Source organism: Polaromonas sp. CG_9.7 (genome assembly GCF_015752205.1).
Lineage (GTDB): Bacteria > Pseudomonadota > Gammaproteobacteria > Burkholderiales > Burkholderiaceae_C > Polaromonas.
The window spans coordinates 1-55,782 of the sequence record NZ_JADOVG010000006.1; the positions used below are offsets into that span (position 1 = coordinate 1).

Annotated in this window: 51 protein-coding genes (1 of these 51 only partly in view); 25 read left to right on the forward strand and 26 right to left on the reverse strand. The window is 60.8% G+C overall.

Features of this window, described 5'->3' with window-relative positions; translation table 11 throughout:
• Window positions 1–292 precede the first annotated feature (292 nt).
• Together IWX87_RS07605 and IWX87_RS07610 are read left to right on the forward strand one after the other, a co-directional pair.
• Entirely contained in the window at window positions 293–487 is a 195-nt protein-coding gene (locus tag IWX87_RS07605) for a DUF2905 domain-containing protein (RefSeq protein ID WP_196862934.1), read from the forward strand.
• 56 nt (window positions 488–543) lie between these two features.
• Entirely contained in the window at window positions 544–1,503 is a 960-nt protein-coding gene (locus IWX87_RS07610; RefSeq protein WP_196863108.1) for an ROK family protein, read from the forward strand.
• A gap of 30 nt (window positions 1,504–1,533) precedes the next feature.
• Here the strand turns inward: IWX87_RS07610 and otsA are convergent, their stop codons facing one another.
• The 4 genes from otsA to IWX87_RS07630 all read right to left on the reverse strand — a co-directional run bounded on the left by otsA (window position 1,534) and on the right by IWX87_RS07630 (window position 7,878).
• A complete protein-coding gene (gene otsA, locus IWX87_RS07615) occupies window positions 1,534–2,919 on the reverse strand; it encodes an alpha,alpha-trehalose-phosphate synthase (UDP-forming) (RefSeq protein WP_196862935.1) in 1,386 nt (461 codons plus the stop codon).
• 157 nt (window positions 2,920–3,076) lie between these two features.
• Window positions 3,077–4,897 (reverse strand): glycoside hydrolase family 15 protein, encoded by a 1,821-nt coding sequence (locus IWX87_RS07620; RefSeq protein ID WP_196862936.1) that lies wholly within the window; start codon window positions 4,895–4,897, stop codon window positions 3,077–3,079.
• Window positions 4,894–5,673 carry a trehalose-phosphatase gene (gene otsB / locus IWX87_RS07625; protein ID WP_196862937.1) on the reverse strand — a complete coding sequence of 260 codons (780 nt, stop codon included), beginning with the start codon at window positions 5,671–5,673 and terminating at the stop codon, window positions 4,894–4,896. Before otsB ends, IWX87_RS07620 begins: the two co-directional genes overlap by 4 nt.
• Before the next feature lie 123 nt (window positions 5,674–5,796).
• Window positions 5,797–7,878 carry a lytic transglycosylase domain-containing protein gene (locus IWX87_RS07630; protein ID WP_196862938.1) on the reverse strand — a complete coding sequence of 694 codons (2,082 nt, stop codon included), beginning with the start codon at window positions 7,876–7,878 and terminating at the stop codon, window positions 5,797–5,799.
• A gap of 9 nt (window positions 7,879–7,887) precedes the next feature.
• On the opposite strand from IWX87_RS07630, the gene IWX87_RS07635 reads away from it, so the two are divergent.
• Window positions 7,888–8,526 carry a 5-formyltetrahydrofolate cyclo-ligase gene (locus IWX87_RS07635; protein WP_196862939.1) on the forward strand — a complete coding sequence of 213 codons (639 nt, stop codon included), beginning with the start codon at window positions 7,888–7,890 and terminating at the stop codon, window positions 8,524–8,526.
• Window positions 8,527–8,711: 185 nt separating this feature from the next.
• Here IWX87_RS07635 and IWX87_RS07640 read toward each other — a convergent pair whose 3' ends face one another.
• Window positions 8,712–9,113 (reverse strand): BLUF domain-containing protein, encoded by a 402-nt coding sequence (locus IWX87_RS07640; protein WP_348535217.1) that lies wholly within the window; start codon window positions 9,111–9,113, stop codon window positions 8,712–8,714.
• Between the two features lie 93 nt (window positions 9,114–9,206).
• Between IWX87_RS07640 and IWX87_RS07645 the strand changes: the two genes are divergently transcribed.
• Complete coding sequence (locus IWX87_RS07645; protein WP_196862941.1) at window positions 9,207–9,965, forward strand: Crp/Fnr family transcriptional regulator; 759 nt, start codon at window positions 9,207–9,209, stop codon at window positions 9,963–9,965.
• A 35-nt stretch (window positions 9,966–10,000) separates the two neighbouring features.
• Here IWX87_RS07645 and IWX87_RS07650 read toward each other — a convergent pair whose 3' ends face one another.
• The gene (locus tag IWX87_RS07650) at window positions 10,001–10,930 is read right to left on the reverse strand and encodes a DUF6279 family lipoprotein (RefSeq protein ID WP_231374671.1); all 930 of its coding nucleotides are present in this window, start codon (window positions 10,928–10,930) and stop codon (window positions 10,001–10,003) included.
• Here IWX87_RS07650 and glmU point away from each other — a divergent pair.
• Entirely contained in the window at window positions 10,929–12,347 is a 1,419-nt protein-coding gene (gene glmU, locus IWX87_RS07655; RefSeq protein WP_196862942.1) for a bifunctional UDP-N-acetylglucosamine diphosphorylase/glucosamine-1-phosphate N-acetyltransferase GlmU, read from the forward strand. The genes IWX87_RS07650 and glmU overlap by 2 nt on opposite strands.
• Window positions 12,348–13,176: 829 nt before the next feature.
• Here glmU and IWX87_RS07660 read toward each other — a convergent pair.
• Window positions 13,177–13,662 (reverse strand): Lrp/AsnC family transcriptional regulator, encoded by a 486-nt coding sequence (locus IWX87_RS07660; protein WP_196862943.1) that lies wholly within the window; start codon window positions 13,660–13,662, stop codon window positions 13,177–13,179.
• Window positions 13,663–13,798: 136 nt separating this feature from the next.
• Between IWX87_RS07660 and glmS the strand changes: the two genes are divergently transcribed.
• Complete coding sequence (gene glmS / locus IWX87_RS07665) at window positions 13,799–15,655, forward strand: glutamine--fructose-6-phosphate transaminase (isomerizing) (RefSeq protein WP_196862944.1); 1,857 nt, start codon at window positions 13,799–13,801, stop codon at window positions 15,653–15,655.
• Window positions 15,656–15,835: 180 nt separating this feature from the next.
• Here the strand turns inward: glmS and IWX87_RS07670 are convergent, their stop codons facing one another.
• Window positions 15,836–16,168, reverse strand: coding sequence for a hypothetical protein (locus IWX87_RS07670; protein WP_196862945.1), 333 nt, complete (start codon window positions 16,166–16,168; stop codon window positions 15,836–15,838).
• Window positions 16,169–16,559: 391 nt separating this feature from the next.
• Here IWX87_RS07670 and IWX87_RS07675 point away from each other — a divergent pair, with 391 nt between their 5' ends.
• From IWX87_RS07675 to IWX87_RS07700, 6 genes are all read left to right on the forward strand, one after another.
• The gene (locus IWX87_RS07675; protein WP_196862946.1) at window positions 16,560–17,360 is read left to right on the forward strand and encodes a bacteriorhodopsin-like; all 801 of its coding nucleotides are present in this window, start codon (window positions 16,560–16,562) and stop codon (window positions 17,358–17,360) included.
• A gap of 93 nt (window positions 17,361–17,453) precedes the next feature.
• A complete protein-coding gene (locus IWX87_RS07680) occupies window positions 17,454–18,407 on the forward strand; it encodes a polyprenyl synthetase family protein (protein ID WP_196862947.1) in 954 nt (317 codons plus the stop codon).
• Between the two features lie 16 nt (window positions 18,408–18,423).
• Window positions 18,424–19,944, forward strand: a complete 1,521-nt coding sequence (crtI, locus tag IWX87_RS07685) for a phytoene desaturase family protein (protein WP_196862948.1) — start codon at window positions 18,424–18,426, stop codon at window positions 19,942–19,944.
• Window positions 19,941–20,843 carry a phytoene/squalene synthase family protein gene (locus tag IWX87_RS07690; RefSeq protein WP_196862949.1) on the forward strand — a complete coding sequence of 301 codons (903 nt, stop codon included), beginning with the start codon at window positions 19,941–19,943 and terminating at the stop codon, window positions 20,841–20,843. Before crtI ends, IWX87_RS07690 begins: the two co-directional genes overlap by 4 nt.
• 10 nt (window positions 20,844–20,853) lie before the next feature.
• Complete coding sequence (locus IWX87_RS07695; protein WP_196862950.1) at window positions 20,854–22,062, forward strand: lycopene cyclase family protein; 1,209 nt, start codon at window positions 20,854–20,856, stop codon at window positions 22,060–22,062.
• Complete coding sequence (locus IWX87_RS07700; RefSeq protein ID WP_231374684.1) at window positions 22,062–23,024, forward strand: Brp/Blh family beta-carotene 15,15'-dioxygenase; 963 nt, start codon at window positions 22,062–22,064, stop codon at window positions 23,022–23,024. The genes IWX87_RS07695 and IWX87_RS07700 overlap by 1 nt, the downstream gene beginning before the upstream one ends.
• Window positions 23,025–23,220: 196 nt before the next feature.
• Here the strand turns inward: IWX87_RS07700 and IWX87_RS07705 are convergent, their stop codons facing one another.
• Window positions 23,221–24,510, reverse strand: a complete 1,290-nt coding sequence (locus IWX87_RS07705) for a lytic murein transglycosylase (RefSeq protein ID WP_370583806.1) — start codon at window positions 24,508–24,510, stop codon at window positions 23,221–23,223.
• Window positions 24,511–24,843: 333 nt separating this feature from the next.
• On the opposite strand from IWX87_RS07705, the gene IWX87_RS07710 reads away from it, so the two are divergent.
• The 4 genes from IWX87_RS07710 to IWX87_RS07725 all read left to right on the forward strand — a co-directional run bounded on the left by IWX87_RS07710 (window position 24,844) and on the right by IWX87_RS07725 (window position 26,554).
• Window positions 24,844–25,695 carry a DNA/RNA non-specific endonuclease gene (locus IWX87_RS07710; RefSeq protein WP_196862952.1) on the forward strand — a complete coding sequence of 284 codons (852 nt, stop codon included), beginning with the start codon at window positions 24,844–24,846 and terminating at the stop codon, window positions 25,693–25,695.
• 11 nt (window positions 25,696–25,706) lie between these two features.
• A complete protein-coding gene (locus IWX87_RS07715) occupies window positions 25,707–25,955 on the forward strand; it encodes a hypothetical protein (protein ID WP_196862953.1) in 249 nt (82 codons plus the stop codon).
• Window positions 25,956–26,054: 99 nt separating this feature from the next.
• A complete protein-coding gene (locus tag IWX87_RS07720) occupies window positions 26,055–26,195 on the forward strand; it encodes a hypothetical protein (RefSeq protein ID WP_196862954.1) in 141 nt (46 codons plus the stop codon).
• On the forward strand, window positions 26,192–26,554 hold the full coding sequence (locus IWX87_RS07725) for a hypothetical protein (protein ID WP_196862955.1): 363 nt from the start codon (window positions 26,192–26,194) through the stop codon (window positions 26,552–26,554). Before IWX87_RS07720 ends, IWX87_RS07725 begins: the two co-directional genes overlap by 4 nt.
• Before the next feature lie 129 nt (window positions 26,555–26,683).
• On the opposite strand, the gene ybaL is transcribed toward IWX87_RS07725, so the two are convergent.
• The gene (gene ybaL, locus IWX87_RS07730) at window positions 26,684–28,420 is read right to left on the reverse strand and encodes a YbaL family putative K(+) efflux transporter (RefSeq protein ID WP_196862956.1); all 1,737 of its coding nucleotides are present in this window, start codon (window positions 28,418–28,420) and stop codon (window positions 26,684–26,686) included.
• Between the two features lie 21 nt (window positions 28,421–28,441).
• Window positions 28,442–29,902 carry a bifunctional aminoglycoside phosphotransferase/ATP-binding protein gene (locus IWX87_RS07735; protein ID WP_196862957.1) on the reverse strand — a complete coding sequence of 487 codons (1,461 nt, stop codon included), beginning with the start codon at window positions 29,900–29,902 and terminating at the stop codon, window positions 28,442–28,444.
• 203 nt (window positions 29,903–30,105) lie between these two features.
• On the opposite strand from IWX87_RS07735, the gene IWX87_RS07740 reads away from it, so the two are divergent.
• The 3 genes from IWX87_RS07740 (at window position 30,106) to queC (ending at window position 31,860) form a co-directional block, all read left to right on the forward strand.
• Window positions 30,106–30,687 carry a hemerythrin domain-containing protein gene (locus IWX87_RS07740; RefSeq protein ID WP_196862958.1) on the forward strand — a complete coding sequence of 194 codons (582 nt, stop codon included), beginning with the start codon at window positions 30,106–30,108 and terminating at the stop codon, window positions 30,685–30,687.
• Window positions 30,688–30,746: 59 nt separating this feature from the next.
• Window positions 30,747–30,998: a GlsB/YeaQ/YmgE family stress response membrane protein gene (locus tag IWX87_RS07745; RefSeq protein WP_196862959.1), complete on the forward strand. Its 252-nt coding sequence runs from the start codon at window positions 30,747–30,749 to the stop codon at window positions 30,996–30,998.
• A 106-nt stretch (window positions 30,999–31,104) separates the two neighbouring features.
• Complete coding sequence (gene queC / locus IWX87_RS07750) at window positions 31,105–31,860, forward strand: 7-cyano-7-deazaguanine synthase QueC (RefSeq protein ID WP_196862960.1); 756 nt, start codon at window positions 31,105–31,107, stop codon at window positions 31,858–31,860.
• A 56-nt stretch (window positions 31,861–31,916) separates the two neighbouring features.
• Here the strand turns inward: queC and IWX87_RS07755 are convergent, their stop codons facing one another.
• From IWX87_RS07755 to ilvA, 10 genes are all read right to left on the reverse strand, one after another.
• Window positions 31,917–33,536: an MFS transporter gene (locus tag IWX87_RS07755; protein WP_196862961.1), complete on the reverse strand. Its 1,620-nt coding sequence runs from the start codon at window positions 33,534–33,536 to the stop codon at window positions 31,917–31,919.
• Between the two features lie 12 nt (window positions 33,537–33,548).
• Complete coding sequence (locus tag IWX87_RS07760) at window positions 33,549–35,384, reverse strand: ABC transporter ATP-binding protein/permease (protein ID WP_196862962.1); 1,836 nt, start codon at window positions 35,382–35,384, stop codon at window positions 33,549–33,551.
• Window positions 35,385–35,404: 20 nt separating this feature from the next.
• On the reverse strand, window positions 35,405–36,397 hold the full coding sequence (locus tag IWX87_RS07765; RefSeq protein ID WP_196862963.1) for a 5'-nucleotidase: 993 nt from the start codon (window positions 36,395–36,397) through the stop codon (window positions 35,405–35,407).
• 337 nt (window positions 36,398–36,734) lie between these two features.
• On the reverse strand, window positions 36,735–37,379 hold the full coding sequence (locus tag IWX87_RS07770; RefSeq protein ID WP_231374673.1) for an SCO family protein: 645 nt from the start codon (window positions 37,377–37,379) through the stop codon (window positions 36,735–36,737).
• A gap of 16 nt (window positions 37,380–37,395) precedes the next feature.
• On the reverse strand, window positions 37,396–39,147 hold the full coding sequence (locus IWX87_RS07775; RefSeq protein ID WP_231374674.1) for a multicopper oxidase family protein: 1,752 nt from the start codon (window positions 39,145–39,147) through the stop codon (window positions 37,396–37,398).
• Between the two features lie 449 nt (window positions 39,148–39,596).
• Window positions 39,597–40,220 (reverse strand): histidine phosphatase family protein, encoded by a 624-nt coding sequence (locus IWX87_RS07780; protein ID WP_196863113.1) that lies wholly within the window; start codon window positions 40,218–40,220, stop codon window positions 39,597–39,599.
• Between the two features lie 62 nt (window positions 40,221–40,282).
• Complete coding sequence (locus IWX87_RS07785; protein WP_196862964.1) at window positions 40,283–41,119, reverse strand: adenosylcobinamide-GDP ribazoletransferase; 837 nt, start codon at window positions 41,117–41,119, stop codon at window positions 40,283–40,285.
• An 8-nt stretch (window positions 41,120–41,127) separates the two neighbouring features.
• On the reverse strand, window positions 41,128–42,168 hold the full coding sequence (gene cobT / locus IWX87_RS07790) for a nicotinate-nucleotide--dimethylbenzimidazole phosphoribosyltransferase (RefSeq protein ID WP_231374675.1): 1,041 nt from the start codon (window positions 42,166–42,168) through the stop codon (window positions 41,128–41,130).
• Window positions 42,143–42,388, reverse strand: coding sequence for a cysteine-rich CWC family protein (locus IWX87_RS07795; protein WP_196862966.1), 246 nt, complete (start codon window positions 42,386–42,388; stop codon window positions 42,143–42,145). The genes cobT and IWX87_RS07795 overlap by 26 nt, the downstream gene beginning before the upstream one ends.
• A gap of 11 nt (window positions 42,389–42,399) precedes the next feature.
• Window positions 42,400–44,049, reverse strand: coding sequence for a threonine ammonia-lyase, biosynthetic (gene ilvA, locus IWX87_RS07800; protein WP_196862967.1), 1,650 nt, complete (start codon window positions 44,047–44,049; stop codon window positions 42,400–42,402).
• A 323-nt stretch (window positions 44,050–44,372) separates the two neighbouring features.
• On the opposite strand from ilvA, the gene IWX87_RS07805 reads away from it, so the two are divergent.
• Entirely contained in the window at window positions 44,373–44,831 is a 459-nt protein-coding gene (locus IWX87_RS07805; RefSeq protein WP_196862968.1) for an OsmC family protein, read from the forward strand.
• A 13-nt stretch (window positions 44,832–44,844) separates the two neighbouring features.
• On the opposite strand, the gene coq7 is transcribed toward IWX87_RS07805, so the two are convergent.
• The 3 genes from coq7 to IWX87_RS07820 form a co-directional block, all read right to left on the reverse strand.
• Entirely contained in the window at window positions 44,845–45,474 is a 630-nt protein-coding gene (gene coq7, locus IWX87_RS07810; RefSeq protein ID WP_196862969.1) for a 2-polyprenyl-3-methyl-6-methoxy-1,4-benzoquinone monooxygenase, read from the reverse strand.
• A gap of 205 nt (window positions 45,475–45,679) precedes the next feature.
• Entirely contained in the window at window positions 45,680–46,960 is a 1,281-nt protein-coding gene (locus IWX87_RS07815) for a porin (protein ID WP_196862970.1), read from the reverse strand.
• A 336-nt stretch (window positions 46,961–47,296) separates the two neighbouring features.
• On the reverse strand, window positions 47,297–47,566 hold the full coding sequence (locus tag IWX87_RS07820; protein WP_196862971.1) for a hypothetical protein: 270 nt from the start codon (window positions 47,564–47,566) through the stop codon (window positions 47,297–47,299).
• Between the two features lie 133 nt (window positions 47,567–47,699).
• On the opposite strand from IWX87_RS07820, the gene IWX87_RS07825 reads away from it, so the two are divergent.
• The 3 genes from IWX87_RS07825 (at window position 47,700) to IWX87_RS07835 (ending at window position 51,747) form a co-directional block, all read left to right on the forward strand.
• The gene (locus tag IWX87_RS07825) at window positions 47,700–48,758 is read left to right on the forward strand and encodes a porin (protein ID WP_196862972.1); all 1,059 of its coding nucleotides are present in this window, start codon (window positions 47,700–47,702) and stop codon (window positions 48,756–48,758) included.
• A 351-nt stretch (window positions 48,759–49,109) separates the two neighbouring features.
• On the forward strand, window positions 49,110–50,138 hold the full coding sequence (locus IWX87_RS07830; RefSeq protein ID WP_196862973.1) for a porin: 1,029 nt from the start codon (window positions 49,110–49,112) through the stop codon (window positions 50,136–50,138).
• A 316-nt stretch (window positions 50,139–50,454) separates the two neighbouring features.
• Window positions 50,455–51,747: a M20 aminoacylase family protein gene (locus tag IWX87_RS07835; protein ID WP_231374685.1), complete on the forward strand. Its 1,293-nt coding sequence runs from the start codon at window positions 50,455–50,457 to the stop codon at window positions 51,745–51,747.
• A 139-nt stretch (window positions 51,748–51,886) separates the two neighbouring features.
• Here IWX87_RS07835 and IWX87_RS07840 read toward each other — a convergent pair whose 3' ends face one another.
• Window positions 51,887–52,732 (reverse strand): MurR/RpiR family transcriptional regulator, encoded by an 846-nt coding sequence (locus IWX87_RS07840; protein WP_196862975.1) that lies wholly within the window; start codon window positions 52,730–52,732, stop codon window positions 51,887–51,889.
• Window position 52,733: 1 nt separating this feature from the next.
• On the reverse strand, window positions 52,734–54,200 hold the full coding sequence (gene zwf, locus IWX87_RS07845; RefSeq protein ID WP_196862976.1) for a glucose-6-phosphate dehydrogenase: 1,467 nt from the start codon (window positions 54,198–54,200) through the stop codon (window positions 52,734–52,736).
• Between the two features lie 150 nt (window positions 54,201–54,350).
• Between zwf and tal the strand changes: the two genes are divergently transcribed.
• Both tal and pgi read left to right on the forward strand, forming a co-directional pair.
• Window positions 54,351–55,298: a transaldolase gene (gene tal, locus IWX87_RS07850; protein WP_196862977.1), complete on the forward strand. Its 948-nt coding sequence runs from the start codon at window positions 54,351–54,353 to the stop codon at window positions 55,296–55,298.
• A gap of 16 nt (window positions 55,299–55,314) precedes the next feature.
• A protein-coding gene (gene pgi / locus IWX87_RS07855) for a glucose-6-phosphate isomerase (protein WP_196862978.1) crosses the window boundary here: on the forward strand, window positions 55,315–55,782 show its start. 1,107 nt of this gene lie beyond the right edge of the window; the window shows 468 of its 1,575 coding nt (coding positions 1–468); the start codon lies at window positions 55,315–55,317; the stop codon falls past the right edge of the window.

Genomic DNA, 55,782 nt, shown 5'->3' on the forward strand with positions numbered 1-55,782 from the left:
ATCTGGCTGGGCATGCAGCGCATCCTGGACTTTGCCGCCGGCATCAGGTTCTCACGCGAGCTTCAGGCTCAGGGGACTTGTGTATAACGAAATGGGCTTAGAGGGGGGGCTCAAGCCGCATGGCCCGGGGCCGCGAAAGCGTGGCCTGCGGCATTGTTTAATACGGGTTAACCTGTAGAGAGGGCGGCATGAGGTAAGTAAACTGCAGCTTAGTAACGGCAAGCAACCGCAGTCCCATCCTTCGATGGGTCGTGCACGGCGGCACTGCCCGTCGCCGTCTAAACTCCAGTCCATGATCCGCTGGTTCATCGTCATTTTCCTGGCCCTGATGCTCATTAGCTGGTTCAGTCCGCTGCTGCAAAAACCGGGCTTTGGCAAGCTGCCGGGCGATTTGCGGTTTCGCCTGTTTGGCCGTGAAGGGTTTGTGCCGGTGACCACCACCATTTTGCTGAGCTTTGCCGCCAGCCTGGTCAGCAAGCTGATCTGACCTGACCCATCAACAAGGACGTGCCTGCCATGAACGCTTCTTCACCTTTCTTGCCCATGCTGTCCGAACTTCGCCTGGATGACGGGGCGGCGCCCGTGGCCTGCGTTGACATTGGCGGCACCAAGGTGGCGGTCAACGTGGTCAACGCGCGTGGGGCTCTCGGCCGTCTGGTCGAGCCGACCGCCAAACAGGGCGCGCCCGATGCGCTGGCCCGGCAAGTGCTGCGCATGATTGGCGCCAGCTGCCAGGCCGCGCATATCGACGCGCGTGACATCGCCGCCGTCGGCGTGGCCTCCTGCGGCCCGTTTGTGCTGAACCAGGGGCTGGTGGAACTGGCGTCGCCGAATATCTGTGGCGGCATGGCCGGCGCAGAGCGCGGTCTGCCCAACGACTGGACCACGGCTGTGCTCGAAGCGCCGCTGCGCGAGGCGTTTGCCCGGGTGCAGGTAGAGAACGACGGCATTGCCGCGCTGCAGGCCGAGCGCCGCTGGGGCGCGTTGCAGGGCCTGGACCACTGCGCTTACGTGACCTGGAGCACCGGCGTCGGCGTTGGCCTGTGCGTCGATGGCCGGGTGCTGCGCGGCAAGAACGGCAATGCCGGGCATGCGGGCCACATGTTTGTCAGCGACAACCTGGACGCGCTGTGCGGCTGCGGCAACATCGGCGATGTCGAGGCGCTGGTGGCCGGCAACGCGCTGCCCCGGCGTTTTCCTGCCTATCCTGATGCTGCCAGTGTTTTGATAGCTGCCAAGGCAGGCGAGACGGGCGCCATCGCCATTATTGATGCGATATGCCAGGTGATGGGCCGGATGCTCTACAACCTGGTCGTCACCTTGGACCTGCAGCGCGTCAGCCTGGGCGGCAGTGTCTTCTGGCACCACCGCGACTATCTGCTGCCGCGCCTGCAGGCGCAACTCAAGGGCCGGCTGCCCGCGCTGACCGACGGCTGCACGCTGGTGCCGGCCGGCCTGGGCGAGCAGGTCGGCGACTTTGCGGCGCTCGCGTTGGTCGCCTGACGCAGGCTGGCCCGACCAACGGCAGGTGGCTCAGTCGGGCTCGCAGGCCGCCAGCGTTTCCAAGAAAGCCTTGCGCCACCAGTGCACGTCCTGGCTGCGCACGCGCTCCAGCAATTGCTGGTGTCGCCGCTGGCGCTCGATCAGCGGCATCTGCAGCGCCAGCTGGATGCTTTCGGCCGTGCCGTGCACGTCGTACGGGTTCACCAGGATGGCTTCCTTGAGCTGCTCGGCCGCGCCGGCAAAGCGAGACAGCACCAGCACGCCGGGGTCGGCCGGGTCCTGCGCGACGATGAATTCCTTGGCCACCAGGTTCATGCCGTCGCGCAGCGGCGTGACCAGTGCCACGTCGGCCACGCGGTACAGCCCCGGCAGGCGCTTGCGGGCAACGTTGCGGTGGATATAGCGCACCGGCATCCAGTCCAATTCGCCGTAGTCGCCATTGACGGCGCCGCACAGGCTCTCCAGCTCCTGGCGCAGGCCGGCGTAGGTGTCCAGCGCCTCGCGGCTGGGCGAGGCAATTTGAATCAGGGTCGCACTGCGGATGTTTTCCGGGTAATTTTTCAGCAGTTCGCGAAACGCCTTCACGCGCTGCGGCAGGCCCTTGGAATAGTCGAGCCGCTCGACGCCCAGCAGAATGCGCCGGCGCGAGAACTCCTTTTTCATGCGCTGGTACATGTCGCGGCCTTCCTTGGCATGCGTCAGCGCGTCGAATTCGTCCACGTCGATGCCAATCGGAAAGGCTTGCGCATGCACCTTGCGGCCAAAGGCGCGGAACTGGTGCGCGTCGAATGTTTCGGCGCCGACTTCCCTGCCGACATAGCTGGCGAAATGCTCGATGTCGGCCTGGGACTGAAAGCCCACCACGTCATAGGCGAACAGCGAGCGGATCAGCCATTCGTGTTGCGGCACGGCAGCCAGGATCAGCGGCGGCGGCAGTGGAATGTGCAGGAAAAACCCGATCCGGTTCTTGCAACCCATGGCGCGCAACTCGGCCGCCATCGGGATCAGGTGGTAGTCGTGTACCCAGATGATGTCGTCGGGCAGGAGCAGCGGCATCAGCTTGCGCGCCAGCAGCTTGTTCACGCGCCGGTAGCCGCCGATGTAGCCGGCATCGAAATCGGCCAGGTCGAGCCGGTAATGAAACACCGGCCAGAGCACGCCATTGCTGTAGCCGAGATAGTAGCTGTCGTGGTCTTCCTTGCACAGGTCCACTGTGGTCAGGGTGACATTGCCCGAGTGGTGGGTGTGCACCTCGCCTTCGCCCGGCGTGCCGTTTTCGACCACCGTGCCGCTCCAGCCAAACCACAGCCCGCCATTGGTCGACAGCGCATCGCCCAGCGCCACCGCCAGGCCACCAGCCGCCGCCGACTTGCGCGGGTCGGCAATGCGGTTGGAAACAACAACCAATCGAGCCATAGATTTTCTGCCAGGGGTGGAAATTAAAGAAACGAGGCGCGACGCAGCACGAGGTGCAAACCAGTGCCAGCACCGGCCGCGGAACTGGCTTTGCCAGGCCGCAGGCGGGACGGTCTCCTCGGAGGGCAGCGACCCGCGAAGCGGCGGAGCGTGGGGGTCATACCTGACTGTCCCAGGGCGCCGACAAGCGCATCGCGGCGTTGATGATGCCGACCATGGAATAGGTTTGCGGAAAGTTTCCCCACATCTCGCCGGTCACCGGGTGCGTGTCTTCGGACAGCAGGCCGACATGGTTACGGGCGGCGAGCATGGTTTCGAAAATCTCCCGCGCCTGGTCCTTGCGGCCGATTCGCGCCAGCGCGTCGATGCGCCAGAAGGTGCAGATGTTGAACGCCGTCTCGGGCTTGCCGAAGTCGTCGGGCGCCTCGTAGCGGCGCATGTAGGGGCCGTCGCACAAATACTTTTCCAGCGCGTCCACGGTCGCCACGAAGCGCGGGTCTTTTGGTTCGATGAAGCCGACCTCGATCATCAACAGCACGCTGGCGTCCAGGTCGCGTCCGCCAAAGCTTTCGGCAAAGGCCTGGCGCTCCTCGCTCCAGGACTCGCGCAGGATGCGCTCGCGCATCACCTGTGCATGGCCGCTCCAGTACAGCGCGCGCTCGGGTTGCTTCAGCGTGACGGCGATCTTGCCCAGCCGGTCGCAAGCGGCCCAGCACATCAGCGCCGAAGAGGTGTGCACCCGGGCGCGGGTGCGCAGCTCCCACATGCCGGCGTCGGGTTGGTCATAGCAGCGAATGGCCTGCTCGCCGACCGCTTCAAGGCGGGTGAATTCGGCCGCGCCCGCGCGGTGCAGCAGCCGGTGGTCGTGGAACGCCTGGGCCGCGCCCAGCACCACGTTGCCGTACACGTCGTGCTGGAAATGCTCCTGCGCCTGGTTGCCCACGCGCACCGGTCCCATGCCCCGGTAGCCGCCCAGATGGCCATACACCGCTTCAGGCAGCTCCATTTCCAGGCCGATGCCGAACAGGGGCTGGATATGCCCGCCGTCGGCTTGGACCACGACATTGCCAAGCCAGCGCAGGTAGTCCTCCATGGTGCCGACTTCGGACAGGCTGTTGAGCGCCCGCACCACAAAGAAGGCATCGCGCAGCCAGCAAAAACGGTAGTCCCAGTTGCGGCCGCTGTTCGGCGCCTCGGGAATGCTGGTGGTCATGGCCGCGACGATCGCGCCGGTGTCCTCGAACAGCGACAGCTTGAGCGTGATGGCCGCGCGGATCACCGCTTCCTGCCATTCCACCGGAATGTGCAGCCGCTGGCTCCACTTGCGCCAGTAGGCCAGTGTTTCCTGCTCGAACAGGCGTGCCGTGTCGGCGATGCCGCCAGACAATGACTCGTCAGAGCCGAGCAAAAAATTGTGCTCGCGGGTCAGCACAAAAGGCTGCTTGGACAGCAGGTGCGACAGCGGCGCATCGGTGTTCAGCCGCAGCGTCAGCGCATCGCCGACAAAGCGCAGGTGGTTGCTGCCCTGGGTGACCACCGGACGCGAACGGCCCCAGTCGAACAGCACGTCAAGCAGCACGCGGATGCGCGGCGCGCCGTGAATCGGGCGCACCCGGCGCACCAGCATCATCGGCTTGAAAAAACGCGAGCGGCTGTAAAAGCGCGGCGCGAAGTCGGTGATCTCGACCGCCTGGCCGCTGGTGTCGAACAGCTGCGTGCGCAGCACGGCCGTGTTCGGGTCGTAGAACTGTTGGGAGTGGGAAAAATTCTCGATTTCGATGGCGAAGGCGCTGGCCTGGTCGCTCTCGTCCAGCAGCGCGTTGAACACCGGGTCGCCGTCAAAGCGCGGCAGGCAGCACCAGACAATGCGCCCGCGCACATCGACCAGTGCGCTGAAGGCGCAGTTGCCGATGACGCCCAGCGACAGCGATGGCGGCGCAGGGGGCGAAAACTGCAGGGTTGAGACCGGGGCGCTCATGCTGCAAACCCCGCAGGGCGGGCGGGCACACCCGGGCCGGACAGGGACGCCACGGCCGATTGCAGCCACGCGGCCAATTGCAATACGCCGTCGCAGCGGTGCCGTGCCAGCGTCGGCCCCGGGCCGACCTTGATGGCGTGGCCGCCCATGCGCTGCACCGCCTCGAAACCCGCCTCGTCGGTCACGTCGTCACCGGCAAACACCGGAACGCGGCCGGCGAACGGCGCTTCGGCCATGAAAAAATTGATCGCCGTGCCCTTGCTGAAGCCCTCGGGTTTCAGGTCGATCACGCATTTGCCCTGCATCATCTCGACGCCCTGGCTGCGGCCCAGCGCTTCGCGCATCACCTGCAGGCACAGGCTTTCGAGTTCGGGGGCCTGCCGGTAGTGCAGGCTCAGGGCCAGGTTCTTGCGTTCCAGCTTCAGCGCCGGATGGCGGTCAACCAGGCCTTGCGCCGCCTGCAGCAGTTGCCCCAGGTCCGCCGGGGGCGCGCTGACCATCAGGCCGTCGGCGGTGCGGCGCTGCGCGCCATGTTCGCCGGCCGCCGGCAGCATCAGCGGCGCCAGAAAACCGTCCAGGTCCAGCAGGCGCCGGCCCGAAACCAGCGCCAGCGCACCACTCAACCGGCGGTGCAGTTCGGCCAGCGTTCCTGTCAGGCCCTGGGGAATTTGCACCAGTTCGGGCTGCGCCGCCAGCGCCACCAGCGTGCCGTCAAAGTCAAGGAAAAGCGCCGTTTCGGGCGTGATGCGGGGAAGGTTTTCAGCAGGCAGGGACATTTCAAAACCATAGCAGATAGCCGGTTGCCTGGCTGTAGGTGAATGTGCAGTCCGCAGGTTTATTGATTTTCCCCAACGATGACAAAGGCCGACGCCGGTCCGCTTCGACGGCCGGGCCGCGCTTCAGGGCAAGTCTTTGTAGGGCTCGGGCGTGGCTGCATCGCGCGGTCCGACCTTGCCCAGGCGGCTTTTCAGAGACTGCGGCTGGCCGGTCAGGATGGCCGCATAGCTGGTGGTGTTGGACAGGACTTTTTTGACATAGTCGCGGGTTTCGGAAAACGGAATGTTTTCGGCCCAGATGGCAGCGTCGAGCACCGGGCCGTTGCGCCAGGTGCGCGGCCGGCCCGGCCCGGCGTTGTAGGCGGCGGCGGCCATCGGCATCGAGCCGTTCAGGTCGTCCAGTGCCAGCTTGAGGTAGGCGGTGCCGATGGTGATGTTGGTGTCGCGGTCGTTGATCTGGTCGGGCGTGAAGCTGTCCAGGCCGATTTTGCGGGCGGTCCAGCGCGCCGTGGCGGGCATGACCTGCATCAGCCCGGAAGCGCCCACGCCCGAGCGGGCGTTCATGATGAAGCGGCTTTCCTGGCGAATCAGGCCATAGACATAGGACGGGTCCAGGGCGATGCCCCGGCTGCGGCTGACAACGGCATCGCGAAACGGCATCGGAAAACGCTGCTCGAAGTCGGCCACGCTGGTGGTGCGCTCGCTGGTGTTGATGCAGCGGTCCCAGATCTGGCGGTCGCAGGCCAGCTGGGCAGCGGCCAGCAGGTCGCGCTCGGTCATGCCGCCATTGCGGTGCAGGTTGGTGGCGTAGTTCCATTCGCGCACACCTTCTGACCGCAGCCCGGTCTGGATGGCGTAGGCCCCCCGCATCAGGCTCGGGTTGCCCAGTGCTGCATTTTTTTCTTCGGCGGTCAGGGCGGCCGGCCGTGGCGGCACGGAAATCTTCAGGCCCAGTTCTTCGAGCGCGAGCTGCTCATAAAAGCCGCGCACCGAGGCAATGGAGCGCAGCAGCGCCAGCGCCTCGGCACGCTGCGGCGCGATGACCATGGTGGTTGCCGGGCCTTGCGGCGTGATGACGGCGGTGGCAATGTCTGGCGTTGACGTGGTCAGCAGCGCGCGCGCCTTCCAGTAGGTCCAGGTCGGGTCCGCGCGGCCTTCTTCGCTCATGGCATTGATGGCCTGCAGCACCAGTTGCCAGCTGGGCAAGGTGCCGGCGCGCAGCGCGGCGCGGGCTTTCCAGGCCAGCATGTCGTCGGTCAGGTCGGTGTCCTTGGTGACCCGGGCGTAATACGCCAGCGCATCGCCCGCCGGCACCGTGCCCATGCGGCTGGCCGTCTGCTTGCCGATCAGGCCCCAGACCCAGTTGCGTTCCTCGGCGGTGAGCTGCAGCGACCATTTCCCGTCAAGCTGAAAAGCGGCGCCTTCCGAATCGCTGGCGGCCAGCTTGACCAGCGCCAGGGTGATGATTTCCTTGCGTACCGTGCGCAGCGCCAGGTATTTGCCGGACAAAAACTTGATCGGGCTGTTGTTCAGCTCGGCCACCATGGCCAGCGCTTCGGGCGCCACGATTTGCACCGCATCCCGGGCGGCCTTGGGGCGGTTGCTTTCGAGGGCCAGGCGGGCTTTTTGCCAGACATCGAGCGAGGTAAGGTTTTTGCTGCCCATCAGCCGTTCGGCCGCAGCGGTGCAGCCGTCGTCCGCATCGCGCTGGGCGTACCAGTTCTTGCGCACTTCATCTGACAGGCGCACATCGAGCGACGGGTTTTTCAGGTGCTCGACGAGCAACGCATAGCAACGCACTTCACGGTCGTCGTTCATGCGGAAATTCGGGTATTCGGCAGAAAACGCGTCCCAGTCGCGGCGCTGGCCCAGCAGCAGCAGCCAGTCGTTGCGCAGCCGGTCTTCCTGGTAGCTGCCGGCGTAGCGCCGCAAAAACTCCTGCACTTCCTGCGGACTGGCTTCGTCCAGCCGCGCCTTGAGTTCCCAGTAGGCAGCCCAAGGCTCCAGCGCAAGACCCCGGGCCTGCGGCAGCAGTTGCGTCAACCGGCCCTTGTTGTTGCTTCGATAGGCTTTGCTCATCTCCGCAATCAGGCTGTCACCCTCGGCATTGGCACCCGGCGTGAAGGTGCTGGAAGAGGTTTGCGCCAGGGCTGGAACGGCCAGCACGGCTGAAACTGCCGCGCTGCATAAAATTTTGTATAGCATTGGAGGATTATGGACAAATTAAGTACACGCAAAGCACTGGTGCAGTCGCGCCTCGACATGCCCGACCGGCTGGCCCGGGCTGACCTGCTCCAGCGGGTGATGCGCATCTGGCTGGTCGGATCAAAGCACGAGGTGATTGGTGCCTACTGGCCGATCAAGGGCGAGTTCGACCCGCTGCCGGCGCTGTACCGCTGGCAGGAAGACGCCGTGCTGGCCCCCGAATTCAAGGAAAATACGGCTTCTGCGCAGGCGGCGCAAGCGCAGTTAGCTACCGAAAGCATAGCGGGCAGGTCGCCGCGCAAGATTGGGCTGCCGGTGGTCAACAAGCTGCACAAGACGCTGACCTTTCACGCCTGGTACCCCGGCTGCCCAATGGAGGAAGACGCCTACGGCATTCCCAAGCCCAAGGACACCGAGGTGATCGTTCCCACGCTGCTGTTTGTGCCCTGCGTCGGCTACGGGCCAGGCGGCTACCGGCTGGGCTATGGCGGCGGTTTCTACGACCGCACCCTGGCCACGCTGTCGCCGCGCCCGGTCACGGTGGGGCTGGGTTTCAGCCACGGCTGGCTGCCCGACCTGCTGCCCGAGCCGCACGACATTGCGCTCGATGTACTGCTTAACGACCAGGGCGTGGCCTGGCCGCTGTGAAAGCATGGCCTTTTATCTGGATGCTATTGAATATATAGCTGCCTAGGCAATATCTATATGAGGTAAGCGCTGATTTCATTGATATTTATCGGCAGCCAATATAGGCTGCGCAGCGCAAATCGTTTCGCATGCCTGCGCCGCGTCCTGGGCTTGGCGGCATGGCGTTTCGCAACGAATCCATCCGTTTACCCGTCCAGGTCCAGCCCAGACAGCAAGGCCACGAAACCATCAATCGCCGCCTGGCCCTTCAGCCGCTGCAGCCGCTCCAGCAGTTCAATATCTTCCACTGACGTATAGCCCAGGCTGAAGCGCCTGAAGCGCCGCTGGTCCAGCGGCCCCTGGTGCAAAACCTCGACATTGCGGTGACGCGGATCGCCCTGGATGCGCGCCATGACGGCGGCCACTTTCTGGGCACCGCCTTCGAGTTGCTGGCAAAAATGCAGGCCGTCGAACACCAGCAGACCGGTGATGTCCGACTGGTGGTTGTTGCTGCGCGCCTGCATGGCAATGTCGGCGACCGCGCGGACCGGCGTGTCATCGGCAAGGGTGCTGACGTAAATGATTTCGTGGAGATCGGAAGATGGCATGTGCATGGCGGTACGGCAGAATGTACAAGGCTGTGCAGATCAGAACAATGTCAAAAGACACAGTGTTTCAGTTCATTTTTGCCAAGGGCATGCATGCGTACTCTTCAACCCGTTCCCGTCTCCTGTCCGCCGCCATGCGCAGCTTGCCGGCTTCGAAAGACCGGTGCCTTCACGGCGGTGTCGGGTGAAGAACTGGCGTTCATCGAATCGTTTCGCAGCAACGCCCTGACCCGGCAGGCCGGCAGTACCCTGATCCATGAGCAAAAGCCCAACGGGCGGCTGTACACGCTGTACGAAGGCTGGGCGTTTCGCTACAAGACCTTGAGCGACGGGCGCCGGCAGATCCTCAATTTCCTGCTGCCGGGCGACCTGATCGGCCTGCAGCAGGAGTTCGGCGACGGCGCCATGCACGGCATCGAGGCCGTGACCGATGTCAGCCTGTGTGCGTTTCCGCGTGAAGGCCTGCTGGATCTGTTCCGCAGTTTCCCCCGCCTGGGATACGACACCACCTGGCTGGCCGCTCGCGAGGAAGGCATGGTCGATGACAACCTGCTGACCACCGGCCAGCGCAATGCCGCCGAGCGTGTCGCCATGCTGCTGATGCATTTGTACCGCCGGCTGGAGCGGCTCGGGCTGGCGCACGAAGGATCGGTTGAATTTCCGGTCAACCAGCAACACATCGCCGACACCCTGGGGCTGTCGCTGGTGCACACCAACAAGACGCTGCGGCGGCTGAAGTTGCTCGGGCTGCACGACATACACGGCGGGCGGCTTTGGCTGCTCAATTCCAAGGCGCTGGAGCGGCTGGCCGATTACTACGACACGCCGCCGCGCAAGGTGCCGCTTCTGTAGCGCGGCACGGCGCAACGCCCCGCCAGTTGCCTGTATCAGGATTTGCTTTCGTTCAGAATCCTGAAGTCCTGCTCGTAGCCCTTGAGGGTTTCCACAGCCTTGCTGCGCTGCGCCGGCGTCGTGCTGTTGTGCAGTTCGGCAAAGCTTTGGCAGTTTTCCTGGCTCAGTTCGTCGAGATAGCGCCGGTAGACGGGCTCCAGCGGGTTCAGGGTGCGTTCGACCAGTCCGCGCAAAGCCGCCTGCGCCTGCGCGGCTGAAGACTGGCCGCCCGCCATGGGCTGCAGCGTTTGCAGCGCGTCGCGTTGACGACGCTGCCTTTCGGCAAACAGCACGCGCAGGTCAAAACGGGACTTTTCCAAACGTCGCGCAATGACCGCGCGCTGCGGCTCGTCAAGCGTCCCATACAGGCTCTCGGCGCGGCTGAGCAGTTTTTGGTAGCGCTTGCCTTGCCGGGTTTTAACGCGGTCGTCTTCCAGTTCGTCTTCAGCCTCGGCATTGGTTTTTGCAAACTTTTGCGCCATGTGCTTGAGCTGGTCCGGCTGGAGCATGACGACCACTCCGGCGGCCAGCGATTCGGCCCGCTGCGTCATCGCGCCAAGATTTTTGCGCACGTCGGCGGCCACCGTGCAGGCGGCTGCGGCGGTGGTGTCTGACGGGAGCTGCTGCTGCAACTGCTGCAGCGCCGTGATGTAGACCGGCAGCTGCGTCTGCCGGTGCCAGGTCTGGAGCTGGCTCAAACCGGCCTTGACCCGCAGGCTTTGTTCGCCCGTGAAGTCCAGGTAATCGTCAAGGTACCAGTAAGCCAGGTCGGGCGCCTGGTTGTAGGCCAGCTTCATGACGCTGCAGGCCTGCAGCACGCCAGCCACAGCCAGCACGCCGAGCACCCCGATAATCCGGGAGCAAAAGCGCCGGCCGGGCCGCGCCTTGGTTTTTTTTAGCAGTCCAAAATTCACAGGAAATCTCATGTCGAACCCTCTTGACGTTGTCATCATGGCCGCTGGCAAAGGCACGCGGATGAAAAGCGCATTGCCCAAAGTGTTGCACCGATTGGGCGGACGCGCTTTGCTGGCGCATGTCATGGACTGCGCCGCGCAGTTATCGGCCCGCCAGGCGGTCGTCATCACCGGCCACGGTGCCATGCAAGTTGAAGCAGCCTGCGAAGGCAGGACGGGCGCTTCAGCCGCTTTGGGCTTGAAGTTCGCGCGCCAGGAGCCGCAACTCGGCACCGGTCACGCGGTGCAGCAGGCCATGCCCTTTCTGGACGACGACGGTATCACGATGGTGCTGTCGGGCGATGTGCCACTGACGCAGGCCGCAACCTTGGAGGCCCTTTTGGCGCAATGCGGCGGTCAGCGGCTGGCGTTGCTGACGCTCAGCATGGACAACCCGACCGGCTATGGCCGCATCGTTCGCGCCGGCACCCAGGCATCAAGCCAGGTGCGCGCCATCGTCGAGCACAAGGACGCCAGCGAAGCCGAGCGCGCCATCCATGAAATCTACAGCGGCATCATGGCCGTGCCGACGCGCCTGCTGCGCCGCTGGCTGGAGCGTCTGGACAACCAGAATGCGCAGGGCGAGTACTACCTGACCGACATCGTGAAGTTCGCCGTGGCCGACGGCGTGGCCGTGGTGGCGCACCAGATTATTGATGCCGCGCAGGTTGCAGGCGTCAACAGCCCGGTGCAGCTGGCCGAGCTGGAGCGCGTGTACCAGCGGCGCCTGGCGGTCGGCCTGATGGATCAGGGCGTTCGCCTGGCCGATCCGGCGCGGCTGGACGTGCGCGGCATCTTGACCTGCGGCGCGGATGTCGAGATCGACGTGAACTGCGTGTTTGACGGCCAGGTCAGTCTGGGGCAGGGCGTGCGCATTGGCGCCAACTGCGTGATTGCGAACGCGGCGATTGCCTCCGGCGCGGTGATCCATCCGTTCACCCACATCGACGGCGAAGCGCTGGGCGTGCAGGTGGGCGAGGGCGCGCTGGTCGGCCCGTTTGCGCGCTTGCGGCCCGGGGCCAGGCTGGGCGCCGAGGTGCATATCGGCAATTTTGTCGAGGTCAAGAACTCCACGATGGCGCGGGGCGCCAAGGCCAATCACCTGGCTTACCTGGGCGATGCCACGGTCGGCGAGCGCGTGAACTATGGCGCGGGCAGCATCACCGCCAACTACGACGGCGCCAACAAGCACCGCACGGTGATGGAGGCCGATGTGCACATCGGCAGCAACTGCGTGCTGGTGGCGCCGGTGACGATTGGCGCGGGAAGTACGGTGGGCGGGGGCTCGACGATCACCAAGGATGTGCCTGCTGGCAGTTTGAGTGTGGCGCGGGGCAAGCAGGTGAACCTTGCGAACTGGTCGCGGCCTTTGAAGAAATCCAAGGGCTGAGGGGTTTATTGGCTGTTGGCGCAATGCTGTCTTGCGCTGGCTGCTCTTGCGTTCGTGGCTTTGTTTTCTCTGCTTGGTTTTGCTGGCCGGGGGTTGCCCGGCGGCAAGTAACTTTCTTTTGCTTCGCCAAAAGAAAGTCACCAAAGAAAAGGCGACCCGGCTGTCCGGGTCCCTTCGCTGCGCTTCGGGCAACCTGTGATGAGCGACAAAAGCGGGGGTCCGCGCAAACTCGCTTCACTTCGTTTCGCTCAAACAGCGCGCGGCCCTGATCCCGCTTTTGCCACTCATCACAGGCCCAGCCAGAACGGGGTGGGGAGGGGGGAGAATTCGGAGTCAAAAATGCCTTTTGCGCATATTGGGTATGCATAAGCAGCTATTAAATTTGTAGTATTTTTTATTTATTGGGTGCGAGGTCTGTTTGGCTTTTGCTGTTCGGCTGTTCGGCTGTTCGGCTGTTCGGCTGTTCGGCTGTTCGGCTGTTCGGCTGTTTGTATTGGCCTGTATATTCCATTCCCCGGCCCCTTCTGTCTGCGCTGAGGAGCGCAAGGCCAGACGGATCAGGGCTTGTGCTTGTTTGAGCCGAAGGCGAGTTTGCACGAGACCCCGGCTGGACTGAACACCGCAGGGTGCCCCGTAGCGAAGCGAAGGGGTCGCGGACAGCAGGGGTCGCCTTTCTTTGCTTGCTTTCTTTGGCGAAATAAAGAAAGTGAGTAGCCGCCGGGCTACCCCCGGCCAGCCCAATCAAGCAGCGCCAGCTAGCGAGCAAACAACTCACCAGCCCAAACAAACAAAACAGAGCTATGAATTCAATAGCTGAATACGCAAGCAGTCATTGCGCAAACAGCACTTTAGGCCTAAATTTGGCTCGCTTCAGGCTAAAGAAAGCCTTCACATTGCGCACATTCGCATCGCTGGTAAACAGCCGCTGCGCCAGCGCCAGATAAGCCGGCATGTCAGCCACATGCACCACCAGCATGAAGTCCGGCCCCGGCGACACCCGGTAGCACTGCTGCACTGCGTCGTCCATCACGGCCCGCGCCTCGAACGCCTCCAGCCCCTCGGCACCCTGGCGGTCCAGCGAAATCTCGACCAGCGCGGTCAGCCCGTGGCCCAGCGCGGCCGCCAGCCGGTCGGCGTTCAGCACGGCAATCTCACATTCGATCAGCCCTGCATCACGCAGCCGCTTGACACGCCGCAGGCAGGTCGGCGGCGACACATGCACGCGTTCGGCCAGTGCCTGGTTGCTCAAGCTGGCATCTGCTTGTAGAGATTCCAGCAGCTTGATGTCGGTCGGGTCCAACGATATTTCTTCCATAAAGATATTATTAAAGAAATTTAATTTCAAAGCTGATCATTTTTGAAATTTAATTTCAAAAATGATGATATTTCGATCACATTGAAAGCTCGTTAATCCGTAGCATCAGCCCATCATTTTTTCAGGAGTGCTTTTCATGTGCGGCATCGTTGCAGCGGTTTCCAGCCGAAACATTGTTCCCATCCTTGTGCAGGGCCTGCAGCGGCTGGAATACCGGGGCTATGACTCCTGCGGCGTGGCGGTGTACGCCAATGGCCTGAAGCGCGCGCGCAGCACCGCACGCGTGTCCGAGTTGCAGGCGCAGGTCAGCAGCGAACACATCGAAGGCGGCACGGGCATTGCCCACACGCGCTGGGCCACCCACGGCGTGCCTGCCGTGCACAATGCGCACCCGCATTTCAGCCATGGCACCGGTGCGGGCAGTGCGGCGCGGCCGGGCAAGATCGCGCTGGTGCACAACGGCATCATTGAAAACCACGACGAACTGCGCGCTGCCCTGCAGGCCCGGGGCTATGTGTTCGAAAGCCAGACCGACACCGAAGTCATCGTCCACCTGATGGACAGCCTGTACGACGGCGACCTGTTCGAGGCGCTGAAGGCCACCGTGGCGCAACTGCACGGCGCTTATGCCATTGCCGCTTTCTGCAAGGACGAGCCGCACCGCGTCGTCGGCGCGCGCGCCGGCTCGCCGCTGATCCTGGGCGTGGGGTCGGGCGACACCCACGGCGACACCTTCCTTGCCAGCGACGCGATGGCGCTGGCCGGCGTCACCGACCAGATCGTCTACCTGGAAGAAGGCGACCTGGTCGATCTGCAACTTGGCAAGTACTGGATTTTTGACCGCCACCACCAGCGCGCCCTGCGCGAAGTCAAGACGGTGCATGCGCACAGCGGTGCGGCAGAACTCGGCCCCTACCGCCACTACATGCAAAAGGAAATCTTCGAGCAGCCGCGCGCCATTGCAGACACGCTCGAAGGCATCAATGGCATCGTGCCCGAGCTGTTCGGCGACGAGGCGTATCGCACCTTCAGGGACATCGATTCGGTGCTGATCCTGGCCTGCGGCACCAGCTACTACAGCGGCTGCACCGCCAAGTACTGGCTAGAGTCCATCGCCGGCATCCCGACGCAGGTCGAGGTCGCCAGCGAATACCGCTACCGCACCTCGGTGCCGAATCCGCGCACGCTGGTCGTCACCATCACCCAGAGCGGCGAAACCGCCGACACGCTGGCTGCGTTGCGCCATGCGCAAAGCCTGGGCATGACGCAGACGCTGACCATCTGCAACGTGGCCACCTCGGCCATGGTGCGCGAATGCAAGCTCGCCTACATCACCCGAGCCGGCGTCGAGATCGGCGTGGCCTCGACCAAGGCGTTCACCGCGCAGCTGGCCGGGTTGTTCCTGCTGACGCTGGCGCTGGCCCAGTCCAAGGGGCGGCTGAGCGAAGACCAGGAGGCGGGCCACCTCAAGGCCCTGCGCCACCTGCCTGCCGCGCTGCAGGCCGTGCTGGCGCTGGAGCCGCAGATCATCAGCTGGTCCGAGGACTTTGCGAAAAAGGAAAACGCGCTGTTTCTGGGGCGCGGCATGCACTACCCGATTGCGCTCGAAGGCGCGCTCAAGCTGAAGGAAATCAGCTACATCCATGCCGAGGCCTACCCGGCCGGTGAACTCAAGCACGGCCCGCTGGCGCTGGTCACCAACGCCATGCCCATCGTCACCGTCGCGCCGAACGACGCGCTGCTGGAAAAGCTCAAAAGCAACATGCAGGAAGTGCGCGCCCGGGGCGGCGTGCTGTATGTGCTGGCCGACGCCGACAGCCGTATCGACAGCAGCGAAGGCGTGAACGTCATCCGCATGCCCGAGCATTACGGCGCGCTCAGCCCGCTGCTGCACGTCGTGCCGCTGCAGTTGCTGGCGTATCACACCGCCTGCGCGCGCGGCACCGATGTCGACAAGCCACGCAACCTGGCCAAGAGCGTCACGGTGGAGTAAAGCTCGGGTTGGTGAGGAATGTTCACTGGTAGTGCGGCATTCCTGCACGTTAACAATGAAGCATTGCGCATTTTGATGAACAAAGCCTTTCGCACTGAGTGCGCGCAGCCTCTTCAGGCTTGCCTTATGGGAACCCGGTCAGACGTCCGGGAACGCGAACGGCTATAAAAACCCTCCGGGTCAAGTCGCTTTCCAGTTGCCGCTGGAGTACTGGGCTGACTTTGATCCCAGCACCTTGAAGATCCGGAATTGCCTCCTGTTCACGCCATGAATCTGACGCGGGCAGGGATTTTCGGGTAAGGCCTTTCCACCCGTTTGCATCTTCACGTTTTGCAAAAACGGGTGATTCAAGCACAACGCCTGCTCAACGTGGCGCTCAAAAACCGGCAGTTCAGCCACGCGCAACGGGTTGCCTGAACCAAGAAAAACTGCCTGTGGACTTGGCCGCTTTCGACTTGCCCGAGTTTTATCAGATCGCATGCTCAGCACCAATAGCTTGGCGAGGTGGAACATGACACTTGAGCACAGCTACCGAGCTGCCACATGATCCGCAACTTTAAAAGTCGGCTACCGCTTGGCGGCCGTTTTTTTTTAAACAGCAAAGTAATGAATGAATAACCGTAAAAACCACGACTCATAAAACCTTCAGCATTGCCAGTCACTAGAATAGAAAGCTGAAACCTGAAAATTCAAATTTAATAAGTTGTGTTATCAGTTTTCTTGGTTCGCGTTAGTGTGTCAATTGCGTTATTGAAAAAATTATTTTATCCTGATGAGCAGCATCACATACACTGCAAATTCATGATTAGTTTGGACTCGTCAATACGAGATCACTGAAATCATGATTGGTGAAGAATTCTGAATTTCTTTTTGTTAACCGGTCATGCATTTTCTGGAGTACTGCATGTTGTTCAAATTTATTAAATCAAAAATACTGGCAGTCGTCAGTGCTGGCGTCTCATTGGCTTTGGTTGCTGGCCAAGCCAGTGCTGCTTCCGGGGACGTATTAAAACCAGACGATTTCGTCGGAATCAGCTTCTGGCTTATTTCCATGGCGCTGGTTGCCGCAACGGTATTTTTCTTTTTAGAGCGTGACAGGGTCTCACCTAAGTGGAAAACATCACTTACGGTGTCTGGCCTGGTGACATTGGTTGCAGCAGTCCATTATTTTTACATGCGGGAAGTATGGGTGACCACAGGCTCAACGCCCACGGTGTTTCGCTACATCGATTGGTTAATCACAGTACCGTTGTTGATGATCGAGTTTTACCTGATCTTGTCAGCCATTGCCAAAGTGCCAGTTGGTGTTTTTTGGCGTCTGATGGTCGGCACACTGGTCATGTTGGTGGGTGGTTATTTGGGTGAAGCCGGTTATCTCAATACATGGATTGCCTTTGTCATCGGCATGGTAGGCTGGGCATATATTTTGTATGAAATTTTTGCTGGAGAAGCCAGCAAGATTAATGCTAAAAGTGCGCCTCCTTCTGTGCAATCTGCATTCAAGACCATGCGCTTGATCGTGACCTTTGGTTGGGCAATTTATCCGCTTGGCTACTTCTTTGGTTATCTAACCGGCAGCAGTCCGGAAAATAGTGTCAATGCCTTGAATATCATTTATAACTTGGCAGACGTGCTTAATAAAATTGCATTCGGTTTGATTATCTGGCAAGTTGCAGTAAGCGAAACCGAAAGTTCAAAGAAGTAATTGATGTGCCGGTCCCGGTTGACAGGCTTTTCATCAATATGAAAAGCCTGTCAAGAAAAATGAATACTTGCAGCTTTTTAATCTGGATCAATCATGCAAACTTGTATTGCAGTCCATCCAGCATTGGTGCCGGACCCACTTTTGCCTTTACTGATTGCAGTTGAGGAAATAATGCTTGGATCCATCAAATCCAAAGCAACTAATCTTTCAAAAGAAAAAAGGGGCGGTTCAAACGCTGCCGCCTACCATTTAAGTGCAGGGGGACAACGCGTCAGAGCAAAGATAGCCCTTCATGCAGGGCTTGCAGTGGGTTTGAGCACGGCAAATGCAATTGCTATTGCGGCAACTGTGGAACTGCTGCACAACGCGTCGTTAATACACGATGACATCCAGGATCGCGATGAGGTTCGGCGTGGTCAGCAAGCCGTGTGGGTTCGTTTCGGAGCGAATACGGCTATTTGCGCTGGAGATTTGCTGTTGTCCGCAGCCTACATGACGCTTTGTCAACTTGATGACTCACGGGCGTTGGCAAACATGATTTTACTGGTGCACGAACGTGTGGCCATGGCAATAGAAGGGCAAAGCGCTGACTTGACGGCTGGCAGGTCAACATTCGACGATGACGCAACAGCATTATTGCGATACCAGCAAATTGCAATGGCAAAGTCGGGTGCCTTGCTCGGCTTGCCCCTTGAACTGGTACTTCTGGCAGCAGGCCATCAAGACTACTTGCCGCAAGCCTTGCACGCAACCGAGGCTTTTGCGGTCGGCTATCAAATAGCGGATGATTTGCACGACTTCCAAGCCGATGTCTTCTCTGGCACTACAAAAAACGTATACAACATTATTTCGATTTTTAAAGAGACAAATTCCCTGGACGAATCTTTGAAGAAAGCAAGAATGATCGGGCTTGAAAAAATTGATCTTGCGATTGTGCTGGCGAAGCGTTTGCCGTACAACATTGGAGAATGTCTGGGGGACTACGCCCATCAGCTTCGCAATGTGTTGCTCGGCCTTAAATCAGAGGCAATGATCGGTGCCAACTGACAGCTTGAGATCTGATTTGCCAGCCGACACCAAGTGTCAAAATAGTGTTTCGACGGCAACTCGCGCAGCGGTTGTCGTCGGTGCAGGGTTTGGCGGCCTCGCCGCAGCAATACGTCTTGTAGCACGCGGTGTGAATACAACGGTGGTTGACCGGCTTGACAAGCCCGGTGGACGGGCTGCCGAGTTTGTTCGTCATGCTGAAGGGCTGACTTTTCGCTATGACGCCGGACCCACAGTGCTCACCGCACCTGTGCTGTTCAAGGAATTGTTCGCATTGCTAGGTGAGCGGCTTGAGGACCATGTCGAACTCATGCCTGTCAAGCCTTGGTATCAAATGCAATTTGCCGATGGTTCGCACTTGGACTACGGCGGCACGACTGAGCAAATTCAGGCAGAGATTGCCAAGTTTTCCCAAGCCGATGCCGCGGCTTATCCAGCCTATCTGGAGCACTCTAAAAAGCTTTTTGAAAAAGGTTATGAAGAACTGGGCACGCAGGCATTTTTAGGCTGGCGCGCCATGGCCAAGGCGCTGCCTGCCATGGCGAGATTACGAGCAGACCGCTCGGTTTACGCCCTGACGGCACGCTACTTCAAGCATGCTCACATTCGCAAAGCGTTCAGTATTCAGCCACTCCTGGTTGGCGGCAACCCGTTCGACACCACCAGTATTTACAGTTTGATTCACTACCTTGAACGCAAATGGGGCGTGTGGTTTGTTCGCGGTGGCATGGCAAGACTGGTTGACGCACTGGTAGCGCTTGCCACACGCCATGGCGTGCAGTTTTTATGGAACGCCGAAGTGGCGGCTATTGAGGTGAGCAGTGGCTTGGCGAGTTGCATACGCCTGCATGATGGCCGCACGGTTCATGCCGACACGGTGGTTTGTAATGCCGACCCAGGCTATGTGCTGACCCACTTGCTCCCCAGCCCTTACAAAAAAGTCGATGCCATAGACCGTAAACAATACTCCATGAGTTTGTTTGTCTGGTATTTCAGCACTGACGTTACCTACCCCGACGTTGCACACCACACAATTTTGTTTGGCCAAACCTACCGCGAGGTGCTCCACAAAATTTTTAACACGCTTGAATTGCCGGAAGATTTGAGCATCTACCTCCATCGTCCCAGTGCAACAGACCCCGCTTGCGCACCTACGGGCCATGACAGCTTTTATGCCTTGGTGCCTGTGCCCAACTTGCGGGGCAATATTGTTTGGGAAGACGTTGCAGAGACATTCAAGGCAGCACTGCAAGCCACCTTGGCGCAGCGCGCACTTCCGCATCTCGAACAGCACATCGTTGATGATTTTTACGTGACGCCCGAGTACTTTTCAAAAGAGTTGTTGTCGCCGTGGGGCGCGGGGTTTTCCATCACACCGACACTGATGCAGTCTGCGGGATTTCGCTTTCCCAACCGGTCAAAATCCATTCCGAATCTTTATTTTGTCGGCGCAGGCACCCATCCGGGTGCCGGCGTTCCCGGTGTCATGACTTCTGCCAAAGTGGTGGAGCGGTTGATGTTTGGATCTGTGCAATGACACCGCAAAACGTGATGGATCTGCATGCCAAATCTTTCTCATGGGCTGCCCGGTTTTTATTGCCCGAGGCGCGACGTGACGCCGCGCAACTCTATGCGTTTGCCCGATTGGCAGATGACCTGGCCGATGAAGAGGCACTGGGTCCGTGGGCCGAACGCATGGAACAGTTACAAGCCCTGGAAGGCAATGTGCTGGATCCCGGTGCTGGCAGCGAGCTGGGGCATCAAGTCGGCAAGATGCTGCTTTCAAAGAGGGTTGACGCCGAGGTGATTCGCAATTTCATGGACTGCCTGGTTCAAGACGCCAGCCCACGCTGTATTCAGACAACAGAAGAACTTTTACGATTTGCGTATGGCGCTGCAGGCACGGTGGGGCAAATGATGTGTCCCATTTTGGGCGCTGCCAGCAAAGGGCAACCGTATGCTACGGCTTTAGGCGTGGCAATGCAGCTGACCAATATTGCACGCGACGTGGTGGAAGACGCCGCGCGCGGGCGCTGCTACATCCCCTCGCAGTGGGGCGTGAACGCAGAAACGTTACGCGCACCAAAAAATCCGGCGCAAGCCCTCCAGAGCTTTTCGGCTATTCAAAAGCTGCTGAACCTGGCGGATGACTTCTACGCCTATTCACAACAAGGGCTGGGGTACATACCTTCTGGCAATCGGCGGGCTATCCGCGTCGCAGCGGCCCTGTACCGAGGCATTGGACAAAAGATTTTGACCGGTGGTGCAAACCGTTACTGGCTTGGCAGAGCATCGCTTGGAAGGTTAGAGAAAATAAGGTTGATCCTGGCTTGCTATGCAGGCGCAGATCAGTTTCCCAGCGCCGCGGTGAGAGATGTGGTGGGCCACGACTTGAAGCACCTGGCGCTGGTTCCGGGTTTTCCGGCCAACGTCTGACGGCCTCTCTGTGGCGTATGACATCGTCATTGTGGGAGGTGGCCTGAGTGGTTTGGCGCTGGCTGCTGAACTGGCGCAAGCTGAGTTTTCAATGCTGCGGGTGCTGGTGCTGGAACAGCGTAAAAGCTATGTTCGTGACCGTACATGGAGTTACTGGAAAACGCCGCACAGCGCCGCACATCGGTTTAGCCACTTGGAGCGACAGCAATGGAGCCAATGGTGTGTGCGGCAAGCCACAAGCACTCATCAAAAAGCGTCACCCACTGTCACAAAAGGCGGTGATGACGGCAAAGTGACATGCTATTGCACGCTCGATGGCGATGCCTTTTATTCAGCGGCGCAACACGTCATTTCGCAAAGCGGTCATGTTGAGTTGCGGTTGGGCACATCGGTGCGGCAAATAGTGGGTGGAGACACACCGAGCGTAGAAACCAGCGACGGCGAAGTGATACAGGCTGCATGGGTATTCGATGCCCGGCCGCCTGTAAAAACCATCGCGAACGGGTTGGTTCAACAATTTTCAGGGCATGAGATAACAACCAATAGCGATGTGTTCGACCCAAAAATGGTGGAGTTAATGCATTTTCAACCCAGCACCGACGGATTGCACTTTTTTTATGTGCTGCCCTACAGCCCGCGCAACGCCTTGATCGAGACAACCTGGATTTCCCCAGCCTCCTTCAAGCCGGATTTCGATGCTGAATTGCAGCAATTTATTGCAAGCTGTGTTGGATCGGCTGCCTATGAAGTGGTGTACCAGGAAAAAGGCTCGCTGAACCTGAACCAGACCCTGGCAAAAAATGCATTGCATGTAGCCTCTCTGGGCCGAGCCGCCGGGACCTTGCGCGCTTCAACCGGATACGCATTTTTAGAGACGCTGGCGCATGCAGTGCAAACAGCAACATCACTCAAAAGCCATGCCAGCATCGGCGATCTGAAAAATTGGATACCTGCGCCATTCAAGCGCGAGGCGCTGGACGAGTGGATGGACACGGTTTTTCTGACAGTGCTGGAGCGTGACTGGAGTCGAAGTTCATGGTACTTCATGCAACTTTTTGAGAAGCTTGATGCCGAGACGATGGTTGCGTTTTTAAGTGGCAATGCAAGTTGGCGGCAACGTTTGCTAGTGACCCGTGCACTGCCAACCCTGCCTTTTTCGGCGCAGGCGTTGTCATTGTTATTTAAGCATGCATCGAAATTATCGGGAGTCTCGCATTGATGCCCTCCCCGGTATTTTCCAAGCCCCCGCTTGTCCAGGTTGTGCTGACGGTGCTGGCCCTACTGGCTTTGGCAGCGATGCGTTACCTGGACCAAAACTTTGCGCGATCTGGGCTATGGCTGTTTGTGGGCCTGACCTTGACGGCGGGCTTTTTCCACGGTGCTCTCGATATCGTCTTGATGCAGCGCGAATTTACCGGCGCACGCCGCCTGGCTGGCGCTTTGGTTGCATATGTTGGAGCGGTCCTGCTGCTTGCCTTGGTTTGCGCACAAAGTGGCTGGTTGATGGTGCTGATATTGCTGGCCATGTCGGTTTGGCATTTTGGCGAACCGTATGGCCGATGGGGAATCGGCACGTCGAAACAAGGTGCGTGGGCGCAACGCGTGATGGCAGGCGGCGCACCTGTGATGCTGCCCGCACTGCTGTCGGTCCAAGCGCTGCAAGATGTTCTGCCAATGGCTGTTGGCCTGGACGCACCGTTGGCGTGGACGATCTGGCAAACCCTGGCCTGGCTGTGGCTGGGCCTGTGCGGATTGAGTCTTGCCGTATTACGCCAGGGGCTGTTTCGCAAACCGCTCTGGGCAGAAGTCGCCGGGGTTTTTGTACTCAATCTGGCGCTGTCACCGCTCATGGCTTTTTCAGTTTACTTTGGTGTACTTCACAGCGGTGCACACATTTTCAGGGTTGCCGCAAGGTACCGCCACGGCGCAGCAATCGAAAATGCAAACGGGATAAATATCAAGCTTGATGAACGCATCGGCAGGTCTATCGCCATCACCAGCCTGGCCACACTGCTGCTGCTGCTAACACTGGCCTGGTACCTGCAAAGTGCATCTATCGCTGCCGCTGAACCCCATAGTCTGCTCAACGGGTTGCTGATTGCGCTTACCGCAGTCACGCTACCGCACCTGGTGCTGGTCAGCCGCAACGCCCATTGGCTGACTGCGCAATCGTCTGCCTGATCAACCAAGGCATGACTCATGGTGTTCAGAGGCCTGATCAACAATTGTCGATGGCTGCGCTCATTCCTTCAGCATTTGATGACGCTACTTCCGAAACTTAAAACTGGTATTTTTCCGCACCCTGAAACGTGACGGGTTGGCACGAAGCGGCTGCACGTCCGACAAACTTCAACGTCAATGCGCGACGCCTGTTACTTCACTGCAGGCGCTGCAAAAGGTCTGGTGTCGGATAGCCGTCCGCCGGCAGCCCCAGGCTGCGCTGGTAGTTGCGAATGCCGTCGCGTGTGGCCGGGCCCATCACGCCGTCAGGCGTGCCGCTGTTAAAGCCGCGCGCATTCAGCGCCGTCTGCAGTGCCTGCAACTGGCTGCGCGCCATTGCCGGCATATCGCGCGGCCAGGGGGTCTGCACCGCAGGGCCGCCGGCGACTTGTTGCGCCAGCAGGCTGACGGCGAGCGCATAGCTGGTCGAGTTGTTGTAGCGCAGGATCGTGCGAAAGTTGGCGCCGACCAAAAAAGCCGGCCCGCGCGCACCGGCCGGGAGCATGACCGAGCTGTCGTTCAGTGCAGGCAATGGCGTGCGGTCCATCGATTGCACGCCTTCGTTGGCCCAGGCTGACGCGGGCTGCCGCACCCCGTCGTCGGCGCGCGCATAGTCGAAACCGGGCGGCAATGTCACCTCCAGCCCCCACGGCTGACCCGCCTTCCAGCCAGAGCTGGCCAGGAAGTTGGCGGTTGACGCCATCACATCGGGAATGCTTCCCCAGATGTCGCGCCGACCATCGCCATCGGCATCGACCGCATACGCCAGAAAGTTTGACGGCAAAAACTGCGTCTGGCCCATCGCGCCTGCCCATGACCCGATCATTTGCGCACGGTCAATGTCGCGGTTCTGCAAAATTTTCAAGGCGGCGAGCAACTGGCCCCGCGCCCACGCCTCGCGCCGGCCCTCGAAGCCAAGCGTCGCCAGGGCGTCGATGGTGGGAATGTCGCCGACGAAGCCGCCGTAATTGCTCTCCATCCCCCAGATCGCGACAATTGTTTCTGTCGACACACCGTAGCGCGCTGTCAGGGCATCGCTTTGGGGGCGCAGTTGAAGCAGCTTGTCCTGACCACGGGTGACTCGCTGCGGCGACACCGCACTGTCAAGGTAGTCCCACACCGTGCGGGTGAACTCCGGCTGCGACTGGTCCAGCTTGATCACACGCGGCACCAGGCGCACGCTGTCAAAGGCGCTGTGAAGCGTGGCCTCTTCGATGCCGGCTGCACGGGCAAAGGTGCTGAATTCGGCCACCCATTGGGCAAACTTCTGGTTCTCTGTTGGTTCGGTGGGTTCGGTTTGCGTCGCTGTGGCGGCGGCCGTCGAAGGGGCTGTCAGTGTTGGGGGGACTGAAGGCGTGGAAGCGCAACCCGCCATCGCAAAGATGGCCAGCAGGGCAGGCGCCAGCCTGTTGTGGCTTCGCGCAAGAAATCGGAATGGTATTTGCATTCCTGTCATTCTCGCTGCTGGATAAAGCCAGCTTGATTTCAAGGCCACAGCGCGCATGGCCTTGCTCCGTGCACGCCCGTACAGGCCGGCGGGTCGGCCCGCGATGCCGTTCCGCTGCGAGAGCCAATGCGACTGCTGCGCCCTTGTGATGACCTCCTGCAGGCGGGTCGACGCCGGGATTGTGTCGTGCGCCGCCTGCACCTTGCACCGCTGGACGAGTAATTTGGCGCGTCCTGACCAATGGCGCGCAGTGTGACTTCGGCCGTTCCAGAAGGAAAGCGCCGGCTTGAGGCACACTGTCGCCCTTGAAAAGTCATTCCCCGGTTTTTACACATGTTCCGTACCCTGGTTTTTTCACTGACGGTGCTCGTCAGCACTTCTGTTCTGGCGGGCACCGACTGCCCGCAGCACTTTGCCGCTGGCCAGCCGCCGGTCGTCACCAACCCCAAGTTCCAGCCGCGCACGCAGCCACTCTGCTTTCGGGCGTTTGCCGTGCTGCATTCGGGCTTGAGCCGCACGCCGCTGTATTCGGCCGAATACCTGACGCGCAAAAACTTGAAAAATGCGGCCAAGCTGTCGCGCAAGGATTCCTTTCATTCTGAAGACGCCTTGCCGGAACGCGACCGCGCTGAACTCAGCGACTACGAACGCTCGGGCTACGACCGGGGCCACATGGCGCCGAACGCCGACTTTGCCAACCGCAAGGCGCAGGCCGAGTCGTTTTCGCTGGCCAACATGGTGCCGCAGGTGCATGAGAGCAATGCCGGCGTCTGGGCCGGCATCGAGAGTGCAGCGCGCCAGCTGGCCATTGCCGAAGGCGATATTTATGTCATCTCCGGCCCGGCCTTCATTGGCAGCAATCTGAAGAAAATCGGCAATGTGCTGGTGCCCACGCACGTCTGGAAGGTGATTTACAGCCCGACACAGCAGCGCGCCGGGGCCTACCTGATCACCAACGACAACACCCGTGACTATGCAGTGGTCTCGGTTTCGAAACTGGAAAAGATGGTTGGCCTGAGCCTGCTGCCCGGCCTGCCGCAAAACGTTCGCGATGCCGGCATGGCGCTGCCCAAGCCCGAGCCCCGCCAGGACCGCAGAAAGAAAACCAGGCCGCAAGACGAATTTACACTGCGCGATTTCACCAGCCTGTTGATGGATGCCTTGACCCGCGCAATCAAACATTGAGGAAAAACGCAATGAACCACTTCAAACCCTATGCCAACGAAAGCGATGTGATCCGCATTGGCGCGCTGGAAATCGAGAACCGCACCGACCGCGTCTCACTCACCGGTGACGTGGTGCTGAGCCGGGACCAGGCCGGCCTCGCCTTGGCCAAAGAACTGCATACGCTGCTCGGCCAGGTCGTCAAGGCGCTGCAGGCGGAAGAAAAGCTCCCCCAAACCATTGAGGTCATGCCAGCGCAGGTTGTCAAAAACCCATTTTGAACGGCTTGCAACCGGACACGAATGCGATCTTGAAAGCCGATATTTTGGCGTTACCTTCACTCGGAACGCAGGTTCAATCCATTTTTTGAAAGCCGCACCATGAACCGCCCCTTGACCCGCGTGCCTGCCGCCCTGCAGGCAAAATTCAACGCCATCGCCCAAGCCACCGATGTGTTTTCCAACCAGCACCTGAAACATGAATGCCGGAAGCGCATCTGTTTGGCGAAGGACGGCGCATGAGCAAGAAAACCCTGCGCGCCGCGCTTGACCAAGCCCTGCTGCACGGCGCCGCCATGAGCGCTGCGCTGTGCACGGAAGTGCTGATGGACGCCGCTGGCGAACTGCAGACGTCGCTGCGCGAAGACGGCGACGACGCCTTGATTGCCCTGGTGGTTGAAGACAAGGAGGTTGCCATGCTGCTGATCGACAAGGCCGGCGTACGCTACCAAAACGAGGCCGCTCTTGGGCAGTTGCAGCAGATGTGGCGCCAGCACTACGCGACCAACATGCAAACCGTTCTGCCCTTGTTTGTAGACGACCTGCACCAGGGCATGCTGGCTGTCGCCGGGGTGCAATGGGTGCCTGCAACACCAGCCTGAAATACTATTAATTTAATAGCTGTTAACGCCCGTCCTGATTGCGCTGGAGGCTATTTTGGTTGAAATTTTTATGGCTGTTCATGTCGCTTTTCAGATCAACGCGCATGGCAAGTGTCGGTGCAGCCCTGCCTAGCCCGGCGTGCGCAAAGCCTGCCCCGCCGCAGGGCTGGCTGCCACGCTAGGCTCGAAGCGTTGCAGGACGTGGCAAGTCATGCCCTTGGCCAATTCTTCCTCGCCCAGAAAAACCGTTCCAATACCGTCATTGCGCAGCAGCTGCAACTCGTCCTCGCTGTGGGTGCGCAGCACGATTTCGATGGACGGGTTCAGTGCGCGGGCGGTGTCCACCATCTGGCGGACGTCCAGGGTGTCGGGCGTGGCCACCACCAGCATGGCGGCGTTGGCAATGTGCGCCTGGATCAGCACCGCCGGCTCGGCCGCATTGCCTGACACGGCGGCCATGCCCTGGCGGCGCAGGTCCTCGACCAGTTCCCGGTTCTGCTCGGCCACCACGAAGGGAATGCCGCGCCCCTGCAGCGCACCGGCAATGCGCCGCCCCACCCGGCCATAGCCCACCAGCACGACCTGCCCGTGCAGGAATTCGTCGTCGGTGCTGACCGGCAGCTCGGCATAAGGGTCGCCGCGCTGCTCCAGGCGTCGCGCCAGGTCGGAGTGCTCGAGCAGCCAGCGCTGCAATGGCGCAATGCCGGCGAACAGCAGCGGGTTGAGCGCTATCGAAATCAGTGCGCCCGCCAGCACCAGGCTCATGCCCTCGGCCGGCAGCAGGCCCAGCGACATGCCCAGGCCAGCCAAAATGAACGAGAACTCACCAATCTGCGCCAGGCTGGCGGCAACGGTCAGCGCGGTGTTGAGCGAATAGCGAAAAGCCAGCACCAGCACCAGCGCGGCCAGCGACTTGCCAACGATGATGATGGCCACCACGCCCAGCACGTGGACCGGTTCCTGCATCAGGATGGCCGGCTCGAACAGCATGCCGACCGACACAAAGAACAGCACCGAAAACGCATCGCGCAAGGGCAGCGATTCATGCGCCGCGCGGTGGCTGAACTCGGACTCGCGCATCACCATGCCGGCAAAAAAGGCGCCCAGCGCAAACGACACATTGAACAAGGCCGACGCGCCGTAGGCAATGCCGATGGCCGACGACACAACGGCCAGCGTGAACAGTTCGCGCGAGCCGGTGCCCGCCACCTGCCAGAGCATCCACGGCAGCGCACGCCGGCCGACGATCAGCATCAAGGCGATGAACGCCGACACGCCCAGCAGCGTCTGCCCGATGGTGCGCCACAGCGGCGCAGCGCCTTCGGCAACGGCCGCGCCGCCAAGCACGCCGGCCAGCGGCGGCAGCAGCACCAGCACCAGCACCGTGGCCAGGTCTTCGACCACCAGCCAGCCCACAGCAATGCGGCCGTTCATGGTGTCCAGCACGCCGCGCGCTTCGAGTGCCTTGAGCAGCACGACGGTGCTGGCGCACGACAGCGACAGCCCGAAGATCAGCCCGGCGCCCCAGCTCCAGTCCCAGCACCAGGCCATGCCCATGCCGAGCAGCGTGGCCAGCGTCATCTGCACCACCGCGCCGGGAACGGCAATGCGCCTGACCGCCATCAGGTCGCTCAGCGAAAAATGCAGCCCGACACCGAACATCAGCAGCATGACGCCGATTTCCGAGAGTTGCGAGGCGATCTGCACGTCGGCGACAAAGCCTGGCGTCGCCGGGCCGATGACGATGCCGGCGAGCAGGTAGCCGACCAGCGCCGGCACCTTCAGGCACTCGGCGATAAAGCCCAGGATCAGCGCCATGCCGAAGCCGGCGGTGATCGTGGTGATGAGGGGGATGTTGTGTTCCATGCGGTCGGGTGGGTTCCGATTTCAGTGGCCGGGTGCCGGTAGGACATGCCGGAGTTCTTCGGCTGTGAGCGGCTCGGCGGACAGGCGCAGATGGTCAATCACCTCGGCGGTGACTTCCGACGCATCGCCACGCCGCGCCTGCAGGCGTTCGCGCAGCACCTGCGGCGGCGCCTGGCAGTCGATGATCGAAAACGGCACGTCCAGTTCGCCGGCCAGCGCCAGTGCCTGTGCCCGCTCGGCGCGGTGCAGGAAAGCGGCGTCGAGAATGACCGGCCAGCCCGCCTTCAGCGCCGCCCGTGCCCGACTGAGCAGCGCCGCATAGGTGCGGGCCGTGACCTCCGGCTGGTACAGGTCCAGCCCGCTGGCGCGCGAATCGGCGAGCATGTCCAAGCCAAACAGGCGCTTGCGCTCCACATCCGAGCGCAGCCGGATGGCGCCCTCGCACTCAAGCAGCTTTTGTGACGCAAATGTCTTGCCCGAGCCCGGCAGGCCGTGGGTGACGAACAACCGGGGCTGGCCGGGCTGCGTCAGCGCCAGCGCGGTGTCCAGGTAACGGCGCGCAGCAGCTGCAGGGCCCGGGCCGTTCAGCTGTTCGACCTGTGCCCGCACCAGGGCGCGGTACAGCATCGAAAAGCGCAGCGCCGGCAGGCCGGCATGGTCGCCGGTGCCGTCCAGCCAGCGGTTGAGCAGCCGCCAGGCCAAGTCGGCCCGGCCACACGCCATGAAGTCCATCACCGCAAAGGCGATGTCGTCCAGCACATCGATCCAGCGCAGCGCCGGGTCAAACTCGATGCCGTCGAACGCCGCCACGCTGCCCGGCAGGCTGACCACGTTGTTCAAGTGCAAATCGCCGTGGCATTCGCGCACCCGGCCGGCATGGCGGCGCTCAGTCCACAGCGCTTGCAGCGTGGACGCTTCGGATTCGATCCAGTCGCGCAGCTTCGCCTGTTCGGCCGGTTGGGCCGCTGCCAGCGCGCCCTTGAGTGCTGCCCTCGCTGCCATGTGGCGTGTTGGGGCACTGGCGAAGGGCGTTGCGGGCGCGGCCGGCGCCTGGGTGTTGTGAAAATCGGCCAGCAGGTCGGCCAGAGCGTCCACGTCGAGGTGCGACAACGTTCCGGCTGCGAGTTGTTCGGCAAACAGCGCGCCTTTTGGAAAACGGCGCATATGTACCGCATATTCCAGCGCCGGGCCGCTGCCGTCCAGCTGCGGCGCTTGCGGGGTGCCGGTGATGCGCGCCAGGCACAGGTACAGCGAAGGCGCGAGCCGGCGGTTCAGCCGCAGTTCCTCTTCGCAAAAATGCCGGCGTGCCTGCAGCGCGCTGTAATCGACAAACGGCAAGCGCACCGATTTCTTGATCTTGTAGGCGCTGTCGCCGGCCAGCAGCACCCAGGAGATGTGGGTTTCGATCAGGTCGGCGCCCAGACTGCTGGCCAAGGTGCCGACCAGGACACGGGCCTGGTCAAGTAAATGGGTGTTGCGCATGGCCTGAAAGTTAGCACATGCGAACGACCGAATACATTCTGGAGCGGCGCATTTAGTTGCTAAGAATCGCCGTGCGCGTGGATTGTGCGTGCTCCTACGCTGGTATGCGCGTTTTCCGACAGGGGCTGCAAGCGCTGCCATGGGAATCTCTTCTTGTCCGGAAAATGCCGGTTCATGACAGCAATCACCACGAGGAAACCACCATGGCCACTTCAGCCGCCGCCAGAAAGACACCAACGGCCAGCACCAAGGCAACACCGGTCCGCGCGCCTGCCAAAGCCAAACGGCAAAAGGACGCATGCGACCTGCTCGATGCAGACCACAAGGCCGTCAAGGCGCTGTTCAAGGACTATGAAAGCCTGACCGAAAGCCGCAGCCGGTCTACCAGCAAAAAGCGCCAGCTGGCGGACCAGATCTGCAAGGAACTGACGGTTCACGCCACCATCGAGGAAGAAATTTTCTACCCGGCGGTGCGCAAGGCCATCAAGGACAACGACCTGATGAACGAAGCCACGGTGGAGCATGCCAGCGCCAAAGACCTGATCGCGCAGATCAAGGGCATGGAGGCATCCGATGACCTGTTCGATGCCAAGGTGACGGTCCTCGGCGAATACATCGATCACCACGTCAAGGAAGAGCGCACCGAGATGTTCACCAAGGCGCGCGCCAGCAAGCTGGACCTTGTGGGCCTGGCGGCGCAACTCAGGCAGCGCAAGGACGAACTGATGGCGCAGGAAGAACACAAAGTTGTCAAGCCGGTGGCCGAACTGGCTGCCGCCTATTGATCCCGTTGTCACCCTGACTCCGCCTTGACCCTGTTTTTTAACCACCCTGAAAGAAAAAAATGAGCATTCTCTGGACCATCATCATTGGCTTGGTTGTCGGCATCGTTGCCAAATTCCTGATGCCAGGCCGCGACCCGGGAGGCTTTGTCATCACCGCCATCATTGGCATCGTCGGCTCCGTGATCGCGACGTACCTGGGCCAGGCACTCGGGTTCTACCGGCCCGGCGAATCCGCCGGATTCATTGCTGCGGTCCTGGGCTCGATCATCCTGCTGTTCCTGTACCGCATGGTGACTGGCAGAAAAGCCTGAGCTTTGCGCATTTGCCTGAACTGCCCAGCGCGCTTCAGGCACAGGCCTTGAATTGAGTGGCGTGGTGGGCAGGCGACAATAGTGAAAATTTTCCTTTGGCTTTGTCATGAACCTGCCTGTTTCCACATCCCGTGCCCACACTTCTGCCCTGGTCCTGTTTTCAGGCGGGCAGGATTCCACCACGTGCCTGGCACAGGCCCTCAGTAAATACCAGCGCGTCGAGACCATTGCTTTCGACTATGGGCAGCGGCACCGGGTTGAGCTTGACGCACGGCTCAACGTGCTGCGTGAAATTAAAAACCAGTTTCCGGCATGGGCTGACAAGCTCGGTGAAGACCATCTGCTCGACCTGGCGGTGCTGGGCCAGGTCAGTGACTGCTCGCTGACGCGTGACGTCGCCTTCAAGATGGAAAGCTCGGGTTTGCCCAATACCTTCGTGCCGGGACGCAATCTGCTGTTCCTCACGCTGGCAGCGGCACTGGCGTACCGTCGCGACCTGCAGGTGCTGGTCACCGGCGTGTGCGAAACCGATTTTTCGGGCTACCCCGACTGCCGCGACGACACCATGAAGGCCATGCAACTCGCGCTGTCGCTGGGCATGGACAAGCGTTTTTTGATCGAAACCCCGCTGATGTGGATCGACAAGGCCGACACCTGGGCGCTGGCGCATTCGCTTGGCGAGCAAACCGGCCTGTCCGGTGGCGGCCAGGCGCTGGTGGACCTTATCATCGAGCATACCCATACGTGCTACCTCGGCGACCGCACGCACCGGCATGCGTGGGGCTACGGCTGTGGCGAGTGTCCGGCGTGCGAGTTGCGTGAAAACGGCTATGAGCGGTTTGAGTTGCAGGGTGCCGTGTAAAAAAGCGCAGGGTTTGCCCTTCAAGACAGCAGGGGCCGCAGGCGCAGGGGGCAATATCAAGCCCGTGCCAGTTCCTCGACCACGCAGCGCGTCACCACCGGCGGCCCGTCGCCAATGTGAAACGCCAGCTTGCGTTCGCGCAGTGCCACGTCGCTGGCGGTGACGCGGTCAAAACGCCGCAGGTGTTCGGTCCAGGATTCGTCAACAATTTGCTCTACAAAGCGCCCCGGCTGGTTCACGTCCCGCAGCAAATTCCATTCCAATGCCCCTTGGCGCAGTCGGCTGCGGCGGCTCATCCGCATGATCTTGTGAAAATCATCTGCCCGTGTCGGCTCGATCAGGTATTCGATCGTCACCACCATACGTCCGGTGCCGGGTGGCGCATGGACTACAGGCGTCTTGAAATCGTGCGAGGGCGTCAGGTCTTCCTCAATGCTCAGGTCGCGCACCCAGTACTGCGCCAGCAGCATGCTGACGGTACCGCTCACGGCGGCCACCAGCAGCGCGGTGGGCACATCGGTCACGGTCGCCACCTGGCCCCACAGCGCCGCGCCCAATGCGCTGGCACCCATGATGGCCATTTGGTACATCGACATGCCGCGTGCCCGCACCCAGTCGGGCAGCGCCAGTTGCGCCGATACGCTGAGGGCGTTGGCACAGGTGATCCAGGCCATGCCGTTGAGCAGCATGGCTGGCACGGCGACCCAGGCATTGGGCGCCAGCGCCATGGCGGCGGTGGACACCGACTGCAGCATGACCGAGCGCAGCACCAGCGTGTCGCGCGTCATCATCTGGCGCAGGCGGGGCAGGAACAGCGCGGCTGCGATGGCGCCTGAGCCCATGGACGCCAGCAGCAGCGTGAAGGTGCCCGCATCCCCGCCGTGCAAACCGCGCGCCACCAGCGGCAGCAGCGCCAGCAAGGCCGTCGAATGGAGGAAAAACAGCGCCACCCGCAGCAGCACCGCGCGCAGCCGGGTGGACTGGCTGACAAACTGCAGTCCGACGCGCATGGCGCTGACCAGGCGCTCGCGGCCCAGCGGGCTGGGCACATGCTCGCGGCGCCAGCGCATGATGACAAAGCCCGAAATGATGGACAGCACGGCATTCAGCACGAACACATATTCGGTGCCGGCGCTGGCAATCAGCGCACCGGCCACCAGCGGCCCGACGATACGCGACGCGTTCATCGAAATGCCGTTCAGCGCCAGCGCTGCCGGCAGCTGGCTGCGTGGCACCAGCTCGGGCACGATGGCCGAAAACACCGGCCAGCGCATTGCCAGGCCAATGCCGTTGGCAAAGGTCAGCGCCAGCAGCAGCGCCGGCGTCATGACGCCTGAAATGACGGCAATGCAGAGCAGCGTGGCCACGCCGGCGACCCAGAACTGCGTCATGATGAAATAGCGCCGCCGGTCCAGGATGTCGGCCAGCGCGCCACTGGGCAGGCCGAGCAAAAACACCGGCAGTGTCGAGGCCGACTGCACCAGCGCCACCCACAGCGGCGTGCTGGTCATCGAGGTCATCATCCAGGCGGCCGCCACGTCGTTCATCCACATGCAGATGTTGGCCGTCAGCCAGACGGTCCAGAGCATGCGGAACGCCGGCCGCTTGATGGGCCCCCAGGGCGAAAGGGAAGGGGCTTCGACAGGCAACGAGGGGGAAATGGCTTCTTCAGACATGGCCTGTCATTTTCAGGCTTTAGCGGTCACCGCGTCGTGAGGGGTTTCACGCACCTGGTACAAGGCAGGTGCGCCTTCGGGCAGTTTGTGCAGTTCCCACAACTTGCCATGAAACGCCGCCACGGTAGGGCGATGGGCAATCGACACCAGGCTGCCGTGGGCCGATTTGACGCTGGCCAGCAGCTTGCCATAAAGGGTTTTTTCGGCGGTTTCGTCGAGCGCGCTGGTGGCCTCGTCGGCAAACACCCAGCGCGGCTTTTTCAGCAGCACCCGGGCAATCGCCAGCCGCTGCTGCTCGCCGCCCGACAGCTTCTGGCTCCAGGCGTCCTTGTCGTCGAGCCGGCCGGTCAGTTGCGGCAGCAGCGCGTCAATCAGCGCCTGCTTGAGGGCGGCGTCGTCGTACTGCGCGGCGGACTGCGGATAGGCCAGCGCATTGCGCAGGCTGCCATCGGGAAAGTAGGGGCGCTGCGGAATGAACATGGCGTCCGCCGGCAGCTGCGTCTGCCCGGTGGCAAATGGCCAGATGCCCGCCAGCGCGCGGAACAGCGTTGATTTGCCGCTGCCCGACGGGCCTTTGAGCAAGATGCTTTCGCCCGGCCCTGCCTGCAGCGACACGCCGCTGAGCAGCGTCACGCCGGTCGGCAGCTTGAGCGACAGGTCGTTGACGGCCAGCGTGTCCGCCACCAGAGGCCTGGCATTGTTTGCTGCTGAATTGCTGGCCGCCTGCGCCTGTCCCTGTTGCGCGACAGCCTTTATATTGTCTTCAAAACTGGTCAGCCGGTCGGTGGTGGCGCGCCAGGCTGCCAGGCTGCTGTAGTTGTCAACCAGCCAGCTCAGCGAATCCTGCACGCGGCCAAAGGCCGACGAAATCTGGATCAGCTCGCCGAGCTGGATGGCGCCGCTGAAAAAGCGCGGCGCCGCCACGATGAACGGAAACACCACCGCCGCCTGGCCGAAGAAGTTGGTGAACCAGACCAGGTTCTTTTGCTTTTTGATCAGCTTGAGGTAGTTGGACAGCACGGCGGCAAAGCGCGTGTCGAGCTGCGCGCGTTCCACCGCTTCACCCTTGTCCAGCGCAATCGATTCGCTGTATTCGCGCACCCGCACCATGTGGTGCCGAAAATCGGCTTCGACCTGCTGCTGCTGGAAATTGAGCTTGATCTGCGGCCGGCCGATGTAGTGCGTGATCACGCTGCCGACAACGCAGTACAGCACCGCCATCCACACCATGAAGCCCGGAATCGAGTAGCTGGCGCCGTTGAAATTGAAGGCAAATGCGCCCGACAGCGTCCACAAAATGCCGACAAAACTCACCAGCGTGACCACCGCGTTCAGCAGCCCCATGCTCAGCGAAATGCTGTAGGTGGTGAACAGGTTTATGTCTTCCTGAATCCGCTGGTCCGGGTTGTCCGGCGTGCCCGCGCTGGCATGGCCTTCACCGGTAAAACGCGCCAGTTCCATCTTGTAGAACGCATGGTCGCTCAGCCAGCGCTGCAAATAGTGCGCGGTCATCCAGGCGCGCCAGCGCACTTCGAGCAACTGCGTCAGGTAGAAGCGGTAGACAGCGATGATGATGAAGGCAAACGCCAGGTAGGTAAAGCGCGCCAGTTGTGCCCAGAACACCGCCGCATCCTTGTTCTGCAGTGCGTCGTAGAACACCCGGTTCCACTCGTTGAGCAGTACCAGCATGTAGACCGCGCCGAGATTGAGCAGCACGATGGCCGCCAGCAGCCCACGCGCCTTCCATTTGTCTTCGGAACGGAAGTAGGGCGCAGACAGCGCCCAGACGCGGCGGGTGAAATGCCTGAAGTCGCGAAATTTCTGGGCAATGCGGGAAAGCAGGTTCATTCAGCGCTCTCTGGAAAAAATTACATCGGTGGATTCGACACGCCGCTGACCACATGGCCAGCCGGCACATGCAGGGCGGCCGAGTGGACATGGCCGGTCTGGTCGTCAAAGAAAAAATCGGGCTCGAACTCGCGCAAAAATTCGCCCTTGGCCAGACCGCCCAGGAACATCGCTTCATCGACCTCGATGTTCCAGTCCATCAGCGTGCGGATGGCGCGCTCATGCGCCGGCGCGCTGCGCGCCGTGACCAGCGCGGTGCGGATGCTCATGCGCGAAGTGCCGGCCTGCTGCAGCCGCTGCAAGGCCTCTAACAGCGGCTTGAACGGGCCGGCGAGCAGCGGCTGCGCGGCCTTGTCGCGTTCATGCGCCTGAAAGGCGCTCAGGCCCTGCGCCTGGAACACCAGTTCGGCCTCGTCCGAAAAGAGCACCGCATCGCCGTCAAAGGCGATGCGCACCTGGTTGGGATGCGCGTCGCTGGCCCGGGCCGATTGCGGATAGACCTGCGCCGCCGGCACACCCGCCTGCAGGGCGGCGCGCACGTCGCTGAGATGCGTGGACAAAAACAGGTTGGCATGCAGCGGCTTGAGGTAACGCCACGGTGGCGCGCCGCGGTTGAAGGTGCCGCGCTGGATGTTCAGGCCGTAGTGCTGCGCCGAGCGAAACACCCGCATGCCCGACACCGGGTCGTTGCGCGACAGCACCACCACTTCGACGCGCTGGCGCGCCGCGCCGGGGCTTGCACTTTCCCCGATGCTTTCCGGTGCATCGTTGAAGGCCAGCAGCTTCTGGACCAGCGAAAACGCCACGCCCGGCTTGGCCGGCACGTCGAGCCGCTCCAGCTGCAGCTTCATGTAGGCCGCGTCTTTCTTCACGCCCGGCGGCATGCCCGGGTCATGGCGTGGATCACCGCCTGGGTCAAGGCCGGTTTCAAACACCTGGTTTTCTTCCTCGAAATCAAACAGCGCGCGCGAGGAAATCGCCACCACGAGCTGGCCCTCAAGACTTGCCGACATGGGTTTGCCCTTCTTTGAATTGCCGTTGGCGTGTCTGGCGCAACGCCGCCGCAGGGCAGCGCGCCAGGCCAGACCCGCCGGTTGACTAGCCGCCATTGTCCATTCTTTGGCGCGTCCGACGGAACAGGGCCTAATGGCTGCGGACAAACAACAGTTTTCAAGCCAAATCAGCCTTTTGCACAGGCGAGGGCGTGCGCAAGCTGCTCACTTTTCTGGAGCAACTAGGTGGTGGTGGTGGTGGGCACGCCCGCGTGAAACCACGCCGGGCGTTTCGCGGGGCGGGCTGCGCCGGCGCCTGACCCTTCGTACCCTCGCGGGCCGAATGCCAGGCGTGGCATTACATCTGCAAGGCGGCGCGGGCAATCTGCTGGGGCGTGCCGAGGGCTGGCATCATCATCCAGCGGTCCAGCGCCTCGTTGCCGATCCGCACCATGCCGGTGTGGTTGGCCAGGTCGCTGTCGAGGGCTGGGTTTTTATTGAAAAATCCCAGCTTGCGCCGCAAGGTCTCCATCTCCCGGGGCTGCCCGGTCAGAAACGTCCAGCCGGGCTTGATGCCGAACCGCCTGACGTAGTCGCGCAAGGCATCGGGTGTATCGAACTCGGGCTGCAGCGTCATCGAGACCATGAAGATGTCCTTGCCCATGCGGCTTCCCAGCGCTTCCTGCACCTGCAGCAAGTTGGCGGTGTTCCCCGGACAAATGCCGGTGCACACCGAATACATCATGTTGAATATCACCGTGCGGCCCCGCACCAGATCATCGTAAAAGCGCAGTTCCCGGCCTTCATGGGTGGTCACCCGTGAATTGGGAAAGTAGCCGGCGCGCGGCCCCGCCGGCACCGCATGGGCCGGCCCGCTGGCGGCCAGCCCCAGGGCCAGCCCCGGGGCGAGCGCCATGGCGGCGCCCATCTGCTTGAGCCAGTCACGCTTGCCGCCTGGCTCGTTTGACATAACCGGGCGGTGGGCTGATTCGTTGGAGTTCATGCTGGTGTCTCCCGGGTTATTCGACGATGTCATAGCGGATCATCATGGCGTGGTCTTCATGGATGGTGTTGTGGCAGTGCATCATGTATTTGCCGGTGAAGTCACGGAACCGGATGAACACCCGCACCACCTCGCCAGGCGCCAGCACATAGACATCCTTGCGGCCTCGCTCATGTGGCGGCGGCTGCCGGCCGTTGCGCGTCAGGATGCGGCCTTCCTCGAAATGAATATGCACCGGGTGGTGCCAGCTGCCCTTGCCTTCGAGTACCCAGATTTCGGCGGTTCCCATTTTTGGCTTTACCGTGGCTTTTTCCGCGTCGTAAATCTGGCCGTTCACCGTCCAGACCTCGTTCGTTTTGTCAAACTCGAACCGCCGGGTCTTGACCACCTGCTTGAGGTCGATGTCGGGCAAGGCGCGCAGCAGCGCCGGCACCTGGCTGACATCGGGCAGCGCTGGCGCATTGCCAATGTCAAAGCGCAAAATCTGCGTGCCCCTTTTGGTCAGCAGGCCACTGGCGTTGCGCGTGTTGACACTCTCCCCATCCGGGCCTTTGCCGTCAGTATGAACCAGGCGGTTGACCAGAAACAGCGAGGTGCCGGTGTCGTACTTGGAAAAGTCGATCACGATGTCCGCCCGCTCCGCCGGGGCCAGAGGCACCTTGCTCATGGTCAGCGGCGACGGCAGCAAATTGCCGTCGCTGGCAATGAAGCTAAAGCTCTGCACCACATGGTCCGGCGTGGTCAGGTAGAACTCATAAAAACGCGAGGGGCCGCCGTCGAGCAGCCGGAACCGGTACTTGCGACGTTCCACCTTGAAAAAGGGCTGGATCTTGCCATTGACGCAGAACTTGTTGCCCAGGATCCCATCGTTTTCGAACTGGTCCAGAAACAGGTAGCCGCTGGAGTCAAACTGCTTGTCCTGAAACACCAGCGGAATGTCGTACTTGCCCACGCCGCTGGGCAGGCGCAAGGCCTTCGGGTTGGGGTCACGCTCGTCGCCCGAATCGATGTCATCGAACAGCAGGTACATGCCCGTCATGCCCTTGTAGACGTTCGGGGTGGTGAACCCGTCGCGGTGGTCGTGGTACCAAAGCGTGCCCAGCGCTTCGCGCGGATCGCCGTTGGTGGCACCGAAATGGTCATAGCCGGCATAAAAGTGGGGATAGTGGTGGTCCTTGTAGTTGCCGGCGGCTGTCAGGGTGGGGCCGTAATTGGCGGCGCTGTAGTAGTCGCCGGCAAAACCATCGCTTTCTGAGGCGCAGTGCAGGTTGTGCAGGTGGGTGCTGATTTCGGGTGAGCCAAAGCCCACGCTGTTGCGCGGCAGGTTGTTGTAGATGCGCACGATGATGGGCTCGCCATAGCGGGCCACAAAGGTGGGGCCGGGGTAAATGCCGTCGTAGCCCCAGATTTTCTGGGTTGGCAGGTTGGGGTGAAACGAGTGCCACCCTTCGCGCACATCGAGCGTGTAGGACTTTTGCGGCGGCCAGTTGTCCCGCCGCTGGTGGTCTGGCCGGCCGCATTCGCCGTCGGCGACACTTGCCGCCTGCGTTGAGGCCGGCGTCAATCTGGCGACGGGCAGCTTGGCGGTGTACACCGGTAACTCCACCATGAAGGCGGGCGTTGCCGGGCCGGGGGGCAAATTACCGGCCTGCGCCGGCGGGGCGATTTTCGAGCTCGTCACTAATCCGGCCGCAGCGGTGGCCGCCCCGACCTGTAGCGAGCGCCGCCGGCTCATCTTCAGCGGACTGGCGCGTTCTGGCAATGGCATCACATCTCTCCTATGAGTGACGGCTGCTGGTTCAGGAACACCCTGACAAGGCAGCAAGGGTCTGCGGGCGCTGGCTCCAGTTTGCATGGGTTGTGAGAGGGGAAAAATGCTTGCTACTGTTACAGTTGCCCGAGCCAGACAGCAGTTTGGACAGAAGTTTCGCCGTCGGCAATCACTTAAAAAATATAAAAAAGTCAGTTGCCAAGGCTTCTGAACTGGCGATTTTTATGCTGGTTTACCCGCAATTTTCGAAGCAGCAAACAGCGCTTTCCGCTTGTGGAAACGAAAATCGTAAAAATTAAATTCAGTTGCATTGAAGTGATATTCGACATGCGACGCATGCGCTGTTGCCGCATTGCAGGGGCTTGCATATACGCCCGTTTTGTTGGTTACAAATGCGACACCTCGGGCCGGAAAATGCTTGGGGCGGTGCGGCGGCAGGGGTCTTTTCAGCCGCCCTGGTCGTTAACGCCGGCGGGTTCCGGCCGGTCGTTCCGGGCCAGTGCCAGCCTGCGCCACTGGCCGAATCCCAGAGCGGCCCGGGGCCATTGGTCGGCCCGGCTGATGCACCGGATGCCGTGCTCCAGCAGGCTGACAGCACGCAGCACGCCGGCATGGGTGATCCACAGCGTGCCGGCGCCCGCTGCCCTGTCCGCGCCGGCAGCAGGCGCCGCCGCGGATGCTTCGTCCCACAGCTCGGCCACCCGCTGCATGAAAACCTGCACCGACTCGCCGTCGCCAGGCCGGTGCAGGGCAAAGTCCGCTACCCAGGCGTCAAGCGCGGCCGCGCCAATGTCGTTCCAGGCGCGGCCTTCCCACTGGCCAAAATCCATTTCCTGCAGCCGGGCATCGGTTTTATAAGACAAATCAGGCCTTAGCGCATACAGGGCGTGCGCAAGCTGCTCACATCTTTGTAGCGGTGAACTGATGACGCGGCTACTGGCGGGAAGCCATTGCGCCAGCGCTTGGGCGCATTCAGCGGTGGCCCCGGCATCCGCCGCCACGTCCAGCCGGCCGTAGCAGATGCCGGCATCCACCAGCGGCTGGGCATGGCGCACCAGCCAAAGGTCCATCCGTGCCGGTTCGTCGCCGGCATGACGCAGGGAATGGGTGGCGGGCGGCGTTTCCAATGCGTTCAAAGGCTGATCGCCAGGCCCAGGTAAAACGCGATTTCACACACCTGCTGCACGGTGCCCAGGCAGTCGCCGGTGAAGCCCTGCAGCCGCCGCCTGAAAAAGCGCAGCAGCCCCAGCAGCGCCAGCACTGACAAGCCGCAGGCAATTGCAAGATTGATAGCATCAAATAAAGGACTGGCCAGCGCAAGAGCCCCAAAACACCATAAAAAAGCAACTGCCAGCCCCCCTGCCGAGATCTGGTCGGCCAGCGGCTTGGATTTGGACGTGGCGCTGTCGCCCACATGCGGCAGCAGACGGATCATGATCAGCGGCAGGGTCCGCGACACCACATGGCCCAGCCACAGCGCGGCGCACACATACCAGCCGCTGAAAACCGGGGCGTCCCCGGCATCGGCAATCACCTCGACCGAGCCGAGCAGCGCCAGCAGCGCCACCTTGCACAGCAGCGCCAGCACCAGCGCCATGGCGCCGAATGCGCCGACGCGCGAATCCTTCATGATTTCCAGCGCGCGGTCGCGGTCATAGCTGCCGCCCAGGCCATCGGCCACATCGGCCAGGCCGTCTTCATGAAAGCCGCCCGTGAGCCAGACCGTGGCGACCGTCGACAGCGCTGCCGCCACCAGCGGCGTGAAGGGGGTGTCGGGCAGAAGCAGCAGCAGCAGCGCAAAGACGCTAGCTGCCGCGCCGCCAATCAGCACGCCGATGCCCGGAAAGTGCGCGGCGCTGGCGCGCAGCATGGCGGGGCTGTAGCCCACCCAGTCGGCCAGCCGGCCGGTGACCGGGATGCGGGTGAAAAACTGGAGGGCCAGCAGGAAGTGGCGAATGAACCGGACCATTGGCGCCCTTATTTTTCGCTCACGCCGGCCGACTCGAAACTCGCCATTTCATTGAGGAAGTTTGCTGCCGACTGCACCAGCGGCCAGGCCAGCAGCGCGCCCGTGCCTTCGCCAAGGCGCAGGTCGAGTTCGAGCAGCGGCTTGGCGTCCAGACAGGCCAGCAGCAAGCGATGGCCGGTTTCAGCGGAGCGGTGGCAAAACACCAGGTAGTCGCGCACAGCAGGCGCCATGGCTTGCGCCAGCAGCGCCGACGCGCCGGCAATGAAGCCATCGACCAGCACCACCCGGCGTTCGCTGGCCGCCTGCAGCATGGCGCCGGTCATCATGGCGATTTCAAAACCGCCCAGCGCCGCCAGCTCGCCGACGGCATCGAATGGCTCGGTCGCCGGGTGTCGCACCAAAGCGCGCGCCAGCACTGACTGCTTGTGCAGCAGTTGCGCGTCGTCCAGACCCGTGCCGCGTCCGGTAGCGTCTTCGATACGGGTGCCTGTGAGACGCGTCAGCAGCAGCGCGGCGGGCGAGGTGTTGGCAATGCCCATTTCGCCAAAGGCGACGACGTTGCCGGGCAGGGCCTGCATGACGTCCCTGCCCGCCGCTAGCGCTGCCTGCGCTTGAAGCCGCGACATGGCGGGTTCATGGCACAGGTTTTTCGTGCCCATGGCGATTTTTCGCGGCTGGAGTTGCGGATGCGCCGGCAACTCGGCGGCCACGCCAGCATCGACCACCTGCAGCGCAAAGCCATGCTGGCGGGCAAACACATTGATCGCCGCGCCGCCAGCCAGCATGTTGCCCACCATCTGCACGGTCACCGCTTGCGGATAGGCCGAAACGCCTTCGGCGGCAATCCCGTGGTCGGCCGCAAACACCACCATCTGCGGCTGTTGGAGCACCGGCGATTCGCTGCGCTGGATCAGGCCCAGCTGCAGCGCCAGGGTTTCCAGCGCCCCGAGCGCGCCCAGCGGCTTGGTCTTGTGGTCGATCTTGTGCCGCAGCCGGGCTTGCAGTGAAGCGTCGGCGGTGGATTCAATCGCAGGGATTTGGAAGCGCATTTTTTCGTTCATCGGTGATCTGTTTCAGGCAGGCAGGACAAAAGCAGGAGGCTGCGCTGCTGTCCGGCAGCGCGTATTCAGACAAGACAGGGGGAACCGGCATCACATGGGGCAGCTGCACGCACCAGCATTCGGCATCGCCGGCCACCATGCCGCAGCGCAGGCCCGCACCACAACGCGCACAGACCGAGGTGTTTGATTTCAGTTCGGGCAATACCATATTGCCAAGGCTCAGCTTTTCAGGAACAGCTGGTACACCGGGTTGTCGGTTTCTTCCACATGCGGGTAGCCCAGCGTGTCCAGAAACTCCTGGAACGCGCCGTTGTCGGCCTGCGGCACCTGCAGGCCGACCAGGATGCGGCCATAGTCGGCGCCCTGGTTGCGGTAGTGGAACAGCGAGATGTTCCAGCCGGGCCGCATCAGGCTCAGGAACTTCATCAGCGCGCCTGGCCGTTCGGGAAAGATGAAACGCAGCAGGCGCTCGTCTTTCGACAACGCGCTGTGCCCGCCGACCATGTGGCGGATGTGTTCCTTGGCCAGTTCGTCATGCGTGAGGTCCAGCGCCTTGAAACCGTGGCGCGTGAAATTGGCCGCAATTTTTGTGCTTTCGCCTTTGTTCGAGGTGGTCAGTCCGACAAAGACATGCGCCATGGCGTTGTCGCTGATGCGGTAATTGAACTCGGTCACGCTGCGCGGCCCGCCGGGCGACTTGTCGATCAGCGCACAAAAACGCCGAAAGCTGCCGCGCTCCTCGGGAATCGTCACGGCAAACAATGCTTCGCGCTCTTCGCCGACTTCGGCGCGCTCGGCAACAAAGCGCAGGCGGTCGAAGTTCATGTTGGCGCCGCACAAAATCGCCGCGTAGGTTTCGCCCTTGGTCTTGTTTTTGGCAACGTACTGCTTGATCGCGGCAACGGCCAGCGCACCGGCTGGCTCGACGATGCTGCGGGTGTCGACAAACACGTCCTTGATGGCGGCGCAGACCGCATCGGTGTCCACGGTCATGAATTCATCGACCAGTTCGCGGCTGATGCGAAAGGTTTCCTCGCCCACCAGCTTGACTGCCGTGCCGTCCGAAAACAGGCCCACGTCGGGCAGCGTGACGCGTTTTTTTGCCGCCACCGACTGCATCATGGCGTCGGAGTCGTTCATCTGCACGCCGATGACCTTGATTTCGGGCCGCACGGCCTTGATGTAGTTGGACACGCCAGAAATCAGCCCGCCGCCGCCAATCGCCACAAACACCGCGTCCAGCCGGCGCGAGCCCAGGGTTTGCAATTGGCGCAGGATCTCCATGGCAATGGTTCCCTGGCCGGCAATCACGTCCGGGTCGTCGAAGGGATGAACAAAGGTCAGACCCTGCTCTTTTTGCAGCGCGACCGCGTGCGTATAGGCGTCGGAATAGCTGTCGCCGTGCAACACCACTTCGCCACCCCAGCCCCTGACCGCGTCAATCTTGAGCTGCGGCGTGGTCGTCGGCATGACGACCACGGCGCGGCTGCCGAGTTTTTGCGCGCTCATCGCCACGCCCTGCGCATGGTTACCGGCCGAGGCGCAAATCACGCCTTTTTTGAGCTGAGCCGGCGTCAGGTGCGCCATCTTGTTGTAGGCACCGCGCAGCTTGAAGCTGAACACCGGCTGCTGGTCTTCACGCTTGAGCAGCACGGTGTTGTTCAGGCGCAGGCTCAGGCTTTTGGCCGGCTCCAGCGCCGACTCGACCGCCACGTCATAAACCCGTGCCGTCAGGATTTTTTTCAGGTAGTCGGCCGGCTTGAGCGTCTTGGCCGCAGGCGTGGGGACTGTTTTGGCGACGGCTTTGGGGCGCGATGGAGCAGCTGCTGAAGACGCAGCGCCAGAGAGGGGTTTTTTGGCAGAGGGCATGTTTTTTTTCTCGCGGCAGAACCTGAGGATCATAGGCGCACGAAAAAAAGGCCCAGACCATGCGGTCTGGGCCTGTAAATCCACCCTTTGAGGAGGTGGAGGAGACAACCAGTGCAAAAATACAGCGTCTTCGAAGACTGTGTACTGATGCGATGTGTCCAGTATATCGGAGTCAATGGTGCACTGCACAATGCATGTGTTGCAAAAGTCTCAAAATTACAGGGTTTAAGGGGTTTTACCTACAAGGCACCACTCCGGCCGCCATCGCGCTGAATGCAGCTAGGCTTGGCAACATCAAATATCTTCGACAAGGAATGGCAGTTATGGAATGCACAGTCAGCTGGACCGGCAGCAATGCGGTCAATGGATCCAAATCGGGAATGACCTTCCTGGCCGAAACCGGCAGCGGCCACACGCTGGTCATGGACGGCGCGCCCGATGCCGCCAAGCCTGAAAACGGCGGCGCCAACCTGGCGCCCCGGCCGATGGAAACAGTGCTCGCCGGCGCTGGCGGCTGCACGGCGTACGACGTGGTCCTGATCCTCAAGCGTGGCCGCCACGATGTGCGGGGCTGCACGGTCAGGCTCAGCACCGAACGGGCATCCGTGGACCCCAAGGTCTTCACCAAAATTCACATGCATTTTGTCGTGACCGGCAGCAAGCTGAGCGACAGCGTCGTTGAGCGCGCGATTGCCATGAGCCATGACAAGTACTGCTCGGCCACCATCATGCTGGCCAAGACGGCAGACATCACCACCAGTTTCGAGCTTCACGAGGCCTGAGTAGGCCAGAGTCTTAAATCCGGTGCGCCACCGTCGTCATCACCTTGGCAGCAGAACGCATCATCAGCCGGACCGGTGCGGGCAACTGCACGCCGCCCGCTTCTTGTGCCACCCTGGCATGGTGCGCTTCGTCGTCCTTCATCTGCGCCACAATGGCGCGCGATTCGTGGTCGCCCTGCGGCAGATGCTCCAAGTGACTGGCCAGGTGAGCCTCGACCTGGCGCTCGGTTTCCACCACAAAGCCCAGGCTCACCCGGTCGCCCAGGCGGCTTGCCACCAGGCCCAGTCCGAAGGCGCCTGCGTACCATAAGGGGTTGAGCAGGGAGGGGCGGGCACCCAGTTCGTCCAGCCGCTCCTTGGTCCATGCCAGGTGGTCGCCTTCCTCGCGGATGGCATCCAGGAAATGCCTGCGCAGCGCCGGATCGCGTGTTCCCAGCGCCTGCGCCGCATACAGCGCCTGCGCGCAGACCTCGCCCACATGGTTGACGCGCATCAGTGCGCCCGACACGGCTTTGTCCTCGGCGCTCAAGTCGGTCGTCTGGGCCGCTACCGTGGGGCAGGTTCGGCTGGCATGCGGTTTGGCAAACAAGGTGCGCAGTGCGCCGTCTGCAGCATTCAGGGCAAGGTCAAGGGCGGTGGTCATGGCAGCTTTCATCGGTGCGTACTGGGTACGGAACAAGTGGCAAGCCTGCAAGACCTGTCGAATCAATCGGAACAAGCAGGCCGTTGCCGGATCAGTGGTGTTGCCGCCATGTTAGCGCCCGCGCGCCAGCCTGCACAGAATTGAAAAAGCCCCCAAAAAGGGGGCTTCAAGCCAACCATCTCCGGCGTCAGTGCCGGAGCGCTCTTTAGAACGTGTGGCGAATACCAAAAGCCACGTTGGTCGAATCAGTTCCAGCCGATGCCGTCACGCCACCCAGAAAGCCATTGCCGCCCGGAGCAACCTGGCCCTGGCCTTTGTTGTTGAAGCGCGTCAACACGGCGTTCAGGTTGGTGCGTTTGGACAGGGCATAGGTATAGGTTACGCCGTAGGAGTCGGTGTCGGCATTGACGGGGCGTTTGTCGTCAAGCCGGTTGAACGCCGTGACGATGGTATGGGGGCCAGTGTTGAACTTATAGCCAATGTGCATCAGACGTGCATCCTGCCGAAAGGCGACGTTGTAAGCGTTCCGGAATTGCGTACGAATCGCCAGGGGAACACCGGCAAATAATGGCGATAGGCCGGTAGGATTGTCATCTTTGATGGTGGCGTACTGCGCATACAAAGTGCCGGGGCCAACAACCACATTGGCGCCAAACACATCATTGTGCAGAGACTTCTGGCCCAGCTCATTTTTCTTCTCGTTATGACCATAGCCTACAGAAAAGCCAGCCCCGGTATAAATGGCCATGGCGCCAAGAAAACGACCGTCGGAACTGCTGCCACCAGGCACTTCGCCCGCGCCATACATCAAAGTCGCGGTAATGCCGTTTGTCTTGATCCCGTATTGGAAGGTGTTGGGCAGCCGGATGTCAAACGCCGCAGGCAGGCTGGCGACTTGACCCGCGGCAAGGCTTGATTGTGTCTGCGAGGCGTCGAATGCAGCGCTCACCAAATAGCCTGGTGTGTATTGACGGCCAAGCGTGAATGCACCGAACGGGGTGATCAGTCCTGCAAACGCCTGGCGATCAAAGATGTTTCCGGCAATGTTTACACCGAAAGCACTGTTGGCCAGGCCTGTGGTGAGCTGGTTGGCCAGGGATGCCACCGTGACGCCCGGTGCCAGTGGAGCAGCGCCTGGCAAGCCTTGGGCCGCCAGACTACCCAAAACGGCCGTATTCACCCGGTCCGGCACCTGGCTGCCCGAAGCAGGCCGATTGGTAAAGGAGCCGGTATCCGCCTCAAACCGGCTTTCAAGCGTGAAAATGGCTTTGTAACCGCCGCCAATGTCTTCAGTGCCGCGCATTCCCCAGCGCGAACCCTCCATGATGCCGCTGGCCAGGCCGTTGAAAGACCCACTCTTCAGGCCGCTGACGTGGTTATAGCCCGCATCTACCAGACCGTAAAGAGTGACCGTGCTTTGGGCCATGGCACCGGTTGCAGACAAAAGCCCCATCACGGCAGTTGCAACGAAAGTGAGTTTTTTCATGAAGTCTCCAGAGTTTTTATTCGATAAGAGAAAGAAGGTTTTCGATGCGCCGCCACTGAGCCGGTGTTTTCGACAGAGCAAGATTAAGGGCTTAGCAAAATCACGTAAAGAGCGTAATCACGCAGGCGTATCACTTCAGAGACAGGGGAAAACCCTGTACTTTCAACCACCTACAGTTGTATGTACGAACCCAGTAAGCCTGCACTTTACGGGTTGTTGTTTCTTACGACAGCAGCAACATTTTCGTTGCACTGAACGTTTTTGCTAAGTCGTGTGATTGCAAAAAATTTTTACCGTCAGAAATTAGATTTTCTACAAGCGTTGTAATAAAGAGACTCAAGCTTCAGCGAATGCAGGATTTTTGAATTGTTGATAGGTCAAGGCAGCATGCAAATCCAAAAGTCCACCTGAATTTTTGGCAGCTTTACTTGATACGCCACTTAAAAATCGAGTTGTAAAAAATTGGTTCAACGCTTTGCACTTTTTTTGTGCTCTTGCTGTGCAGCATGGATCTGAATGCCCTGAAGTTGGGCGTTTCCTTTTAGCCTCAAAAAGAAAATTTCCTTGCACAGCGCGATCGTCGCCTGTCGCCAACAGATTGGGCATAAATATTGCTATATTTGTTAAACACTTGCCTTGAATGTAACAATTTGGTTAAATCTTATAAGGGTTAACCAGAAATTCCTCGCGCAATGTTTTGGCCCCAGTGTTTTTGACTTTCATCTTTTGGAGTTTTTGAATGAAGAAGAATTTGATTGCTTTGGCAGTTCTCGCTGTATCCGGTGTTGCATCAGCTCAATCCAGTGTGACCCTCTACGGTCTGGTCGATGCTTATGTCGGAAATCAAAAGATTAACGGCTTGAGCCAGACCGGCGTCAATCTCGCCAGTCCGGCTGGTGGTTCGGGTGGTGCGCTGAATACCAGCCGTTTTGGCTTGAAGGGCTCAGAAGACATCGGTGGCGGCATGAAAGCCAACTTTGTGCTGGAAGCTGGCTTCGACCCAAGCACGGGCGTTGCCAACAGCTATACAAATCCCTACACCGGAGTCAATTCCTCTGCAATTTTTGGACGTCAATCATGGGTCGGCCTGTCAGGTGGTTTCGGCGAAGTTCGCCTTGGCAAAATGTGGACACCATTCGACGAAGTCAAAGGTTCTGGTGCAGCGGCATTTGATGCCAACATTTTTGCGCCTGCTGCTAATGTTTGGGCCAGCAACAACTACAACGACCGTCCAGGCAATTCGGTTTATTACGCAACGCCGAGTTTCAGCGGTTTCACCGCTGCAGGCATGTACAGCTTGGGTGAAAACAAGACCTTGACAGTTTCTGCTGGCAAGATCGCTGCGGTGAATGTTGCTTATGCTGGCGGCCCGATTGCTGCTGCAGTGTCGTATCAGACTGAAAAAGCCAACGGTTCCACTGTTTCCACCAAATTCACACAGGTGAACGCATCGTATGATTTTGGCGTTGTCAAACTGCTGGGTGCGTTGGGTCGCGTCAAGGACGGTGCAAACCCATACGGCCTGGCTGTTGCCAAATCGACCGAGTACCAACTTGGCCTTGATTTTCCCGTCAACAGCGTCGTAACGCTGTCTGGTGGCTACGCACATTCCAAAGACACACAATTGGCTGCTGGCCCAGACATCACCCGCAAAGGCTTTGGCGTGGCTGGTTTGTACGCACTGTCCAAACGCACCAATCTTTACGTTGGTGCGCAAGACTCGAAGCAAACGGCTTATGCAGCCACTGCTGAAAACAAGATTCGCATCTACGCTGTTGGCGTTCGTCACGTCTTCTGATCGGTTCCTGGCCTGACGCCTGGCCGTCGAGCTTTTACAAGCCGCTTTGGGGAGACCTGAAGCGGCTTTTTGTTTTTCTTTTTCCCATGATTTAAATTTTTTAAATTGAAAGCATTCGAGCGCCAGCGCATCAGCGTTGTTTTCTCTCCACGCAACGACCCCGTTTGTCGCCTCTATGCAACATAAAAGCGTTTTTGTGGCGCATTTCTTTGCGGATCAAGGTTCATTCTGGTGCAATAGACCCAACTTCCCGAAAGGGGGTTGGCCCGGGTCTCTGGGGGAGCTGCAAATGCGAAAGTATTGGGCAGTCCTCTTACCGGAGCCCTATGTTTAACCTTGGAGAAATTCTCAATGAAAAAATCACTCATCGCTTTGGCAGTATTGGCAGCATCCGGCGCCGCAATGGCCCAATCTTCGGTAACCCTGTACGGCATCGCTGACGCTTTCGTCGGCAGCTCCAAGACCGAAGTCGGCAACGCTCCAAGCCAGCGCCAAACCACCCTCAGCACCTCCGGTGTCAATGGTTCGCGTTGGGGCCTGAAGGGTTCTGAAGACCTCGGCGGCGGCATGAAAGCCATCTTCACGCTGGAAAGCGGCTTCAACCTCGACACCGGCGCGCAAAAGACCCCCGGCAGCATTTTTGACCGTCAAGCCTATGTTGGCCTGCAAAGCGGCTTTGGTACCGTGTCCGTAGGCCGTCAGTACTCTGCGTACGACAACCTGCACGGTGCAACCAACCACAACTACGATGCATTCACCTTCAATGCAGCTACCGGTGCTGGTGGTGTTGCTGCCAACGGCATGGCCGATTACACCAGCCGTGTGAGCAACTCAGTTGCCTACGCTTCGCCAAGCTTTAGCGGCTTCAGCGGTGCAGTGGTTTACGGCTTCGGCGAAAACAAGAACACCGCTGCCAACGTGAACGGCGACGCTACCGACAACGCCAGCTTGCACATCAAGTACGCCAACGGTCCTATCCTGGTTGGATACGCATACCAGCAAGAGAAACTTGCTGCCGTTGGTGGCGTTCAGGACAAGAACAAGTACAACCTGGTTGGCGGTTCTTACGACTTCGGCATGGCCAAAGTGACTGGTAGCTACAACACTGCCAAGAACAACATCTTCAAGGACAAAGAAGGTCAAGTCGGCGTGTCGGTTCCCTTCGGCGCTGCTGCAGTTTCCGTCGGTTATGTTCGCTCCAAGAGCGAAGGCCTGGGCGTTGAGCGCACTGGCAAGGGCTACTCCATCCTGGGTACCTACGCAGTGTCCAAGCGCACCGGTCTGTACGCTGGTGCACAGAACACCAAGGCTTTTGTCCTGAACTCAGCTGCTGAAACCGAAACCACGACCTACGGTCTGGGTGTTCGCCACTCGTTCTAATTTTTCAGCTAGCGCAAGCTAGCGGTTAAAGCAGAAAATAAAACCCCACTGTGGCGACACAGTGGGGTTTTTTCATGGATGGCCTGCCGCCAGACACTGATTTTTCCAGCGATCGTCACGGCTGTTTGTGTTTGTGTTGTTCGCTGGTTTCTGTTTTCGTACTGTGGTTTGTACGCAAACACCGTTAGCCTGGGCGACCTGATGTTTACGCCATCAAAGTTTCGCCATAGTATTTACCACTTGCTGACACCAGGATTCCACAGACATGCGCACTCCAGCTCTTCTTGAAAAACCCCTGTCGCCGCTGTCAGAGGGTATGGGGGATACGGTCGCTCTTGAACGACCACGACCTTTGCAGGTCAACGGCAGGGCCTTTGCCCAAATTGCCCGCTTTCATCCCGAACTGACCGCCTTTCGCCGGGACCTGCATGCGCATCCTGAACTGGGTTTTGAAGAGATTTACACGGCCAGCCGCGTGACCCAGGCGCTCAAGCTGTGCGGCGTGGACGAAGTGCACAGCTGCATCGGAAAAACCGGTGTTGTCGCAGTTATCAAGGGCCGCCAAGCCGGCCGTCCCCCCCGCGCCATGCATCCCGACTTCAGGCCGATGACCGGTTTGCGCGCCGACATGGATGCGCTGCCCATGACCGAGCGCAATGAGTTCGGCTGGAAATCAGCCAAGCCCGGCCTGATGCATGGTTGCGGCCATGACGGCCACACCACCATGCTGGTCGGTGCTGCGCGTTACCTGGCTGAAACGCGTAATTTTGCAGGCGACGCCGTGCTGATTTTTCAACCGGCCGAAGAAGGGCGCGGCGGCGCAGAGGCGATGATCAACGACGGATTGTTCGAGCGTTTTCCGGTTCAGTCGATTTACGCCATGCACAACTGGCCGGCCATGCGGCCCGGCACCATCGGCATCAATTCGGGTCCCATGATGGCAGCGGCCGACCGCATCACCATCGAGATCACCGGCAAGGGCGGCCATGGCGCCCATGCCTACCTGACCGTCGATCCGATCCTGGTGGCGGCGCATATCATCACGGCCGTTCAAAGCATCGTGTCACGCAACGTCAAGGCCATGGACAACGTCGTGATCAGTCTGTGCGCCATGCGAGCCGGTGACATGGCGGCGATGAGCGTGGTGCCCGGCCACGCCACGCTGGTCGGCACGGTTCGCACCTTCAAGCCCGAGATGCAGGATGTGGTCGAGCAGCGGCTGAAGCAGCTGTGCGCTGCAGTGGCCGACGGCTTTGGCGCCACGGCGACGGTGAACTACGAACGCATCTATCCTGCCACCATCAACTCGCCGGGTGAATACCGTCTGGCGACACTGGTGGCCGAGCAACTGGTAGGGGCCGAAAACGTGGTGAGCAACCTGGAGCCCAGCATGGGGTCGGAAGATTTCTCCTTCATGCTCAAGGAAAAGCCAGGGGCCTATTTGCGGCTGGGCCAGGGTGAGCAGCTTTCCGATGGCAAAGGCAGCGTTGTCGGCGGCGTCGGCAGCCACTTCTTGCACAACAGCTGCTACGACTTCAACGACAGCGTCCTGCCTTTGGGCGCAGCGCTGTTTGCCGGCATTGTGGAGCGCTCAATGCCGTTGGCGTGAATTTGAACATTGTTGAGCAATTGCTATTTAAATAATAGCTATAAATGCCCGCCCATATTGCGCAAAGGCAGTATTTAGCATAAAAAATTCTGGCTATTCACGGGACAGTCCGATCTTGATGTCCATACCGGCCGCCGCATCAGGTGTAGCGTTTGTTGCGCAAATTGTTTTTCATTTCCTTGAGCAACGGCTGCAGCTTGGGGCCGATGCGCAGCGCCACGCAGGTTGCCAAGATGTCGATGATCATCAAGTGCAGCAGGCGCGACACCATCGGGCTGTAGCGGTCGTAGCCTTCGGGATGATCGGCGGCCAGGTGGATGTGTCCGGCAGCGGCCAGCGGCGACGCAGTGGCGGTGATGACGATGGTGGTGGCGCCGTTCTTGCGCGCAATGTCGCAGGCGTCCATCAGGTCGCGGGTGCGGCCTGAATTTGAAATCACCACCACGCAGTCGCCCGGCCCGAGCAGCGACGCGCTCATCACCTGCATGTGGCCGTCGCTGTAGGCAATGCTCTGGACGCCGAGCCTGAAAAACTTGTGCTGCGCGTCCTGCGCCACGATGCCGGAGTTGCCCGCACCAAAAAATTCGATGCGCTTGCCGGTGTGATATGCGCCCAGCAGCGCAAGCACGGCTTTTTCAATGGCCACCGGGCTGGCGTCGTTGCGGTATTTCAGGAAGGCCGCCACGGTGTTGTCGATCACCTTGACCATCACGTCGCCGGTCTTGTCGTCCACATCGACGCTGCGGTGAATGAAGGGCACGCCTTCGCTGACGCTGCCAGCCAGCTTGAGCTTGAAGTCGAGCAGTCCGTCGTAGCCGACGCTGCGGCAAAAGCGCACCACCGTCGGTTTGCTGACATGCGAGCGGCTGGCCAGCTCGGTGATGGGCAGGCTGGCAAAGGCGCGCGGATCGGCCAGCACCAGGCGCGCCACGCGTTGTTCTGCCGGGGCCAGCGAGGGCAGGGACGCCTTGATTCGGTCGAGCATGCTAGCGCTCCTCGCTCCAGCAGTAGCCGTCGCGGGCGATCATCGCGCTGGCTGCGCTGGGTCCCCAGGTGCCTGCCGCATACGGGCGCGGTGCGGTCGGGTCGTGGCTCCAGCGGTCCAGGATCGGCTCGACCCAGCGCCACGCTTCTTCCTGCTCGTCGCTGCGCACGAACAGGTTCAGCCGGCCGTCGATCACATCGAGCAGCAGACGCTCGTAAGCGCCCACGCGCTCGGCACCGAATCGCTTGTCGAAGTCAAGGTCAAGCTGCACCGGCTCCAGCGTCGGCGTGCCACGGCGCTGGCGCTGGTCGGCGCCCTGCGCGAGCAGGTGCAGTTCCAGTCCATCCCGGGGTTGCAGGTCGATGACCAGCCGGTTGCCGGTGCTGCAGTCCTGCCGCGATTTGTAAATAGCGTGCGGCGTCGGGCGAAAGTTGACCTCGATGTGTGCGTCGCGGCCGGCCAGCCGCTTGCCGGTGCGGATGTAGAAGGGCACACTGGCCCAGCGCCAGTTTTCGATCTCGGTGCGCAGGGCGACGAAGGTTTCCGTGCGGCTTTCCGGATTCACGCCCGGCGCGCTGCGATAGGCCTCCACTGCTTCGCCATCAATGGTTCCGGCCGCATACTGGCCGCGGATGACATGCTGGTTCAGGGTTTCAGGCGTCCAGGGCTTGAGCGCGCGCAAGACCTTGAGCTTTTCGTCGCGAATCGCATCGGCATGCGAGTTGATGGGCGGCTCCATGCCCACGGCGCAAAGCAGCTGCAGCGCATGGTTTTGCACCATGTCGCGCAGCGCGCCCGTATTGTCGTAAAAAGCGCCGCGTTTTTCCACGCCCAGTTCTTCTGCAATCGTGATCTGGATGTTGGCGATGTACTCGCGCCGCCACAGCGGCTCGAACAGCGAATTGCCAAAGCGCAGCGCAAACAGGTTTTGCACCGAAGGTTTGCCCAGGTAATGGTCGATGCGAAAGATCTGCTGCTCGGTCAGCACGCTGCGAACGGTTTGATTGATGGCGCGGTTCGACGCCAGGTCATGGCCCAGCGGCTTTTCAAGCACCACGCGGGTTTGCGGGCCATTCAGCCCGGCGGCGGCGATCTGTTCGCAAACCGTGGTGAACAGGCCGGGCGCGGTCGCCAGGTACATCACCACCACATCGGCCGGGCGCTGCCTGAGCAGGTCTGCCAGGCGCGCATAGTCGTCCGGTTTTGACAGGTCCATGCGCAGGTAGCCGAGCATCCGGGCAAAACGCGTGAATTCTTCTTCGTTTGGCCGCTTCGACAATTCGACCTGGTCAAAGCGCGACTTGATGAGCGTGCGGTACTGGTCGTCTGTCAGGTCGTCGCGGGCCACGCCAATGATGCGGCCATCGGCGGGCAGTGAGCCGTGGCGAAAAGCCTGGAACAGGGCGGGCATGATCTTGCGCCAGGCCAAGTCGCCGGTTCCACCAAACAGGATGAGGTCAAAACTCATGGTAAGGACTTGTGATGGTAATAAAGTTTCACATTCTATGGGCATAATGGTAACTACACCCGGTGACCTGCTGTGACCCCTGTGTTGGCACGGTGCGGTTTTCGGGTGTCCTGATCCACTTTTCGCCCTTGCCCGGCGCTCCCCAAGCCCATGAACCAACTCGATGCACTGAAACAACTCACGACCGTCGTGGCCGATACCGGCGACTTCAACCAGCTGGCGCAGTTCAAGCCGCAAGACGCCACCACCAACCCTTCCCTGATCCTCAAGGCGGTGCAAAAAGCCGATTACGCGCCATTGATGCAAAGCACGGTGGCGCGTTTCAAGGACCGGGCGCTGGACGAAACCATGGACCGGCTGCTGGTGCGCTTTGGCTGCGAAATCCTGTCCATCATCCCGGGCCGCGTCTCGACCGAAGTCGATGCCCGCCTGAGTTTTGACACCATCGCCACGGTGACCCGGGGCGAGCGCCTGATCGAGTTGTACCAGGCCGAAGGCATCCATATCGACCGCGTGCTGATCAAGGTGGCCGCCACCTGGGAAGGCATCCAGGCCGCCCGGCTGCTGGAGCAGCGCGGTATCCACACCAACCTGACGTTGTTGTTTTCCTTTTGCCAGGCCGTGGCCTGCGGTCAGGCCAGGGTGCAACTGATTTCTCCCTTCGTCGGCCGGATTTACGACTGGTACAAGAAGTCAGCTGGCAGCACCTGGACCGAAGACGCAAATGCCGGCGCCAACGATCCCGGCGTGAAGTCGGTGCGCGAAATCTACAACTACTACAAGCAATTCGGCATTGCCACCGAAGTCATGGGCGCGAGTTTTCGCAACGTCGGCCAGATCACTGCGCTGGCCGGTTGCGATTTGCTGACCATCAGTCCTGAGTTGCTCGCCCAGCTGGCCGCCAGTGACGCGCCATTGCCGCGCGCGCTGGATGCGAGTGCCGCCGGTTCGCTCGATATGGACGTGGTGGACTTTGACGAAGTGCGTTTTCGTTATGCGCTCAACGAAGACGCCATGGCGACGGAAAAGCTGGCCGAAGGCATTCGTGCCTTTGCCGTGGACGCGGTCAAGCTTGAGCAGTTGATGCAGGCTGTCTGAACACAAGGGAATTTTCATGAAACCAGTGCGTTGCGACCGGACCCCCGCCTGGGGAGAACTCAAGGCCTGTTTTGAAGCCAGCGGCCAAAATTTCGACCTGCGCGAAGCGTTTTCGCGCGACCCTCACCGCTTCGAAGCCTTCAGCCAGGACGCGCCGCATGTGTTTGCCGACCTGTCCAAAAACCTGATTGATGCTGACAGCCAGGCGCTGCTGCTGGCATTGGCGCGGCAGTGCGGACTGGAATCGCAACGCGACGCGATGTTTGCCGGAGAACGCATCAACCGCACCGAAAACCGTGCCGTGATGCACTTTTTATTGCGAAATCCGCCTTCCGCGCAATACATACCTGCTCAAGTAGCTATCAATAAAGTAGCGGATGCGCAGGCTGAGGTGGAAACCACTTTGAACGCCATGCTGGACTACGCGGAGCAGGTGCGCGCCGACGAGGCCATCACCGACATCGTCAACATCGGCATTGGCGGT

Excerpts from the sequence above, each read along its gene's own strand:
- IWX87_RS07605 (WP_196862934.1), top strand. The coding sequence starts at position 293 with ATGATCCGCTGGTTCATCGTCATTTTCCTGGCCCTGATGCTCATTAGC.
- IWX87_RS07610 (WP_196863108.1), top strand. The coding sequence starts at position 544 with ATGCTGTCCGAACTTCGCCTGGATGACGGGGCGGCGCCCGTGGCCTGC.
- otsA (WP_196862935.1), bottom strand. The coding sequence starts at position 2,919 with ATGGCTCGATTGGTTGTTGTTTCCAACCGCATTGCCGACCCGCGCAAG.
- IWX87_RS07620 (WP_196862936.1), bottom strand. The coding sequence starts at position 4,897 with ATGAGCGCCCCGGTCTCAACCCTGCAGTTTTCGCCCCCTGCGCCGCCA.
- otsB (WP_196862937.1), bottom strand. The coding sequence starts at position 5,673 with ATGTCCCTGCCTGCTGAAAACCTTCCCCGCATCACGCCCGAAACGGCG.
- IWX87_RS07630 (WP_196862938.1), bottom strand. The coding sequence starts at position 7,878 with ATGCTATACAAAATTTTATGCAGCGCGGCAGTTTCAGCCGTGCTGGCC.
- IWX87_RS07635 (WP_196862939.1), top strand. The coding sequence starts at position 7,888 with ATGGACAAATTAAGTACACGCAAAGCACTGGTGCAGTCGCGCCTCGAC.
- IWX87_RS07640 (WP_348535217.1), bottom strand. The coding sequence starts at position 9,113 with ATGCCATCTTCCGATCTCCACGAAATCATTTACGTCAGCACCCTTGCC.
- IWX87_RS07645 (WP_196862941.1), top strand. The coding sequence starts at position 9,207 with ATGCGTACTCTTCAACCCGTTCCCGTCTCCTGTCCGCCGCCATGCGCA.
- glmU (WP_196862942.1), top strand. The coding sequence starts at position 10,929 with ATGTCGAACCCTCTTGACGTTGTCATCATGGCCGCTGGCAAAGGCACG.
- IWX87_RS07650 (WP_231374671.1), bottom strand. The coding sequence starts at position 10,930 with ATGAGATTTCCTGTGAATTTTGGACTGCTAAAAAAAACCAAGGCGCGG.
- IWX87_RS07660 (WP_196862943.1), bottom strand. The coding sequence starts at position 13,662 with ATGGAAGAAATATCGTTGGACCCGACCGACATCAAGCTGCTGGAATCT.
- glmS (WP_196862944.1), top strand. The coding sequence starts at position 13,799 with ATGTGCGGCATCGTTGCAGCGGTTTCCAGCCGAAACATTGTTCCCATC.
- IWX87_RS07670 (WP_196862945.1), bottom strand. The coding sequence starts at position 16,168 with ATGTTCCACCTCGCCAAGCTATTGGTGCTGAGCATGCGATCTGATAAA.
- IWX87_RS07675 (WP_196862946.1), top strand. The coding sequence starts at position 16,560 with ATGTTGTTCAAATTTATTAAATCAAAAATACTGGCAGTCGTCAGTGCT.
- IWX87_RS07680 (WP_196862947.1), top strand. The coding sequence starts at position 17,454 with ATGCAAACTTGTATTGCAGTCCATCCAGCATTGGTGCCGGACCCACTT.
- IWX87_RS07690 (WP_196862949.1), top strand. The coding sequence starts at position 19,941 with ATGACACCGCAAAACGTGATGGATCTGCATGCCAAATCTTTCTCATGG.
- IWX87_RS07700 (WP_231374684.1), top strand. The coding sequence starts at position 22,062 with ATGCCCTCCCCGGTATTTTCCAAGCCCCCGCTTGTCCAGGTTGTGCTG.
- IWX87_RS07705 (WP_370583806.1), bottom strand. The coding sequence starts at position 24,510 with ATGCAAATACCATTCCGATTTCTTGCGCGAAGCCACAACAGGCTGGCG.
- IWX87_RS07710 (WP_196862952.1), top strand. The coding sequence starts at position 24,844 with ATGTTCCGTACCCTGGTTTTTTCACTGACGGTGCTCGTCAGCACTTCT.
- IWX87_RS07715 (WP_196862953.1), top strand. The coding sequence starts at position 25,707 with ATGAACCACTTCAAACCCTATGCCAACGAAAGCGATGTGATCCGCATT.
- IWX87_RS07720 (WP_196862954.1), top strand. The coding sequence starts at position 26,055 with ATGAACCGCCCCTTGACCCGCGTGCCTGCCGCCCTGCAGGCAAAATTC.
- IWX87_RS07725 (WP_196862955.1), top strand. The coding sequence starts at position 26,192 with ATGAGCAAGAAAACCCTGCGCGCCGCGCTTGACCAAGCCCTGCTGCAC.
- ybaL (WP_196862956.1), bottom strand. The coding sequence starts at position 28,420 with ATGGAACACAACATCCCCCTCATCACCACGATCACCGCCGGCTTCGGC.
- IWX87_RS07735 (WP_196862957.1), bottom strand. The coding sequence starts at position 29,902 with ATGCGCAACACCCATTTACTTGACCAGGCCCGTGTCCTGGTCGGCACC.
- IWX87_RS07740 (WP_196862958.1), top strand. The coding sequence starts at position 30,106 with ATGGCCACTTCAGCCGCCGCCAGAAAGACACCAACGGCCAGCACCAAG.
- IWX87_RS07745 (WP_196862959.1), top strand. The coding sequence starts at position 30,747 with ATGAGCATTCTCTGGACCATCATCATTGGCTTGGTTGTCGGCATCGTT.
- queC (WP_196862960.1), top strand. The coding sequence starts at position 31,105 with ATGAACCTGCCTGTTTCCACATCCCGTGCCCACACTTCTGCCCTGGTC.
- IWX87_RS07755 (WP_196862961.1), bottom strand. The coding sequence starts at position 33,536 with ATGTCTGAAGAAGCCATTTCCCCCTCGTTGCCTGTCGAAGCCCCTTCC.
- IWX87_RS07760 (WP_196862962.1), bottom strand. The coding sequence starts at position 35,384 with ATGAACCTGCTTTCCCGCATTGCCCAGAAATTTCGCGACTTCAGGCAT.
- IWX87_RS07765 (WP_196862963.1), bottom strand. The coding sequence starts at position 36,397 with ATGTCGGCAAGTCTTGAGGGCCAGCTCGTGGTGGCGATTTCCTCGCGC.
- IWX87_RS07770 (WP_231374673.1), bottom strand. The coding sequence starts at position 37,379 with ATGAACTCCAACGAATCAGCCCACCGCCCGGTTATGTCAAACGAGCCA.
- IWX87_RS07775 (WP_231374674.1), bottom strand. The coding sequence starts at position 39,147 with ATGCCATTGCCAGAACGCGCCAGTCCGCTGAAGATGAGCCGGCGGCGC.
- IWX87_RS07780 (WP_196863113.1), bottom strand. The coding sequence starts at position 40,220 with ATGGACCTTTGGCTGGTGCGCCATGCCCAGCCGCTGGTGGATGCCGGC.
- IWX87_RS07785 (WP_196862964.1), bottom strand. The coding sequence starts at position 41,119 with ATGGTCCGGTTCATTCGCCACTTCCTGCTGGCCCTCCAGTTTTTCACC.
- cobT (WP_231374675.1), bottom strand. The coding sequence starts at position 42,168 with ATGCGCTTCCAAATCCCTGCGATTGAATCCACCGCCGACGCTTCACTG.
- IWX87_RS07795 (WP_196862966.1), bottom strand. The coding sequence starts at position 42,388 with ATGGTATTGCCCGAACTGAAATCAAACACCTCGGTCTGTGCGCGTTGT.
- ilvA (WP_196862967.1), bottom strand. The coding sequence starts at position 44,049 with ATGCCCTCTGCCAAAAAACCCCTCTCTGGCGCTGCGTCTTCAGCAGCT.
- IWX87_RS07805 (WP_196862968.1), top strand. The coding sequence starts at position 44,373 with ATGGAATGCACAGTCAGCTGGACCGGCAGCAATGCGGTCAATGGATCC.
- coq7 (WP_196862969.1), bottom strand. The coding sequence starts at position 45,474 with ATGACCACCGCCCTTGACCTTGCCCTGAATGCTGCAGACGGCGCACTG.
- IWX87_RS07815 (WP_196862970.1), bottom strand. The coding sequence starts at position 46,960 with ATGAAAAAACTCACTTTCGTTGCAACTGCCGTGATGGGGCTTTTGTCT.
- IWX87_RS07820 (WP_196862971.1), bottom strand. The coding sequence starts at position 47,566 with ATGCCCAATCTGTTGGCGACAGGCGACGATCGCGCTGTGCAAGGAAAT.
- IWX87_RS07825 (WP_196862972.1), top strand. The coding sequence starts at position 47,700 with ATGAAGAAGAATTTGATTGCTTTGGCAGTTCTCGCTGTATCCGGTGTT.
- IWX87_RS07830 (WP_196862973.1), top strand. The coding sequence starts at position 49,110 with ATGAAAAAATCACTCATCGCTTTGGCAGTATTGGCAGCATCCGGCGCC.
- IWX87_RS07835 (WP_231374685.1), top strand. The coding sequence starts at position 50,455 with ATGGGGGATACGGTCGCTCTTGAACGACCACGACCTTTGCAGGTCAAC.
- IWX87_RS07840 (WP_196862975.1), bottom strand. The coding sequence starts at position 52,732 with ATGCTCGACCGAATCAAGGCGTCCCTGCCCTCGCTGGCCCCGGCAGAA.
- zwf (WP_196862976.1), bottom strand. The coding sequence starts at position 54,200 with ATGAGTTTTGACCTCATCCTGTTTGGTGGAACCGGCGACTTGGCCTGG.
- tal (WP_196862977.1), top strand. The coding sequence starts at position 54,351 with ATGAACCAACTCGATGCACTGAAACAACTCACGACCGTCGTGGCCGAT.